At 46.7% G+C, this 57671-nt stretch carries 47 protein-coding genes and 1 riboswitch (1 of these 48 running past the window's edge); of the genes, 2 read left to right on the top strand and 45 right to left on the bottom strand.

What is annotated here, in order from left to right:
* The 44 genes from GKG43_RS10520 to eno form a co-directional block, all read right to left on the bottom strand.
* A protein-coding gene (locus tag GKG43_RS10520; protein ID WP_025654428.1) for a response regulator transcription factor crosses the window boundary here: on the bottom strand, positions 1–220 show its 5' portion. The gene continues 473 nt to the left of window position 1, outside the view; the window shows 220 of its 693 coding nt (coding positions 1–220); it begins with the start codon at positions 218–220; its stop codon lies beyond the left edge, outside the window.
* A complete protein-coding gene (locus GKG43_RS10515; protein WP_050642079.1) occupies positions 213–1268 on the bottom strand; it encodes a HAMP domain-containing sensor histidine kinase in 1056 nt (351 codons plus the stop codon). Before GKG43_RS10515 ends, GKG43_RS10520 begins: the two co-directional genes overlap by 8 nt.
* 115 nt (positions 1269–1383) lie before the next feature.
* Complete coding sequence (metK, locus tag GKG43_RS10510; RefSeq protein WP_050642080.1) at positions 1384–2571, bottom strand: methionine adenosyltransferase; 1188 nt, start codon at positions 2569–2571, stop codon at positions 1384–1386.
* 142 nt (positions 2572–2713) lie between these two features.
* Positions 2714–2811, bottom strand: a riboswitch (SAM riboswitch).
* Between the two features lie 140 nt (positions 2812–2951).
* On the bottom strand, positions 2952–3521 hold the full coding sequence (locus GKG43_RS10505) for a GNAT family N-acetyltransferase (protein ID WP_050642081.1): 570 nt from the start codon (positions 3519–3521) through the stop codon (positions 2952–2954).
* Positions 3522–3610: 89 nt separating this feature from the next.
* The gene (locus GKG43_RS10500; protein WP_070102557.1) at positions 3611–5038 is read right to left on the bottom strand and encodes a CapA family protein; all 1428 of its coding nucleotides are present in this window, start codon (positions 5036–5038) and stop codon (positions 3611–3613) included.
* Positions 5039–5603: 565 nt separating this feature from the next.
* Positions 5604–6896 (bottom strand): UDP-N-acetylglucosamine 1-carboxyvinyltransferase, encoded by a 1293-nt coding sequence (locus GKG43_RS10495; protein WP_025654423.1) that lies wholly within the window; start codon positions 6894–6896, stop codon positions 5604–5606.
* 141 nt (positions 6897–7037) lie between these two features.
* Positions 7038–7556 carry a shikimate kinase gene (locus tag GKG43_RS10490; protein ID WP_050642083.1) on the bottom strand — a complete coding sequence of 173 codons (519 nt, stop codon included), beginning with the start codon at positions 7554–7556 and terminating at the stop codon, positions 7038–7040.
* Positions 7557–7769: 213 nt separating this feature from the next.
* On the bottom strand, positions 7770–8408 hold the full coding sequence (locus GKG43_RS23690; protein WP_070102558.1) for a hypothetical protein: 639 nt from the start codon (positions 8406–8408) through the stop codon (positions 7770–7772).
* A gap of 364 nt (positions 8409–8772) precedes the next feature.
* The gene (locus tag GKG43_RS10480; protein WP_243125846.1) at positions 8773–9825 is read right to left on the bottom strand and encodes an Rpn family recombination-promoting nuclease/putative transposase; all 1053 of its coding nucleotides are present in this window, start codon (positions 9823–9825) and stop codon (positions 8773–8775) included.
* Positions 9826–10938: 1113 nt separating this feature from the next.
* Positions 10939–12927 (bottom strand): TIM-barrel domain-containing protein, encoded by a 1989-nt coding sequence (locus tag GKG43_RS10475; protein ID WP_129879080.1) that lies wholly within the window; start codon positions 12925–12927, stop codon positions 10939–10941.
* Between the two features lie 70 nt (positions 12928–12997).
* Positions 12998–13798, bottom strand: a complete 801-nt coding sequence (locus GKG43_RS10470; protein ID WP_050640216.1) for a response regulator — start codon at positions 13796–13798, stop codon at positions 12998–13000.
* Positions 13799–13814: 16 nt separating this feature from the next.
* A complete protein-coding gene (locus GKG43_RS10465; protein WP_055154124.1) occupies positions 13815–15482 on the bottom strand; it encodes a histidine kinase in 1668 nt (555 codons plus the stop codon).
* Positions 15483–15550: 68 nt separating this feature from the next.
* Positions 15551–16840 carry a hypothetical protein gene (locus GKG43_RS10460; RefSeq protein ID WP_055154122.1) on the bottom strand — a complete coding sequence of 430 codons (1290 nt, stop codon included), beginning with the start codon at positions 16838–16840 and terminating at the stop codon, positions 15551–15553.
* A complete protein-coding gene (locus GKG43_RS10455; RefSeq protein WP_055154120.1) occupies positions 16841–17668 on the bottom strand; it encodes a carbohydrate ABC transporter permease in 828 nt (275 codons plus the stop codon). It abuts the gene before it with no gap.
* Positions 17668–18576: a sugar ABC transporter permease gene (locus GKG43_RS10450; RefSeq protein WP_050640220.1), complete on the bottom strand. Its 909-nt coding sequence runs from the start codon at positions 18574–18576 to the stop codon at positions 17668–17670. Before GKG43_RS10450 ends, GKG43_RS10455 begins: the two co-directional genes overlap by 1 nt.
* On the bottom strand, positions 18573–19850 hold the full coding sequence (locus GKG43_RS10445) for an ABC transporter substrate-binding protein (RefSeq protein ID WP_050640221.1): 1278 nt from the start codon (positions 19848–19850) through the stop codon (positions 18573–18575). The genes GKG43_RS10450 and GKG43_RS10445 overlap by 4 nt, the downstream gene beginning before the upstream one ends.
* Before the next feature lie 347 nt (positions 19851–20197).
* Entirely contained in the window at positions 20198–22378 is a 2181-nt protein-coding gene (locus GKG43_RS10440) for a YhgE/Pip domain-containing protein (protein WP_055154118.1), read from the bottom strand.
* Positions 22378–24909, bottom strand: a complete 2532-nt coding sequence (locus GKG43_RS10435) for a YhgE/Pip family protein (protein ID WP_055154116.1) — start codon at positions 24907–24909, stop codon at positions 22378–22380. Before GKG43_RS10435 ends, GKG43_RS10440 begins: the two co-directional genes overlap by 1 nt.
* Positions 24910–25230: 321 nt before the next feature.
* The gene (locus GKG43_RS10430) at positions 25231–25518 is read right to left on the bottom strand and encodes a hypothetical protein (protein WP_055154114.1); all 288 of its coding nucleotides are present in this window, start codon (positions 25516–25518) and stop codon (positions 25231–25233) included.
* Between the two features lie 7 nt (positions 25519–25525).
* The gene (locus GKG43_RS10425) at positions 25526–26092 is read right to left on the bottom strand and encodes a hypothetical protein (RefSeq protein WP_055154112.1); all 567 of its coding nucleotides are present in this window, start codon (positions 26090–26092) and stop codon (positions 25526–25528) included.
* A gap of 15 nt (positions 26093–26107) precedes the next feature.
* Positions 26108–26641 (bottom strand): hypothetical protein, encoded by a 534-nt coding sequence (locus GKG43_RS10420; protein WP_055154110.1) that lies wholly within the window; start codon positions 26639–26641, stop codon positions 26108–26110.
* A gap of 163 nt (positions 26642–26804) precedes the next feature.
* Complete coding sequence (locus GKG43_RS10415; RefSeq protein ID WP_055154108.1) at positions 26805–27407, bottom strand: hypothetical protein; 603 nt, start codon at positions 27405–27407, stop codon at positions 26805–26807.
* A gap of 58 nt (positions 27408–27465) precedes the next feature.
* Positions 27466–28002 carry a hypothetical protein gene (locus GKG43_RS10410; RefSeq protein WP_055154106.1) on the bottom strand — a complete coding sequence of 179 codons (537 nt, stop codon included), beginning with the start codon at positions 28000–28002 and terminating at the stop codon, positions 27466–27468.
* Positions 28002–28529 carry a hypothetical protein gene (locus GKG43_RS10405; RefSeq protein WP_055154104.1) on the bottom strand — a complete coding sequence of 176 codons (528 nt, stop codon included), beginning with the start codon at positions 28527–28529 and terminating at the stop codon, positions 28002–28004. The genes GKG43_RS10410 and GKG43_RS10405 overlap by 1 nt, the downstream gene beginning before the upstream one ends.
* Complete coding sequence (locus GKG43_RS10400; protein WP_055154102.1) at positions 28526–33628, bottom strand: SdrD B-like domain-containing protein; 5103 nt, start codon at positions 33626–33628, stop codon at positions 28526–28528. The genes GKG43_RS10405 and GKG43_RS10400 overlap by 4 nt, the downstream gene beginning before the upstream one ends.
* Before the next feature lie 386 nt (positions 33629–34014).
* A complete protein-coding gene (locus tag GKG43_RS10395; RefSeq protein WP_055154098.1) occupies positions 34015–34917 on the bottom strand; it encodes a tyrosine-type recombinase/integrase in 903 nt (300 codons plus the stop codon).
* Positions 34918–35412: 495 nt separating this feature from the next.
* The gene (locus tag GKG43_RS10390; protein WP_154253326.1) at positions 35413–35559 is read right to left on the bottom strand and encodes a hypothetical protein; all 147 of its coding nucleotides are present in this window, start codon (positions 35557–35559) and stop codon (positions 35413–35415) included.
* A 25-nt stretch (positions 35560–35584) separates the two neighbouring features.
* Positions 35585–36049, bottom strand: coding sequence for an SsrA-binding protein SmpB (gene smpB, locus GKG43_RS10385; protein ID WP_050640224.1), 465 nt, complete (start codon positions 36047–36049; stop codon positions 35585–35587).
* A gap of 16 nt (positions 36050–36065) precedes the next feature.
* Positions 36066–38228, bottom strand: coding sequence for a ribonuclease R (rnr, locus tag GKG43_RS10380; RefSeq protein ID WP_129879079.1), 2163 nt, complete (start codon positions 38226–38228; stop codon positions 36066–36068).
* A 272-nt stretch (positions 38229–38500) separates the two neighbouring features.
* Positions 38501–38743: a preprotein translocase subunit SecG gene (gene secG / locus GKG43_RS10375; protein WP_025656397.1), complete on the bottom strand. Its 243-nt coding sequence runs from the start codon at positions 38741–38743 to the stop codon at positions 38501–38503.
* Positions 38744–38831: 88 nt separating this feature from the next.
* A complete protein-coding gene (locus GKG43_RS10370) occupies positions 38832–39908 on the bottom strand; it encodes a PucR family transcriptional regulator (protein ID WP_129879078.1) in 1077 nt (358 codons plus the stop codon).
* 168 nt (positions 39909–40076) lie between these two features.
* Positions 40077–41534, bottom strand: a complete 1458-nt coding sequence (locus GKG43_RS10365; RefSeq protein WP_173020098.1) for a PTS transporter subunit IIC — start codon at positions 41532–41534, stop codon at positions 40077–40079.
* A gap of 40 nt (positions 41535–41574) precedes the next feature.
* Positions 41575–41877 carry a PTS sorbitol IIB subunit gene (locus tag GKG43_RS10360; protein ID WP_243125845.1) on the bottom strand — a complete coding sequence of 101 codons (303 nt, stop codon included), beginning with the start codon at positions 41875–41877 and terminating at the stop codon, positions 41575–41577.
* A gap of 18 nt (positions 41878–41895) precedes the next feature.
* Positions 41896–42372: a PTS sugar transporter subunit IIA gene (locus tag GKG43_RS10355; RefSeq protein ID WP_025656393.1), complete on the bottom strand. Its 477-nt coding sequence runs from the start codon at positions 42370–42372 to the stop codon at positions 41896–41898.
* Between the two features lie 14 nt (positions 42373–42386).
* Complete coding sequence (locus GKG43_RS10350; protein ID WP_025656392.1) at positions 42387–42665, bottom strand: HPr family phosphocarrier protein; 279 nt, start codon at positions 42663–42665, stop codon at positions 42387–42389.
* A gap of 23 nt (positions 42666–42688) precedes the next feature.
* Complete coding sequence (gene ptsP / locus GKG43_RS10345) at positions 42689–44401, bottom strand: phosphoenolpyruvate--protein phosphotransferase (protein ID WP_129879076.1); 1713 nt, start codon at positions 44399–44401, stop codon at positions 42689–42691.
* A 19-nt stretch (positions 44402–44420) separates the two neighbouring features.
* Complete coding sequence (locus GKG43_RS10340) at positions 44421–45224, bottom strand: Cof-type HAD-IIB family hydrolase (RefSeq protein WP_173020097.1); 804 nt, start codon at positions 45222–45224, stop codon at positions 44421–44423.
* A gap of 67 nt (positions 45225–45291) precedes the next feature.
* On the bottom strand, positions 45292–46608 hold the full coding sequence (locus tag GKG43_RS10335) for a RuBisCO large subunit C-terminal-like domain-containing protein (RefSeq protein ID WP_129879074.1): 1317 nt from the start codon (positions 46606–46608) through the stop codon (positions 45292–45294).
* Between the two features lie 20 nt (positions 46609–46628).
* Positions 46629–47678 carry a (Fe-S)-binding protein gene (locus GKG43_RS10330; RefSeq protein ID WP_129879073.1) on the bottom strand — a complete coding sequence of 350 codons (1050 nt, stop codon included), beginning with the start codon at positions 47676–47678 and terminating at the stop codon, positions 46629–46631.
* Positions 47678–48985, bottom strand: coding sequence for an FAD-binding protein (locus GKG43_RS10325; RefSeq protein WP_129879072.1), 1308 nt, complete (start codon positions 48983–48985; stop codon positions 47678–47680). The genes GKG43_RS10330 and GKG43_RS10325 overlap by 1 nt, the downstream gene beginning before the upstream one ends.
* A complete protein-coding gene (gene glpA, locus GKG43_RS10320) occupies positions 48978–50630 on the bottom strand; it encodes an anaerobic glycerol-3-phosphate dehydrogenase subunit A (protein ID WP_129879071.1) in 1653 nt (550 codons plus the stop codon). The genes GKG43_RS10325 and glpA overlap by 8 nt, the downstream gene beginning before the upstream one ends.
* A gap of 238 nt (positions 50631–50868) precedes the next feature.
* Positions 50869–50994, bottom strand: a complete 126-nt coding sequence (locus GKG43_RS23595; RefSeq protein ID WP_279230114.1) for a hypothetical protein — start codon at positions 50992–50994, stop codon at positions 50869–50871.
* Positions 50995–51007: 13 nt separating this feature from the next.
* A complete protein-coding gene (locus GKG43_RS10315) occupies positions 51008–51424 on the bottom strand; it encodes a secondary thiamine-phosphate synthase enzyme YjbQ (protein ID WP_129879070.1) in 417 nt (138 codons plus the stop codon).
* A gap of 306 nt (positions 51425–51730) precedes the next feature.
* On the bottom strand, positions 51731–53002 hold the full coding sequence (gene eno / locus GKG43_RS10310; RefSeq protein ID WP_129879069.1) for a phosphopyruvate hydratase: 1272 nt from the start codon (positions 53000–53002) through the stop codon (positions 51731–51733).
* 142 nt (positions 53003–53144) lie between these two features.
* Between eno and GKG43_RS10305 the strand changes: the two genes are divergently transcribed.
* On the top strand, positions 53145–53987 hold the full coding sequence (locus tag GKG43_RS10305; protein ID WP_129879068.1) for a YitT family protein: 843 nt from the start codon (positions 53145–53147) through the stop codon (positions 53985–53987).
* A 31-nt stretch (positions 53988–54018) separates the two neighbouring features.
* A complete protein-coding gene (locus GKG43_RS10300) occupies positions 54019–56214 on the top strand; it encodes a DNA topoisomerase III (protein ID WP_129879067.1) in 2196 nt (731 codons plus the stop codon).
* A 236-nt stretch (positions 56215–56450) separates the two neighbouring features.
* Here GKG43_RS10300 and GKG43_RS10295 read toward each other — a convergent pair whose 3' ends face one another.
* Entirely contained in the window at positions 56451–57167 is a 717-nt protein-coding gene (locus tag GKG43_RS10295; protein WP_050640239.1) for a cell wall hydrolase, read from the bottom strand.
* Positions 57168–57671: the final 504 nt, after the last annotated feature.

Raw genomic sequence — 57671 nt, 5'->3', positions numbered from 1 at the left:
TATTCTTCTGGTCGCGCACCTGTCGGCAGATTTCAAATCCATCCACGCCCGGCAGCATCAGATCCAGGATAATCAGATCATAATCCTCTTCCAGAGCTTTTCTGCGCCCGATCTCTCCATCATTTGCAACGGCCACCTCGAAGTCGCTGAGTTCCAGGTAGTCCTTTTCAAGGTCAGCGATGCTTTCCTCGTCCTCGATAATCAAAATTTTCTTACTCATCCAACGGTACCTCCTGATATTTTCTGATTACAAAATACATTGTTGTTCCAACCCCATCCTCGCTGGTCGCCCAAATCTTGCCGCCGTGCTCTTCCACGATCTTCTGTACGATAGAAAGCCCGATACCGCTTCCTCCCTTAGAAGAATTGCGTGAAGCATCCGTCCGGTAAAACCGGTCGAATATATACGGCAGATCTTTCGCGGCAATTCCCTTTCCATTATCCCCAAGTTCCACTTGGATAAAATCACCCACATCCTTTAAACTCATAGTAATCTTCCCTTTTGGTTTATCCATGTATTTCAGGGAATTAGTAACAATATTATTAATAACACGCCTGAGCTGTTCCGGATCCACAATCACTTTCGAATCCGTCTCCACATAATTGCAATATGTGAATCCCACACCCTTTGCCTCCAGTTCAAGAGACAAATCCTCCGCACAGTCGCCAAAATACTGCTTGGCCGATATCGTTGTAAAATTATAAGGTATACGATTAGTATCAATCTTTGAGTACAGCGTCAGCTCATTAATTAGCAGATCCATCTCATTAGCCTTATTGTATATTGTTTTAATGTATCTGTCCATCTTTTCCGGCGTATCCGCCACACCATCCATAATCCCCTCGACATAGCCCTTAATCGCCGTAATAGGGGTCTTCAGGTCATGCGAGATATTACTGATCAGTTCCTTATTCTCTCTATCATATGCAATCTTATCCTCCGCATTCGCTTTCAGGCGCAGACGCATCTCCTCAAAATCCCGGCACAACTGCCCGATCTCATCATCCGTTTCACTTTTAATCTCAAAATCAAGATTCCCCTCTTTAATATTCCTCGCCGCCCGCTGCAGCTTCGCCAGCGGAACAGACACCGTCCTGTAAATCCAGTAAATCAACAGCGCAGCCGTCATAAAGACAACCAGCAGATAAAGCTGCTGATACTCCCCAATCTCCCTGGGCGCAAACGTATGCACTGCAACCGTAGTAAAAAGCGTTGACAGAATCATCAATGTCATAAATGCAATAACCAGTTTCGTTTTAAGCTTCATGATTTCCTCAAAGGGGTCTGACCCCTTTGCCCTCCGTTTTCTGAATTTTCTGAAAAAAGCAGGCTCCCGAAGGCGCCTGCTTTATCTTTTATTTTACGCACCTAATACTGTTATATTACAGATATTTTTTCAATGCGTCAACTTTATCTAACTTTTCCCATGGTAAATTTAAATCATTGCGTCCAAAATGACCGTATGCCGCGGTCTGTTTGTAGATCGGCCTGCGCAGATCCAGCATCTTGATGATGCCTGCCGGACGCAGATCGAAGTTCTCGCGGATAATCTCTACCAGCTTATCTTCGCTTACTACACCTGTACCGAATGTGTCAACCATAATGGATGTTGGCTGTGCCACTCCGATTGCGTAGGACAGCTGAATCTCACATCTCTTTGCAAGGCCGGCTGCTACGATATTCTTTGCCGCATAGCGTGCTGCATATGCTGCGGAGCGGTCTACTTTCGTGCAGTCCTTTCCGGAAAATGCACCGCCGCCGTGGCGTGCCATTCCGCCGTATGTATCCACGATGATCTTACGTCCTGTAACACCGCTGTCACCGTGAGGCCCGCCAATGACAAAGCGCCCCGTTGGATTGATGAAGAACTTGGTATTCTCGTCTACCATGTCTGCCGGAATAATCTCGTCAAATACATACTTTTTGATATCTTCATGAATCTGCTCCTGTGTCACATCCGGGTCATGCTGTGTGGAAAGAACGACTGCCTCCAGTCTCTTCGGCGTATTGTTTTCATCGTATTCCACTGTTACCTGTGTCTTTCCATCCGGACGAAGGTAGGTGAGAACTCCGTCTTTTCTGATCTTAGTAAGCTGTAATGCCAGTTTATGTGCCATCGCGATTGGATAAGGCATATATTCTTCTGTCTCATCTGACGCATATCCGAACATCATTCCCTGGTCGCCTGCGCCGATTGCCTCGATCTCATCGTCTGACATCTTATTCTCTTTTGCTTCCAGCGCTTTATCCACTCCAAGTGCAATATCCACAGACTGTTCGTCAATTGCCGTGAGCACGCCGCAGGTATCTGCGTCAAAACCAAGTTTATCCTTCGTATAGCCGATCTCTCGCACCGTCTCACGCACGATTTTCTGAATATCCACATATGCTTTTGTGGTGATCTCTCCCATAACCAAAACAAGTCCTGTAGTTGTACAGGTCTCACATGCCACACGGCTCATTGGGTCCTGTTCCAGCAGGGCGTCCAGAACTGCATCTGAGATCTGATCGCACATCTTATCCGGATGTCCTTCTGTTACTGATTCTGATGTGAATAATAATTTTTCCATACTCTTTCTCCTCCTTAAATTGTCAGGACTGCTCTTTTTAGCAATCCGAATCAGCACTTTCTCTCCGGAGTCGTTTTCTTTACATTGAATATAAAGAAAACAGCCCACAAGAAGCGGACTGTTTATATCATATAAATCAATCCTCTTATTGTTCGATTACTCGCTCAGGTTGGCACCTTCCTTTTTTGGGGTTGCCGCGGCTTCACAGATCCTTTGTATCTCCACCGCTCTGAATAAGAGAAAGCTTGCTTTATTAAATTGTTTACTATACTTCAAACCTTACACCGTATTGCGCGAAATGTCAATATATTTTCCACTATTTATAGATTTTTTTATGACTGAGGGAGTGAGAAGCCCATGTAGGCTTGCCCACTTTGTTCTCAAATCAAAATTCTATCTGTATCCACTTCTCCCACAGGTAATATGGGCACTGGCTGCGTTGGATGCTCACCCAGCATCTTTTCCATCCAGATCATATCGTACCATGTATCAAATTTATAACCGCATTTATGAAAATGCGCGTTTGTTTTATAACCCATTTTCTCATGAAATGCGATGCTCTCCGGATGCGGGTAGGCAATGCATGCATTTAGATTCAAAATATGCTGCTCTTTTAAAATAGCCTCCAGCTTTCCGTATAACAGCCTTCCAATCCCCTGTCCTTTATATATCGGCCTGATATAAATGGTAGTCTCAACCGCCCAGTCATATGCTGCCCTGTCCTTAAATGGTGATACATAGCTGTATCCTGCAATTCGTTCACCATCCACAGCTGCAAGCCAGGGATATCTCTCCAGCGTCCTCTTAATCCGCCCGGAAAATTCCTCCAGCGCGGGCGGCTCATATTCAAATGTAATGGCCGTTTCCTTCACATATGGTTCATAAATGTCCAGCATTTCCTGTGCATCCCTGGTATCCGCCATGCGCACAATAATTTTCTGTTCCTCCATCCTTCCGCCTCTTCTTCAATACCTGCAGCAGACTTCGCCTTCTGCAGATCTTTTCATTCTCTGCACTGCGTGCAGACCGTTTCACATCCTTATTTCTTCTCTGTAACCACACCGTTTTCATCAATTCCCGCGTTGGGCGATAACCCTTCCAGAAAATCATAAAATGCGGTCTGCTCCTGCTGATCGCTGATATACTGTGTCGTAAATCCGGTCTGCAGACATGGCACAAAGGACATTTGCTTCAGCCCTTCTGGTGTAAGATCCAGTTTCAGAAGCCCCGTGTACTTTGTCTCATCATTAAACCAAAAATCTCCCATGCTGTAAACCACCGGTCTGCCGTCTATGTATTCAATTCCCTGAAGTACATGAGGATGTCCGCCAACCACAATGTCAGCGCCCGCCTGCAGGAATTCCGCTCCCATATTGTGCTGATTTTCTTCATATGTATTGGTATCTTCCGGCCCCCAGTGTATGTAAGCAATCAGATAATCACACTGCCCTGCGGCATCCGAAATCACCTGCTTATATTCTGCAGGATCATAGGCCTCCAGCACCCCCGGGGAGTCCGTCTCTGCCTTAGGGGTATAAAATACGATCTCCGCATTGGTAGCCGCCACAAAACCGATCTTCATGCCGTTTACGACAAAATATACCGGCCGTCTTGCCTCCTCACTGTTCCTGCCGCCGCCCACATAAGGAATCTCCGCCTGATCCAGAAGATCCATCGTATCCATCATGGCATCCCTTCCATAATCATAAACGTGATTATTGGCCAGTGAAACCAGATCCGTTCCCATTTCCTTCAAAAGTCCCATCCGTTCCGGCTTCGCACGAAATGTATAAAGCTTCCCTTCCAGCGGCTCACCTCTGTCACTGATACAATACTCGTGGTTCAGATAGAAAATATCCGCGTCATTAGACATCTGCAAGATCTCAGGCGAAATACACTGTGACAGGTCATTCACCGTATCATAATGATCCAAAACAAATCCATCCTCAGCAAAACACAAATCCCCGGCAATCACCACCTCCGCCTGGTCCGTCTTCCCATCCTGCAGAAAAATCCCCTGTTCTTTGGCAGTTTGCGCATCATCGAGTTTCCCGTCATACCGGTCGCGAAGAACATGCATTGTCTCCCCCAAAGCCTCATAAATTCCTTGCCCAGAAATCTGTCCTTTCCGAACGCGCTTCAAGATCGCCTCCCGTTTCCCGGAATAAGTATCCATAACCCAGGCCCCAAAAGACTTCCTGCCGGCGGCCTGCTTCTCTGCCGAAACAGGAACCGTCTCCTCACTATCACCAAAAGTCTCAACAAAACAAGCCTGAACCGCCTTCACGCCCCGCTCAAGCTCTTGGGCCGCCAAACGCCGCCGATGCCCCCTGACCCCCAGACTCACCGCCAGAACAATCACAACAACAACACACCCGCCAAAAACCGCCACTCTGCGCCGAACCTCCCGCTTCCGTTTCTCCAGCCTCTGTCTGCGCAATTCCGTATCATACCTGTCACTGCCCATAACTCAAATCCTCTTTCCGTAAATTCCAACTCCGCCCGCCGGCCCCAACCGACCTGCCGAATCCTTCTTCATCCAGTAGCCGCCCTCTGCAAAAACACCTGTACTAGAGCGTGTCTGAAAATTCATTGCCGCAATTTTCAGATACGCTCTAAAGCCTCAAGAAAACAATCCCACACTCCTGCAAAAAAGTCAAGCCCCAACTCCGTCCAAACACAGCCACCCCAATCCGCCTCTCCCGCCCCAAAAGCCTTCCGGGTGCAAAACGTCCCGCCTTGAAAAGCCCAGCCCCGGCTGTAGGGAATCGTGTGCTTTCCGCGTGCGTAAATAGGAATATTAGATTTACTTATATGAAAATACGGAAAAATGCAGGTCAAAACTATGATTCCGAATCATAGTTTTGCGCCGGCCTGACGCGTGAAATCCATCAGGATTTCACGTGGCATGCCGGCGTTGCCTGCATTTTCCCGTATTTTCATATTAGTAAATCTTATATCCCTATTCCCGCACGCGGAAAGCACATGATTCCCTACAACCGGGGCGAACCCTTCTCCAAGCCCCCCATTTCTCACCCAACTTTAAACTTGAACTTCTGTATCTCTTTTTCGCTGGATACTTTTTCAATCATCCCGCCCAACCCGCGGAGTTTTTCTTCAAATCTCTCATAGCCTCTCTGGATATAGACAATATCATCAATGATCGTAATCCCGTCTGTTGCCAGGCCCGCAATGCAAAGAGCTGCCCCTGCCCGCAGATCCGGAGCGCTCACCCGTGCACCGGAAAGCTTCTCCACACCTTCAATCGTCGCTGAATTACCTTCTACCTTAATCACCGCGCCCATTCTGGCAAGTTCATCCAGATATTTAAAACGATTCTCGAAAATACTTTCTGTAATTGTGCTTGTTCCTTTTGCCAGAGCCAGTGTCACGCCGATCTGAGGCTGCATGTCTGTCGGATAGCCTGGATAAGGCAGTGTCTTAACCTGTGTAGACGACAGTCTCCTTTTTGCTACAACACGCACTGCGTCGTCAAACTCTTCTATTTCGCAGCCAATATCAACCAGTTTGGAAATCGTCGCATCCAAATGTTTCGGAATTACATTCAAAACCGTAACATCACCCAAAGTTGCTGCTGCCGCGAACATAAATGTCCCTGCCTCAATCTGGTCCGGGATGATGGAGTATTCCGTCTTGTGAAGAGACTTCACACCACGGATCTTAATCACATCCGTTCCCGCTCCCTTGATATTGGCTCCCATACTGTTCAGGAAGTTTGCAACATCAACAACATGCGGCTCCTTGGCAACATTCTCCATAATCGTCAGGCCGTCAGCCATGGCTGCAGCCATCATTACATTGATGGTAGCCCCTACGGTTACAACATCAAAATAAAGATGGGTTCCTCTGAGAACCTCTGCTTCTGCCACAATCTTACCGTGTTCAATATCCACGTCAGCACCCAGAGCACGGAATCCCTTCAAATGCTGGTCTATCGGACGGCTGCCGATATTGCACCCGCCCGGAAGCGCTACTTCTGCTTTTCTGTATTTCCCAAGCAGAGCACCTAGCAGATAGTAGGACGCTCTGATTTTCTTTATATAATCATATTCGATATTAAAGTCGCCGATTGTGCTTCCGTTAATCTTTACTGTGTGCGGATCCACTCTCTGCACCGTAGCGCCGATTCCCGCTATGGCCTCCAGCATCACATTAATATCATTTACATCTGGCAGATTGTCAATCAGGACAGTCTCGTCCGTCATAATCGCCGCTGCCAGAATAGCAAGTGCCGCATTCTTGGCTCCGCCTATCTCAACTTCCCCTACAAGCGGACTGCCGCCTTTAATAATATATTGCTCCATATTGCACCTCGATTATCCGATATTGTTATCGTGATCCCTTATCATTATTCCCCTGTTACTTCTTCAAGTCCAATTTTCAATATGCTAAGACATTATACCATAAAATGAAAATTTGTAAAATCATTTTTTCCCGTACTTCCGTCAATCCACTTGTCTTCCAGGATCTTCCACAGCGTTCAGTACGTTCTCTATGGTCTGTTCAATCCGGCATCCATCTTCGGAAATGGTAATATCCGCATACATTTCAAACAGCTTCGTCCGCTCATTATACAGGTCACGGAATGTCTGCCCTTCCTTCAGGACAACTCCGCGCTTTTTGGGACTTCGAATCCTTCTTTTTATTGTTTGATAAGAAGCCTTCAAATATACGACCGTTCCGATTTCTTTAAAATGCCTCATCGCCTCTTCACAGTAGATCACACTGCCGCCCGGCGATATCACAGCATTTTTCACATCCAGATCACGGTTGACCTGATTTTCAATTTTCAGGAATCCCTCTTCTCCAACATCTGCAATAATCTCGCGCAGGAGCCTATCCTCTTGCTCTTGAATCAGCAGATCTGTATCAACAAACTTCATGCCCAGCCTTTTCGCCACAACAACACCGACTGTGCTCTTTCCGACTGCCGGCATGCCAATAAAAATAAGATTTTTTTTCATGAGTATATCCACCTTGATTTATCCTGACTATCCATGATTCTGCAGCCTCACTGCAGATCCGCCCGCAGGGCATAGTTTACGGGATGCCCTTTGGACAGTAATACATCTTGCGGCATTATATCATGAATCAAGATTCATGACCGCCATTCGCCGTTCGGAAAATGTGCAGGCACGCTTTCCTCACTAGCGTTCATTATATCATATTTTTTTTAATTAGTAAAATTTGCGCCTGCATCGCCGGTTATCGCACCTGCGTTTATACAATTCCTGATACAACATTACTTCCACCATATCGCGCAGCCAGTTCTGCCCTCCAGGCCCCTGAGGCGGACGGTTCTGCGGAGGACGGCCCGGTCTTGGCGGGCGGTTATCCTGCGGCGGACGCCCTGGTCTCGGCGGGTGGTTATCCTGCGGCGGACGCCCTGGTCTCGGCGGGCGGTTATCCTGGGGCGGGCGCCCCGGTCTTGGCGGACGGTCATTCTGCGGCGGGCGTCCCGGAAGGTGTATCGCCTGCTCTTCCATGAGATCTTCCGAAAACAGCTCCTCTTCCATCATCTCTTCCGGAAAAACGTCCTCGTATCCTTCCCCATAAAACATCTTTTCATGTTTACGTACATTATCATAGATCCGGCTGCACATCATACGCAGCTGCAGTTTATCCGGATATTCGTCATACATCATGCTGCAATCGTACTCCATTCTGTCACACTCATCTTCTACATACGGAAGGATTTTTTTAGCCATTGACGGATAGAGACTTTTCATATATTCAAAGTCTCTCCGCTCAATTTTCTCATCATCATACGCAAGCGGCATAGGGTATGCCATGTAATAAGGCAGTTTTGGATTCATAGTACACACTTCCATTTCAAGACATTATATGGTTAGTATATGCTATTAGCAGAAAATCGTTAATTCATGGGAGTATTCTCTTTTAAATTTGCATCCTTTATAATTTCTGACAATGCAATCACCTCACATATTAAGTCCATACAACTAGTACAAGAAAATCTAAATACCTTGCTGGTTCGGTGAGAATGACTTTTCGAGAGTGCAGACGCAAGAACGTAGGCGTAGTGGGGCTATGCTGAGGCTTTTGCGCCTGTGCTATCGGAAAATCAGGCCAGCAAAACAGCAAGGTATTTAGATTGTCTTATACTAGTAAAAGAGACCTGCGTCCGGTCTCTTTTACTAGTCCTGTTATATACTTTACAGATCATTTACCATCCCGCTGCAAATCTGCCACCAAACGCTTTAATGCTTCAACTTCTTTCTCTGCTTCTGCCGCTCTTTTTTCTGCCTGCGTCTTTTCCCTTTTGGCCTGTTCTTTTTCCCTGGCAGCTTCTTCTTTTTCCCTGGCAGCCTCTTCTACTTCTTTTTTAATCTCCTCCAGCTCTTTCCTTGCTTTCTCGGCCTCTTTTTTCATGGCATCCAGCTGTTCCTGCTGTTCTTCAATCATATACTGCACTGTGTTTCTGTCAAGCTCAAGAAGTTCTTCTGAAAACATATCCATCACCCCTTCGATATTGCGGCACATCTCATACACTTCTTCGTATATTTCTTTAAATGCCGGATATTTCTCTATGAGTTCTAAAATCCGATCCGGGCTGTCCTCGCTAAAAAATGTAAGCCAGGCATCCAGTTCGTTATCTATAGTTTTATTGTGATTGTTTTCTTTATAAATGTCAAGTGGAATCAAAACATACTCCTGCAGCATATTCAGCTCCAGGCCGGTATTAAATACTTGTTTGGAATAATGGATATACTTATCCACTGTATGAAATTCAGATGTGCTTTTTTCGAAAAATACGATGGTATAGACCGTTTTTATATCTTGATAAGTAAACTTTTTATTCCTTCGACTCTTCACTCTTTTGTACTGCCGGAGCAGTGAATCCGCGGAATAACATGCGCAGCGTTGTCCAGGGAATGCATACCCTATCTTTTGTATTTCTACGTTGGCCAGGCTTCCGTCATCCAGTTCCACTATGATATCAGTAATTAACAGTGTGTTTTCATCTGCTATACTAACAGAATCATTTGGAAGTATCTGCCGTATTATCACTTTTCGTTTCAACAGCAGGGTCAACAGAGATTCCAGCCTGTCCGGGTGCACTTCAGGACTCATTATCTCTTTGAAAAAGGAATCATAAATCATTTTAATTCCTCTCGCGCCGGTACAAAAATATAAAAATTCTTCCTTCTTTTCCTGGCTCCAGAGTTCAAACTGTCTCAGGCAGTCCGGATGCATGCAAATATCTTTTAACACCTCCTTTCGTGTCCTGATTTGTGGAAAATACTCTTGTAGTCTTTGTGCATAGGCACTCTCCCTTCTTTTGTTTTTTAATCATTCACGGAAACTGTTTCGAATCTGAAACGCCGAAATGAGAAGTCTTGCGGCTGTGAAATGGCTGAAACGCCTGCCGCTTTTGATAACATCAGAATAACACGTGTTTGACCAGAATGCAAGAAACAAAATCGGGATTTAGTCGGCTAGCTTTAGACTTGTCGACGGATGGGGACGCTTCATGACAGGGAGGCCGGGAAGGCGCTGGGGCTGTATATGCCGTTGCGATATGCACCCGTGCTGCTAAGTGTTTCTAGAACAGCCGCTGCCGGATAGGCGGGTACGCTGAACACATCACGGGAAATCTGATGATTTCCCGCGCTGGGTTCAGCAACAACTTGATTTGGAGATCAAGTTGTTCCCCGCCTAGCCGGCAGCGGCTGTTCAAGAAACACTAAGCGCACTCCAGCATTTCGCAACGGCATATACAGCCCCAGCGCCTCCCCGGCCTCCCTGTCATAAAGCTGGCTCATCCAATCGGCAGGAAAGCTCGCCAACCGGGTGGGATCCTCGGCCAGGGCAACGGATGTGGATTGGCTATGCGTATCTTTTCATCTTCAAGGTGTATATTAACTGTAAGCCGTATCCCCTTGCTTATGTACACCTACTGGGGACAAAAAAGTCCCGCCAATTCTATATCCATACGCTGCCCTCGTTTGAGGCCCCACCTTAGGAACGTGTCCTTTTCCTGCCGGCCGGATGAACCAGCTCCATGAAGGGATCGCCAAAAACCTCCCGGAGAACATCCATGTCCTTTCAAAAACGCTCAAAGCGGACCTTAGAAATTCTTGGTGGGAAACAGCCCTGAAAATGGAGAGATTTTTGGATTCCGAATCCAAAAATCAGCTGACCCAGCGCGAGAAATCATCGGATTTCTCGTGATGTGTCAGTGGTGCTCCATTTTCAGGGCTGTTTCCCGCCTAGAATTTCTTAGGTCCGCGGCCGCGTTTTTGAAAGGATATGGATGTTCTCCGGGAGGCTTTCGGCTATCCCTTTATGGAGCGTCCCCATCCGCGCCGAGGCTAAAGCTCGTCGCTAAATCCCGATTCTGATGAAAACAGGAATTTCATTCAAAGGAGCATTGACTTTTATCATCTGCCCCCCCTGATATGTTTCCCCACTCCAGGCATGTTCCCATCTGCATCCTGCTGGCAGATACAGCTCTCTCTGCCGCGCCGCTTCATAAAGCACAGGTGCAACCAACAGCCGGCTGCCAAACATATAGGCATCTTCCACGCTCCACGCCTTTTTATCCTCCGGAAACTCATAGAACAGAGGACGCATAACCGGCGTTCCTTTATCGTGTGCTTCCTGCATAAGTTTTTTCAGATATGGCTTCATGTTTTCCCGGTACTGCAGATATTTTTTCAGAATCTCATACACCTCTTCCCCATAAGACCAGACTTCATTGTCAGCACCGGATACACAAGCACCGCCTCCAATTTCCGCCATCGGTTCTTTGTGCGGCTCTCTGTCGCCGTGCAGTCTCATTACCGGACAGAAGGTACCGTATTGAAACCACCTTACAAACAGCTCACGGAACCGTTCATCATCAGGATTTCCCCCATGGAATCCGCCAATGTCCGTGGTCCACCATGGAATGCCTGCAATTCCCATATTCAGGCCTGCCGTGAGCTGATTTCTCATGCTTTCATAACTGGAATGGATATCCCCGGACCATACAAGCGCACCATAGCGCTGTGATCCGGCCCAGGCACACCTCAGTAGGTTTACAATCTTTTCCTGGCCCGCGGCCTGCATGCCTTCAAAAAATGTTTTCGCGTACATCACCGGATAAATATTTCCGACCTGGATATTCGGCCCAAGACTGTAACGGTACTGTTCAAAGTCGTAAACTGTATATTCCGGTTCCGCTTCATCCAGCCAGAAGATACGTATTCCTTTGTCATAATAGTTCTGCTTGATTTTTTCCCAGACATACTTCCGCGCGCCCGGATTCGTGGTGTCAAAATGCAGGGTATTCCCCTGAAAGTCCATGGCGATCTGGATTCCGCGCTCTGTATGGATCAAAAAGCCATTTTCCTTCATCTCCTCAAAATTTTCACTCCGGTAATCCACCTGCGGCCATACAGATACCATCAGCTCAATGCCCATGGATTCCAGTTCCTGTATCATAGCGTCAGGATCCGGCCAATACTCCTCATCAAACCGGTAATCCCCCTGATACGGCCAGTGGAAATAGTCTGCCACAATCACGGATATGGGCAGATTCCGCCGTTTGTATTCCCGTGCCACCTCAAGCAGTTCTTCCTGGGTGCGGTAGCGCAGCTTGCTCTGCCAGAATCCCAAGCCATACTCCGGCATCTGCGGAACCGTGCCGGTCACGGATGCATAATTCTCTTCTATCTCTGCCGGTGTATCTCCTGCTGTGATCCAGTAATCTATCTTCTTTGAGGATTCCGCCTCCCATGTTGTCTTATTTCTGCCAAAAACAACCCGCCCCACTGCCGGATTATTCCACAAAAAGCCATACCCCAGAGAGGAGATCAGAAACGGGACGCTCGCCTGTGAATTGCGGTGCGCCAGCTCCAGGTCTGTTCCCTTCAGGTTCAGACAGGACTGCTGATACTGCCCCATTCCGTAGATTTTTTCCTCCGGGTCCAGGGACTCAAAACTTACAATCAGCTTATAATCACTGCCCTGCAACGGCTTATATGCCCTTCCTTCAATTTCGAGTGCACTGCATTTTGAATCATATATATCTTTTCGGTTCCGCACATATTCTTCCATGAGAAGCTTGCCCTCACTGTTATAAAACCGCATTTTCCCCGCATAATTAATTGAGGCTGTGATCTTACCATTCTTTATGACTCCCTCCGTGTCTGATATCTCTACTTCCCCGCAGGGCGTTTCTCTCTTCAAAAGCGCCCAGTCTTCTTGGGGCATCGCAAATAATCTGGTGGCGCGGACTCTCAGAGAATCTTTTCCCCAGGCTTCTACACGTACGGTCTCTGAATCATACCGAAATTCAAGAGCGCCGTCCACACACTTTAATCTTTCCATCCTGTTCCTCCTCAATACTTTTTAACGGTCCAATATTTGTAATAGTTCAGGCAAGCCTGAACTGCTGCTACTATTTCTCCTGACTTTCGCAGTGAAATACCGTCTCCACATGCTGTTCCCTGTACTTCTTCGGAGACACGCCCATCACTTCCCGAAAAATATTACAAAAATATTTATCATTATCATATCCGGTTGCCGCAGCAATCTCATAAACTTTTAAATCTGTTTTCTGCAGTAAAACACAGGCATGTTCAATTTTTACTTTTTTGACAAAGGACATAAATGTAATTTTCATCTCATCATGAAAAATCCGGCTTAAATACTCCGGCGATACACGCAGGTTTTCCGCCGCATCACTCAGCCGGCACCTTACGCTGATGTTCTGCCTTACATAGTTCACTGCATTGCGCACCATAGATTTTTTTGTATCAATATCCGTAAGTAATTCGTCTACAGCCGCAACTTTTACTGTCTGTTTTACTTCCTCAGGCACAGAATAACCGCCCAGGTTTGTATATGCCTTATTCAGCGCACGTTCAATATCCCCATAAGAAACCGGCTTTAATATATAACCTTTAATCCCCAGTTCGATTGCTTCCTGTGCATAATGAAATTCACCATACCCGCTGATAATCACATAGTTTACCTGCAGTTTTTTAGGCTGAAGGCTGCGGATCATATCCAACCCGGACAGCCCGGGCATCTTAATATCAACAAAGGCCAGATCGGGCAGCTGCTTCAGGATCAGCTCTCTGCCCTCATTTCCGTTATCCGCCTCACCCACCACCTGAACCCCCGGGTCCACCTGCCTCAGAAGGCGGACAATCAGCTGCCTGGCTTTGTCTTCATCTTCAATTACTAACACTCTCATATATTCCCCCCTGCCCTTATAATGCCGGAAGCTTTAACATGACGGTCGTACCTCTGCCGCCTGTACTCTCGATGTAAAAAGCAAAAGCCTCCCCATAATACAGTCTCATGCGGTAACAAGTATTCGCCATACCCAGCCCCAGATTTTCAGGATTGTTTTCCAGGGCAATACCTTCCCGTATTTTCCTAAGAAGATCTTCCTCTATTCCATTCCCGTTATCTGCAATTATAATCATCAGTCCCGAATCCTCTTCCTTTGAACAGATAACGGTAATAAGTCCTCCCTTGCTCCTGCTGTCAAAGCCATGAATAATGGCATTTTCCACAAAGGGCTGCAGCAGAAGCTTGCGTATCTTTTTATCTTCGATCTCCGGATTCACATCAATCTCAAAATCAAAACGCCCGTTAAAACGGCTTCTCTGCAGAAATAAATACTGTTCCAGCCAGGCAATCTCCTGGCTGACTGTCACAAGTTCATATCGATTTTCAGTCATGTAGCGCAGTACATTGGCAAACACCTTCAGCAGATCACTGGTCTCATAATCTTCGTGCTCTATCGCAGTGTAATTAATAGAATTCAGCGTATTGTAGATAAAATGTGAATTAATCTCCAGCTCCAGCGCCTTTATCTCCGCATCCTTCTGTTTCTTCAGCCCTTTCAGTTTTTCGTCATTTTGCTCCTGGATTTTCTTTTTCTGAAGGACAATCTGATCTACCATTTTGTTATAACCAGCAAACAGTGAATTCAGTTCTCCATTGTCGGCGGATGGCAGCGAGGTATATTCGCCCCTCTTACGTATCCTGGACATCGCTCCTTCCAGAAGGCTCAGCGTCTTCATCCTGCGGCGGATAAAGATATTTACCAGCACAATGGTCAGGAGAAATAATAACAATACAATTGAAAAAGCTGCAAATGTAGATACTCTGATATCTTTTTTTATTTTTTCCGTATCCACGGCATAAGCAAGATGCCAGTTCGTCCATTTCACTTCATCCTGATGCGTCTTATCTACTTTCAGATTGTCTATAAGCTCCAGGCTTTTGTTATCTGCAAACAGGCTGCCGCCTGCCGTCTGAAGTATGTAAGAGGTGTATCCGCCTTCTGAACTTTCCAGAATGGATTCTATTGTTTCCGGATACATCAGCATTACGAGGCTTCCGTAGCATTCTTTCGTCTTATAATTATATATTTTCTGGGACAGCCCAAGGCACACCTTATTGTGATATTCCAGCTTGGCCGTCACCAGTTCCTGGCTCTCCATCCCTTTATTTCCCAGCTGTATCAGATCCTCATAAAGCAGCTTATTATTCTGGGTAACAATGGTCTGCTGGCTAGCCGGAAGGCGGATGACCAGGTATCCGGATCCGTCTTTTCTCATGAGAAACATTAACGCCACTTCATTATTGGTAGGGGTGGAATAGCCTTCTAAAAGAGAAAAGATCCGGTTGCTGTTGCTTTTTACCTCCATGGAGACATCCTTTATTTCCTCCCAAATCTGTCCGTCAATAACTGCTTTATAATACGGTTCCATGTAGCGCTGCATATAATTGGACAGGTGTTCCGATTTATCTATCATATTCTCAGATGCCGCCAGCGTCGTGTGCTGTATCATATCCTGTCCATGGTAGATATTAAGCGCCAGCAATATCATCATCACCGGTAAAAATGTAAATACCGCAAGCAATATCTGTATCTGAGTGCTTAATTGTGCTGCCCTGTACCTTTTTAATAGTCTTTGAGCTGTTGTGATAACTATGCATACCCTTTCTCTGCGATATATTTTGCGGTATGAATCCACCTTTCGATACGCTCCGGCTCGTGCTGCACCGTTACTGTATCCTTCAGAATCATCTCCACAACACAGCCGCCGGCTATTTCCATCGTCCTTTTAATATCGCGTCCTGCTTCTTCTTCGTCAAATCTCCGGGTTACCACTGTTGGAGCTGGTTTCCAGGAGTATACATATTGGTCCAAAAGTGCAATCGCCGCTGCTTCTCTGTCTGTCCACGGATTTACCGACACACGTCTTAAATTTTTAATACACTTTTTTATTATATCAAATTTATCCGTCATAGGCTCGCAGCATCCGTAACAACTCCATCCAAATTTTTCCAGTAAGGGCTGATGATAAGCTGTAGCAAATTCTTCGTACATGTCCGGGGATACTCCGGCAAGTTCCTGGGCATCCGAAAATCCCCAGCTGTTCTGATATAAGGCTCTGTCTGAACCCGGTCCGTGAATATAGCCGATACCGCCTGATCCGATATAATCATTTCCTGTATTCGTCTTCATGAGACAAGGCTCCATCACTTGAAGAAGCTCCAGTGTGGAATCCCTCATAAATCCCAGAACTTCATGGAGCCATTCGGGCTGGTCGTACAAATCATAAAAAATCTGTTCTGTGCCCCGCATCTCAATAAACTGCCTCAAAAGGCTTGTATCCGGCGCCATATATCCATAGGAACGTACTTCTATTAAATCTCCGATTACTTCCCGGATCAGGCAGAGGTTCCTCTCCGATTCTTCTTTATAGAAAATAAACTCCTGTTTGGAAAGTTTCCGTATATCTTCTTCATTTTCCAGCAATATTTTGTTTTGATGTATCCCCTCCCCAGAGTCTTTCATATCCATATGAATAAAGGAAGCGCCGCCTTTTATGAAAGGTGTAATCTCATATACGAGCGGCACTTCGATCACCGGTTCTATTACAAAGTCGTCGTCAAAATGTTCAAATCTGTAGCAAAGACGGCGCATGGCCCATTCATAAGCCCGGTAGAATTCCTCCCTGCATACCATCTTATCCCATGGCAGTATCTCAAGCCAGGCCCCCTCCGGGAACACAAGCACCATGGGCCTGATTCTCTGCAGGCTGTTATGTGCATACCACAATTTCTTCTTCTCTTCCTGTTTATGATCCTGGGCATAATGTTGTACCTTGGCAGCAAGCTCCCGAAGTACATTTTTCTCGTTTTCATTCAATCCTGATTTCGGCGGATCTGTATAGATGATCCTGGGATCAATATATTCTATCACTTTTTTCACCTACTCCTTAACTGCTCCTGCTGTCAGCCCTGATACGATATACTTCTGCATAAAAATAAAGATAATCACGATCGGTATAATCAGGCAGACTCCGAATGCAAGAATACTGTTCCATTGTGTCCCGTATTTTGTCTGGAAATTATTAATCATAGTCGTCATCGGCCAGAGTGAGGAATCCGAAATAAAGGCCATAGAATATACCAGGTCATTCCATGCAAAAATAAAAGAAAAGATAGCGGCCGTAGCAAGACCTGGACGTGAAACAGGCACCATAATCCTCACAAATGCGCCTAACATCGTACATCCGTCCACTCTTGCCGCCTCCTCTACCGATTTGGGCAGGGATGCAAAAAAAGGCCGCATCAGAATTACAATAAACGGGATCGATAAGGTAGCCGTGGATAGAATCGGGGCAATCCTGGTATTAATGATGTGCATTTTGGTATACAGTAAGAATAACGGAGTCAGCAGTAAGGCCGGCGGCAACATCTGCGTTACAAGAAATCCAAGAATCATCGGCTTTCCCGCCTTTGATTTAAACCGGGCCAGCCCGTAAGCTGCCGGTATTGCCAATACAAGTGCTATCAGCATAGAAAATACTGCTATTACCAGACTGTTTCTCAATGCCGGAAACAAGTTGCTTTCAAACTGGTCTATGTATGCCTGGACTGTCGGGGCTTCCGGTAAAAAAGTCGGAGGGAACCTGAAAATTTCCACATCCTTTTTAAAAGAACACATCACCATCCATATGACAGGCGACAGGAATAGAAGTACAAGCAGAACTGCTCCTGCATTGATCCCTATATTTTTTATTTTGCCATTCTTCATTACTCAATCACCTCGTCATCGTTGACAAATCTCAGGTAAATGACTCCCATAATAAATAATAAAATAAACATAAAATTAGCTACTACCGATGCCTGGCTGAAATTATACTCTCTGAATCCAAGCTTATACGCATAGGTTGAAAGCATTTCTGTTGCATTAACAGGACCGCCGCCCGTCATAACCTGTACCAGATCAAATACCTTAAATGTATAAATCACGCCTAAAATAAGAATTGAATACATTGTTGGCTTCAGCATGGGGAGCGTAATATGTAAAAATCTCTGAACTCTTCCTGCCCCGTCGATTGCCGCACTTTCCAGCACATTGTCCGGTATGTTCGCCAGCCCGGTCGATAAAAGCACCATATCAAACGGAATCCCGACCCAGCAGTTAGCGGCTATAATGCACCATATCGCGGTTCTGCTGTTTGTCAGCCATTCAATCGGACTATCGATTACTCCGATCTGCTGCAGAATAAAATTTAATATCCCACTGTCTGTCTGAAAGATAAACTTAAATAAAATCCCTGTCACTGTCATTGGAATCAGCCAGCTGATCAGCATAAGGCTTTTGGAAAGCTTTGCCATGCAAAACTTTCTAGAAAGCAGCATGGCAAAAGCAAATCCGATCACAAATTGGATAACAGTACAAACGACAGTGAACAATACGGTATTATATGCAGCCGTCCAGACAACGCCCTTTCCCAGAAGCTCTTTGACAGTATCAAGCCCCACAAACTGGTGGTTCAGGAAGTTTCTGGTGGACATATTTCTGAACATCAGATAGAAGTTGTAAATTATCGGATAAACCGCTACAATCCCCATATAAATACAGGCTGGTCCTGCAAAGCAGAGCAGATACCTTGTATTTTTAGTTATAATTGTCCGTTTCCCTGTTCCTTTTTTCATTTTTTCACCAATCCGTCAATGGTTGTCTGTGCATCCTTGCAGGCATTTTCGGCCGTTTTCTGTCCTGTCATCGTCTCCTGTAAGGCAGTATAAATTGCGGTTGAAATCTCCGGCCAGCTTACATCCGGCCCCAGTACTGCCGCATAGTTCAACTGGTCAAAGAATACCTGTAAAACCGGATCTTCTGACCAATCTGTGTATTTATCTACCGCATCTTTTCTCGGCGGCAGCTTACCGACTGCATGATCCCAGTCAGCCAGGGTATCCTTGTCCATCATGAATTCCATAACCGGCCAAATCTTCTCAAGATCAGCTCCCTTGACTACAGAAAATCCTTCTCCGCCCAGGGCTGAAGCCTGTTCCTTGTCAATAGGAATCGGCGCACATTTCCAATTTTTGTCCGGTACATTTCCTTCCAAAGTCGGCACCTGCCATGGCCCGTTAATCATCATGGCTGCATTTCCCTGCATAAACTGCTGGCAGACATCTGCCTGTGACCAGTTAATCACTTCTGAACTCATCGCCCCTGCATCGATCATATCCTTTAAGAACTGCATGGAAGATACTGCATCTGCACTTCCCATAGAGTACATATCTGCTCCGCTGGAATATAAAAACGGGAAGTACTGGAAGGTTCCTTCATCGTTATTTACAAGCGAGAGTGCAAAACCATACTGGCTTTCCTGGGTCAGCTTCTGCGCCGCTGCTGCCAGTTCATCCCAGGTTTTTGGGACTTCTACTCCTGCCTCCTTTAACTGATCCTCATCATAGTACAATGCCAGACAGTTTGAATTATAAGGCAGTCCGTAGAGCTTTCCGTCAATTGTCGTTGTGTTTAAGGATGTCTCGTAGAAGTTCTCCTTCTGCCCCCATGCATCCACCTGCTCCGTGATATCCTGCAGCATTCCCATTTCCACATAGCTCGCAGTATCGCAGTTATTAATCATCGTCAGATCAGGCAGTTCGCCGGAAACCATTCCCAGAGTATACTGTTTGTTCAAGTCAGCATATGGATATTGGACAATCTTAAAACGGTAGCCATTTTCTTCGCCCCATTTGTTCATAATATCCGAGAAATATTCATGTTCCAGGTCTTCAAAATACTCCCAGATTTCCACTTCAACAATGTCACCGCTGCTTTTCGCTTCCGTCCTCTTGGTATCCTGGGCGCTCTCCCCCTCCTTGGAAGAGCTGTCAGCCGAACCTTTCCCGCACCCGGCTATCAAAGACAACGTCATCATTGCTACAAGAATCATACTTACTACTTTTTTCATATCTTTCGCCTCCTTTTCTTGTATTATATTTCATAAACAATTCTTTTTTTATTATAACATTTTGATAAAAGTGCACTATTTTGTTATTTCTAAAATATATCCGTCTTGTAAAGAGAACAGCAATTCCTAAAGCGGAATGCAAGACCTATTGTAGAAAATAACATCTTAAAAGAAAGCACCTCTTTGTGACAGAATCCTTTTGCCAATGATTCATACACACAAAGAAAGGTGCTTCATATGATTTAAAGTATACAACATTTTAAACACAAAAACTTATATGATCGGGAAGCGGCCGGCATCCGTGCATCCTGCTTCTCTCAGAAGCCCCTCCAGCCGAAATCCCCCGCCTACATAAGCTGCGTCTCCTCAAGTTTCTCTGAGAATGCAGTGTTCAGCTTTATAACAGGCTTTCTCAGCACCAGGCCCAGCATAAGTGATGCCGCCAGGAAGATCACCAGTATCCCCAGTTCTCTCCAATATGTCATCCCATAAGCCCCGCCGATGCACTCACGCATGGCGGTCATACTGTGGGTAAACGGAAGCAGCGGATATACCTTCTGGAAAAATGCCGGCGCCACTTCAATTGGAAACGTCCCGCCTGATCCTGCCACCTGCATAACCAGAAGCACAACGCAGACTGCCTTCCCGATATCTCCGAAGGACACGGTCAGGGTATATATGATATTTACATACACAATGCTGGTAATCCAGCCGGCCAGCAGAAACAGGAACGGATGCTCACACTGAATCTGCAGATAGTAAAGATCTCCCAGGCAGATAAGCCCGCTCTGGAACAGTCCCGCCAGCAGGAATATGAGATACCTCCCCAAATAGACCTGGTAATTCTTTACACGCTTCAGTCCGTTCAGTGATTTTGGAGATACGGTAACCTTTAACATTGCGACCAGTACGATGCCGCCCACCCAGATCGCAAGGGTGGAGTAAAACGGCGCCATGGAAGACCCGTAATTCTCTATTGGATACAGTTTAGTTGTCTCCAGTTCCACCGGAGATGCAAGGAAGGCGCTGATGCTTTCTTTGTCCCCGCCTACGATCTCTTCCAGCGTCTGGAAATCGCCGCTGCTCTGTGCCTGATTCAGCTTCCATACCGTTTCCGTCAGCCGTGAGGCCGCCTTTTCCAGCAGCGAACCGGACGTATCCAGTGTTTCTTTTATCTGTGACAGGTCTGACGAAGCAGAACCGGATAAAGTGTAGATACCATCGGCACTCTCATCCAGCTGTTTCAGAAGCCCGGATATACTGCTCCGGGTATCTCCCAGAGAGGCATAAAGGCCGTCCAGATTCCGTTTCACCTGTTCCTCATACTCACTCTGAACCTTTGACAGGCTCTGTGCACTCTGCTCAAGGAGGGCGTCCAGTTCTTCCTCTGAGGTAAGAGCCTCCTCCGGTTTATTTCGAATCGTCTCCGCCGCTTTGCTCAGCTTATCATAAAGAGACTGCTGGACAGCTATGGATTCATTCAGTTTTCCCACGACACTGCCAACAGCCGGGGCAATTACCGCATGTTCCTCTCCAAGCGACTGCAGGGCATCCCGCAGGTTCGTATAGGATTGTATGATGTTACTGATCTTTTCTGAAAACAGATCCAGAGTGCCTGCGGTTGCAGCCGCATCCGATGACAGGGAATCCAGTCCACCATGAATCGTTTCCCCCATCTGTTGATAAAAACCTGCGCTGTCTGCCAGGGCCTGATTCATGCCTTCTGCTGCGCCAGATATGGCTCCCTGCATATCTGAAAATGAGCTTTCTTTCTCTTTCAGCGCACTCAAACTGCTGTCTGAATGCTCTCTGGACTGTTTTAAAAACCCGGATGTGGTATCCAGCATCTGCTGTGTAGACACCACCATGGAAGAAAATGCCTGGATGGTACCCGCGGCCGCGCTTAAATCGGCGGAAGTCCTTTCCAGGTTCGCTATCAGTGTAGCGGCAATTGATTCTGCGCCCTCCTGTTCTGCCGTATCTGCTACAGCCTGCATGGCCGTAATGGCCGTGTCAGATATGGTTTTAATAAACACTTCCTTTACCTGTGTCTGCACGGCACTGGCTCCCTTGTCCGTGACCTTGGGCGCTATCGCGTTTTCTTTGGCATTGGAATAATAAGTGATCTCAGGGTTCGTAACTGTGCCTGAGAAAAGGCTCATCATATTCCTGCTGAAATCTTCCGGGATCACAATTGCAGCGTAATATTTACCGGACTTCACACCGTCCACTGCTTTGGCGCTGCTTGTAAAGGTCCAGTCCAGCTGTGTATTTTCCCGCAGTGCGGAAAGGACATTCTCTCCCAGATTGAGTGAAACCGGGACCAGATCCCCCTCATACCCTTCATCCACACTTGCTACCGCAACTTTGAGGTTTCCCGTATTCTCATAGGGATCCCAGCTGGCGGCAATGTTAAACCATGCATACAGAGCCGGAACCACAACAATTCCCAGTACAACGATCAGAGCGATGACATTTTTATAGCACCGCTTCACATCCCTTCTGAAGATGCCCCATATATTCTTCATCACTCATCCCTCCCTTTCATTGCGTCCAGAAGCTCTTCCTGGGTCAGTGATCCCAGCTCAATCTGCCGCTGCAGGCGGTCGTGGATGTATTCCTGACAGATCAGATAAACCGCGATTACAATTATTGATACAATCCATAGAACCAGAAAGACAATCTTTGACTCAATGCTGAACATCAGGACTAAAAAGACCGCCGGAAGAATCAGAATCGCTAAAAAGCCATTACGGATCCGTTTCTTATAGCCCGCTTCAAATGCAGCGGCCTTTGCAACCAGTTCTTCCCGCATGGTCTGATCCCGAAGCAGTGTCCTGACTGCCAGGGAGAAGGGCGTCTTCCCCCCCTTTCCGTCTGAAGTTTCGCAGAGCATCAAGTCTGTCTCTCCTAGCTTTCTGTCAAACAGATCATTCAGATTCACCAGCAGCCTTCGCAGCCCAAGCCCGATCAGCAGGGCTGCCGGCAGATACACCGCCAGATGGAGCAGGCTGCCCCAGAAGGCATTTCCATACATGCCTGCAATCGCCTCTCTCATTGCATTGATTCCATAAGTAAAGGGAAGCAGAGGGTGCAGCTTTTGGAAGAACGGCGGCGTCATCTCAATCGGATATGTGCCCGCAGATCCCGGGATCTGCAGAATTACCAGTACGATACAAAGCGCTTTCCCAATATGCTTCAGCGCGCTAGACAGGGCATAGATCAGGTTCACATACACAAAGGAGCAGAACATTCCCGTGAGTACAAAGGCAGCGGGATGGAGGCACTGCACCTTCAAAAGCCACAGGTCCCCCAGACATACGATCAGTCCCTGAATAAGACCGATCACAACAAAAAGAAGCCATCTGCCGAAGTATGCCTCGGATGTGGAAAAGTGCCTGACACCACCGCCTCTGTCAACTTCCATTTTCAGAATCGCAATTAATACAATTCCGCCTACCCAGAGCGCCAGGTTTGTGTAAAAAGGAGTCATGGAAATACCGTAATTCTTTACGCTGTACAGAGTTTCACTTCGAATGTTCACCGGCGATGCCATAAACTCTGCAATGGAGTCCGCGTCCAGCCCCTCCAGTGAAAGAAATTGCTGATAAGCCTCCGAACTCTGCAATGCCTGCAGATCCGTCACGATCCGGTCCATCTGCCCCTTCAAAGAGGTTACAGAATCCCCCGTCCTGCCCAGCGCCTTAGAACTATCCTCTAGGCTTGTGCCAAGCTGGGACAGGATTCCCTTCAACTGATCTGTGGAAGCCGATACGCCAGACAGCGCAGCGGACATTTCTCCGCCCAGGGCAGAAAAAGAATCCATTGACTCGTTCAGCTGGGGCAGAAGCGTCTGGTCAAAGTTATTACGGTAATCCCGCAGCGACTGCCTGCTCTGAGATACCAGCGTTTCCAGCTGCTCCTTGGTGCTTTGCGCGGTGTCCATTGCATTTCCCATACTGGCATTGCTCTGGCTCAATGAGTCCAGAAGAGTTTGAAACTCTTCATTCTGCGCCTGCAGCTCGGCAATCCGTCCGGAAACAGCCTCCTTAAGCGCATCCGGCAGATCCGCACTGATTTCCTCCAGCTTTTCCAGAATACTGCTGTTTGTATCCACCAGATTCTGTACCGAATCAATTCCATCTTTCACTGCCCCGTTCACCGTGTCCGCCTGATTCTTAAGGGAACTCAGGCTGTCGGATGCCGAGCCGTAAATATTGTTAAGCCAGTTCTCCCCGTCCGACAGGCTGCCGGAAAATGCAGAAGAAAATTCCCCAATACTGCCTCGTCCGCTGCTCAGTACAGAAGCAGTATCCGACAATGTGTCCGAACCCGCTGACGCAGCCGATTTCACACTGTCCAGCACTTCCTGCGTATTGCTGATCTGCCCGGAACTATCTCCGACCGTGTCCTGAAAATTCTTCAGCACAGTCTGATACTGCCCCAGATTCTGCTGAATCTCAGACAGCATGGTCATCACTTCCGTATTCATACTGCCCATATCCCCCGAAAGCCGGGTGACAGAGCTCTGGATCAGTTTTGAAATTGTCTCTGCCGCCACAGAGGAAAAAGTATCGTTAATCTCCTGCTGCACGGTGCCTGCCCCTGTGTCTGTGATCTTAGGAGCAATCGCATTCTTCTTTTCATTAATATAGTAATCCAGCCGGGGTTTTACCGGATACCCCGAGATAATGCTCAGAAGCGAACTGCTGAAATCCTCCGGTATCACGATGGCCGCATAGTACTTTCCTGACTTTACCCCTTCCACAGCCTGGGACTCCTCCACGAATGTCCACCCCAGCTGATCATTTTCCCTCAGATTCTCCTCAATACGATCCCCCGCATTCAGAGTAATCAGGTCATTCGCCGCTTCCGTATCATGATTGGCCACAGCCACCTTAATCCCCTGCGTATTGCTGTATGGATCCATATTTGCGGCAATATTAAACCACGCATACAAAGACGGCAGGACACAAACGCCTGCCATCACAATCACGGCGACCCGGTTATGTACAAGACGCCCAAGATCCCTTTTGAATATCCGAAATGCTTTTTTCATAATGAATGCCCTCCTGCATATATCGGGTTAAGTATAACAAAAACAAACCAGGAAAACAACACAAAAATGACGATTGGTCATATTTTTTATTTCGAACCTCTCCAGTACAGTTATTTTGGAAACGCTTTACCAGATCTTCTACCCATTTATCCGCAGTTATTAATTCGAAGGCCTCCTCATACTCCGTCTGAATCTCTTTTGCCTCGTCTTCCTAACGGGTGTAAAATTTACGGAGAAGTTCGATTCGCATGAGCCATACTTCCCCGTTTTTTAACTATCCTATTTCTTTGATATCCTATTTGGGTCCTGTCGTTAAATAAACTATTTTTCAGAAAATTTAACCACGTATGGAACTGCCCCTGCCTTGTATTCCTGGCAATAGTTCCTCAGTTTATCCTGGATGCAGCAGGTAATGTCAGGATAGCTTTCCAACTGGTGTGTTTGTGTTTCTATGTAATTCAGTGTCTCCTTCCACTGCTGTATCGTGTACAGTTGGAGTTCAAAACTGGATAAAATTAAATAACAGTCTTTTTTATGCATCCTCAGATCAGATAAGCAGCGAAGTTGCAGTACAGCCGCCAGTTTATCCAAAAGACATACGTTTTCCATCCTTTATTCAACCTCCGCTTTCTCTCGTATTTTTTCTTCCGGGGAGCAGGATGACCAATAACAAAATAGAGATGACCGCTGGCAGGAGATACAAAAGTAAATTGGAAATATCGCCGGTTTTTATGGGTCTGCTTACAGTCAGACTGCTTCCGGTTGGTCGGACCGGAACGGATGAAGGCGCTGATGGGGTTTCTGTCTTTTTTAAAACTACTTTTTCAATATGCGGATTATTGCTCCCCGATAACACCAAATTAAGCTCTGTTGTTTCATAACCTGTTTTGTACACTTTGCAATGGTAATTTCCATACGGTATGATCGAATCATAAGTTCCCCCATCATGGGTAACCCCCAGCAGCTGATACCCAAGCTGCTCATTGGCCCATATCTCAATACTGGCTCCATCAATTGGTTTATCCTCCTCATCCACCACCCAAAAGTACACATTGGGTTTCGTCAACGTGATAACACCAACATAAACATCTGTTGAAAAATCGTCCGTGTCTGCAAGAACGGAAACCGGAAAACAAAGCGTCAGGAAGGCTAATACCGTCACCAGCCATTTCATCCTTTTCATTTGACTTCCTCCCCGCTATTTTGATACCGTTATAGTCATTTTAATGACGGCCGCTCCAATAGGCTTTTCCTTTGGATCCTGATAGGCCAGAAATCGGGCGGTTGCCGGATAATCTCCCTGTTTCAGCGCCGAGGAGAGGCTTGCTTCCTCAATATAATACCCCGGCTCCAATAAGCCGGATTTGTAAATCTCTTCTCCGGTGTCATCTCGTGTGATACTTACAATATAAGAATAATGGTTTTGCTTAATGTTCTCGATTCTAAGATTTCCGGGGGACTTCCCATCCTCAAATACAGGGTGGGGATTGATGCTCACGTTCATCATTCCTTCCGAAACCACTGTGTTCAGCCGCTGCTGAACTTCTTCCTCACTCATGTTCGGAAGTATCCCCAGCTGTGCATCCCGGTCTTTATAGACCCCGCCTTCCCGGCTGAAATACTGCCAGGCAAAAAAGAAAACGGTTCCAAGGAGAAGCAGCACCAGCAGTATCACGATCAGACGTCCTGTTCTCTTTGTATTTTTACTGGCGGTTTTCTCCTTCTGCTTCATATGTACTCTCCCTTATGTAAAGATTTTGTCCTCATGAAGGTAACGAGCCAAATGTACATGCAGACATATACATTTAGCGGCTGCCTTGGCTCAATATCCCGCGGCTCGCTGCGCTGCAGATTTGATAACCCGCAGCTTTCTGCCAGGTCATTACCTTGTGTTTTTACTGTGCCGCGATGTTCCACTCAATGACAAAGGATTTTGCGGATTTCTCGGGCGCAGAGTAATCTCCGGCGGTTCCACCTGCTTTTACTTCAGCCGCCATATGAGCAACCTCATTCGCCGGCAGGGCAAAATCATTCAGCATGATGGTGGCGTTATTGTCCGGAGCAATGGTGCCAGCCAGCACAGAGTTGAGTTTCAAGGAAAGCTCATGGGCACTCCCCGCAGTGTTATCGATAGTCCATTTGCTGCCATAGGAATTGATGATTTTGGCACCGGTCACCTTGGCGGCCACGTCTCCGTTGTTCACAAAGGTGACACGCTGATCCTTGATGCCCTGGCTCGCATCACCACTCATGGTAATGTCACCGGCAGCGTCCACCATGTAGTTGCCCATCAGCGTGGTGACCTTACTATCAGCGGCAACCACCGCGATCGCAAGGGCTGTTGGTACGGTTACACTGATGTTTGCAGGGGTTGTGTTCGTAACACCTACATATACGTCGGTGTTGCCCCCTGCCGGATTTCCAGCTGCGAATGCTGTGATAGCTGTGCTCATTAACAGTGTGGCAGCCATTACGATTCCTACAATTTTTTTCTTCATAGTTCTTTCTCCTTTTGTTTAAAATTTATTATCATACAGACTTTGCTGTTATGACCGGTTAGTTCTGGATCGTTAAGGTGATATTAATATTCACCACACCGATATCCTTCAGAGTTTGAGGGTCTATGATGGAAAACCTGGCGACCGCCGGGTACGTTCCCTTGGGAAGCTCCTTGTCCAGCTTTGCCTTCTCAATGTTTTGATCCGGCTTGATGCCACCGCTTTGAAAAACGGTCTCCCCTCCGTCCGTAAGTGTGATGCCGACCTTAGTGTAATAATGGTTTGCCTTGATGTTCTCGATATAAAGGTCGCCTTCCGTCTTCCCGTCAGGAAATACCGGGTTTGGGTTGATAGAAGCGTTGAACATCCCCTTTTCAACTACCGTGTCCAGAATCTTCTGCACATCCTCTTTGGTTCTTGCTTTGATGAGTCCGTCCCGTGCCTGCTTATCGAAATAAAAGTCATCGGCGGGACGACCGAAAAACCAATATCCCACGCCCGCAAGTATGAAGAGAATTAAGAGCAGCAGGAAAAAAATCCACCGGTGTTTCTTCTTGGTTTTCTGCGTTTTATCCCCTGTTTTTGCATGTATCATTATTCATCACCTCCTAAAAGCTCTACAGTAACGGCATATTCCACCGTACTTATTTCCTTTCCGTCTTCCAGAATATGAAACAATGCCGTGTAAGGCTGCGCGCCTGACCTTTCAATGCCTGTAAGTCGGTCTTTCTCCACGCTGTCCCCCGGCTTTAGAATATTTGATTTGTACACGGTCTTTCCGCTTTCATCACAGATAAGCTCCAGATAAAGATCGTAAGGATTTTCCGGCACATTGCTAAGATACAGCAGGGCCTCGTCCCAATTTTTTTTCAGTTGTATCTGGCTGTTGATCCGCAGAATCATTCTGCTTGCATCCGCATTCTCCTGCACTTTTTTTTGAATAAACGCAGGGTCTTTCATTTCTGCGCTTGTCTCCGTACGTTCATCTACGACAAAATCTCCTTGTTCTTCCGGACGGCCTGGCAAAAGCGCTGCCGTGACTGCCACCCCCAGCAGCACAGCGGCTGCCGCAGCGAGGATCAGACATTTTTTCCTGTTATTTCTATTTACATGTATGTTCATGGACTCACCTTTTCAGCCCGATAGCGCAGAACAAAACGGTTATCTGCAGGCAGTGTGGAAACAATGCCTGGATCATATGCGCCGCTGAACGTAAACTGTCCCCAGTTGCTGTTGCTGTCAAACCCCGGCAAATCGCCGAGAATCAGGCCCTTTCCATTATTTTGCATGGCTAGCTTTGTGAAATCGGTTTCCGCAATTCCCATAAAAGGGTTGTCTCGCTTGACAGAAGTTACGTTCAGACTGATTTCGTTGTCGGCATAGCCGGCGGATGCAGCTTTTTTTCCTACCAGTTCCAAAACGGGGCTGCTACCCGTATTTTCCTGGTCTGCATTGTTTATAAAAATGCGTGTCTTGTCCCTGCCATAATTGTACACGCTCATCACCGGAGCGATAATTTGATTCTCCTTCCCCTTCACGGCGTAAATCTCTGCCTTCAGCGGAACACTGATCCCGGCCACAGACTCCGGCTCCACATGAACCGTAATTTCTTTTGTAATCGTAACAGTTCCGTCCAGTGCTTCCGGGATGGACAGGGTGATTGTTCCCTGGCCTTCCGCTTTACCTGTCAGCTTCAAACTGTCAGGATCTGCGGTGAAGAAGTTGTTTGCGCTGCTTGCAAGCGCTGGCTTGATCGCGAAAACTGGATCATACATAAGGTAATCCGGCTGGATGGTGTAAGGAATCTTCCTTGTCTCCCCCACCGAGAGGTAGATATCGCTGGGTACGTTCAAAAACCGCTTGTCAGCAAGTCCGGCGTTTTGATATAGGACATCGGTATCGTCCAGCGTGATGGGTTCCGTTACCGCATTGTCTCCCTCCTGTTTAAACACGGACTGTTCATAAGGCAGACCGTCTGGCTTATACGGCTGGCTCAGCAGTTTTCCGGCCGGAACTTGAATCTTCAAGTAATAATCCCCATGATAAGGCACAGTAAACTTGTAGCTTCCGTCCCAAACTGTGGTCTGTGTTTCGACCAGTTTATCTCCAATGGGATCTCCGGTATGAGGATCTGTCCCGGTCTGGTGCAGTTCCACCCTTATTCCCTCTATCCCGCTGTCGCTGATGTCCAATAACGAATTGGCGTTTTTATCACTGAACACTGTACCGGACACCGTATACGGCACCATGGACAGAATGGTCAGGGGCGTATAGGCTACCGGAAACGGGCTGCCATCCATGGAGTAGGTATATACTCCGCTGAAATAATCTTTTATGACTTCCTTATCTCCCTCTTCCTTATGGCCTATTTTCATAGGAATGCTGCTCACGATATCCACGTTTGCCGTAAGAACTTTGGATTTGATTTTTATCATGGTGCAGTTTGCAAGGATATCCGCCGGCGTTTTCATCTCGGCCGCCGCCCTGTCCCGCACTTCCTGCTCTGTGAGGTAATTTGGTGAGGTGTCTTGGCCTCCGTTCAGTTCATTCATGGCATTGTGGTCGTCGCTGTCCGGGTCTTCGGGATGCGGCGATATGTAATAAAATACCGACATTCCCGCATCCGGAGGTACCGGCTGGCCGTTCACCGTGATGTTAACAAAGTCTGTTATGTAGGTGTCAAACTGTGAAGTGTAATGTAATTCGTTACCGTTTTGATCCACATAGGTAATGGAGTGCCCCCGTTTCGGTACATGATAATAGCCGATAAAGTCGCTGCCGTCCTTGCTGCCTATGATACGAGTGGACTGCATAAAGTCCACCTCCCCATGGGGATGCAGCTGTGCCTCCGTCATTTCCGTCCCTGTCTTCGGATCTCTCAGCCATGTGCTGACCGCCCCTGTCGTCATTTTTGAAACCGTCTGTTTATAGCACGGGTAGTCGGGGGGCTCCAGACTTACGATTGAAGCGCCCTTGTCCCCGTCGCCGTCAATGTCATAAGGATCGGCTGCCCGGTTAATACTAATACCGGCGCCGCCGGCGACTGCGCCTGTTTTGGATATCTCCACAGGTGTGAAAGAATCTAGCTCAGGCAGACTTTTAGGGGCTTTCCATCCGCTCACCTCCACCTTTTTTCCGGCCAGGTTTTTAAGCGCATCTTTATCTGAGCGGTATACCATGGGCGTCAGCCGATATGTCCCCGGCTCTGTCTGATGTTTCGCCCGCAGGGTCATGGAAAATTGGTAGTCTTTGAAGTTTTGATTATCGGCAGAGGAATTCTTCACAGGAAAGAGGTTAAATGCTTCGCTTCCTTTACCGATAAAGCGGATGCGCAAAAGACCGTTGCCATAATGCGCCGTATCAGTCGGATCCCTAAAGTAATTCGGCAGCCATTCTTCAATAAATTTATATTTGTTCCCTATTCCTTGAAAGCTTTCCCGGACATAATCGAAGTTTTTGTCGATTTCAAAGGCATAAGTAGGGTTAAATGCCACGTCGTTCAAGTAAAACTTCAGGGTTGTTTTACCGCCCGCAGCAATGGTGGGGGGAGATAACATGAGTTCCGTTCCAGAGTATTTAACGGGACCGAAAGGGATACATATATACCAATACAAACGCCCGATGTCTCCAATGTCATAAGCGCCCGAATACGCCGTACCTGATAAATCCTCATAGGTTACGGACGCAGCATAGCTATGCACCCACGTTGTATACAAACTTGATTCACCTTCTTTTTCATAAGACAAAGTATCGACAGCCCTGCCGCTTGGCAGGATTCCGTCCGTCAGCCTGAAGGTGTCCAATACCATCTCCACAGATGCATTGACGGGCAGATTTGAAAGCTTTATATCAGAAAAGCTTGTCACAAACTCACCTTGCTGTAAATTGAAATTTACTTCCGGGGAAGCTCCATTTGCAAATTCCGATTTCCCTATCGTAATCTCATAAGTATGTCCAAGGGATGTGGTATATCTGATCGTCACATCCGGATAGTCCGCCGGTTTTTCAAATCCCGTCAGCTTCAATGTTACCGGGTTTTGCCCCAGCATTTGATAAAGAAAGAAGGGTTCCGAATCGCTGCCGTTCGCCTTAATATTGGATGTCTGCCCTGTTCTTACGTTTTTCAGCGGCATAAGAGTCGCACCGCCGCTTTCTGCGGACGTATTCGCGATTTGGAACAGACGGGTATCATGGTAGGTATAGTCCATGGCATAATCGAATTTTTCCGACTTCCAATTAACTACAGGAGCTGCAGGTTTCGGCGGCACATAGGTAACGGTGGCGGTGTGGAACTTTTTCCCACTGCGGACACTCGGTTCCACAGTTCCATAATTCACAATTTCGTGGTACACATTAATTTTAGACTGGGTACCGGCAGCCATTGGGGAACCGTCCTCATTGGTGGTCATGAGGTCTGCTTTTAGATTAAAACCCAGTGTACATTTTCCCGTAGCCTGCACCGCAAGCTTCGTCACATACTCGCCGGTATCCAGCGCAGGAACGCTGTAAGATTCCTGCCCTGATACAGTCTGTTGAAACTTCCGGCCCTTGTTGGTAAAAAAAATCAGCTCAGCTTTACCGGATGGTTCAGACGACCAATTCGATATCACAACCGAAGTAAGCTGAATCCCCCAATCCATGGTAAACACAGACTGCCTGGTATAATGGGTAGGATAAACATATTGGGGGGCAAGCACTCTGAACCATGTTCGGGCGTTATCAGCACTGTCTTTCATGTCATTATTAATTACATAATTACCTGCCTGACTATAATCCTTGTTGGCATTGTTATTAGACCAGACGCGTACACTCTGTGTGTCAATATCCAGTCTCAGCACGGATCGGTCATTGAATGAGAGTTCTTGGGGAATTCCATAAATCTTTCCCGTAAACTTCCACGGTTTTCCAAATTGCTGCCTTTCCTTTATACTTGTGGAATTGTTGTACAGGTTAAACCAGTCGCTGAAAATCTTTTGGGTGAGATCAGAACCACCATTGTTAATTCCTGTATAATCCAGTCTCATTCGGAATTCAATTTCTGTTCCGTACTGATACACGTCCCGGTCGTAAAAAATGGTGGTTTTGTCTGCTGAAGCACTGATCTTCTCGCCGGCTGTACCGCCTTCCAATGGCGAGCTGACAAAGGTAACACCCGGAGGCAGGGGGATTTCAAGGTGCATCTTCTGAATATACCGGTCAGACACTTTGTCAGTTCCCATACTTCCATCCTTCAATGGACACTCAATCCAGTAATCCCCTTCCTGAGACAGCCAGTTAGTTCCGTTTCCCCCGCCATCGTTAGCGGTTTCCACATTGGTGAATAGTGCTATCTCCGTAGTTCTCAAATCTTTTGATGTCATTTCATAGGTGATCGGTACCATAAAGCGTGCGGTCTGTTCTAATACGTTGTCCCTATATGCTTTAATCTCAAGCCCGATTCCCCGTATAACACCGTCCGCCCCCACCTTGACTGAATTGGAGAATGCCTCCTCGTTGCCGAGATCGCTATAGCTGTCATTTTTATTTTGTATAGGAAGAAGAAAACTGGTGGCGCTATTTAAATCGAATCCGTCTTTAAAATTTATAATAATACTGTCAATGTCAGGATCATAGCTCGCTGATCGGATCGGATCTGCCACAGCCGGCAGCTTTGTCGGATCCATGCCCGCTTTTTTATAGCCGGTAATGACCAGCTTGGTTTGTTTGCCATCATTTTTCGGCTGGTAATTTATCATCGCATTCTGCCCCGGTTGGTTGGGAGTAAAGGAAATGGCGTCGTCGGGCAGCCTCATTTCCAGCATGCCTTGTCCGGCAGCAAAAGTCCCCGGTAGTTCATTGCCCGAATTCGTATGTTCCGCAGAGGTGTCCCCATCTGTAGGCGCTGGTTCTTCCACGGGCGCGGGTCCAATATCAGGTACCGGATCATCGGCAGGAGCAGCCTCAATAGCGGACGCCGGGGCTTCTCCAGTGTCAGGCACCGGGGCTTGCGCGGGTGCATTCTCATTATCGGGCGCCTCTTCCACAGCAGACTCCCCGTCTGGCCTTGTAACAGGGTCAGGCACTTTCTCCAACACCTCCGCATCTGAATCTCCGTCTAACTCTGCAGCTGCGGTGCTGTCTGTACGATCCGGAGCGGCATACACAGACGGCATGCCTGTTACAAGCAGCACAACCACCAGCATCAATGTTAGATATTTCTTTCTGTGTCTCAAATTTTTCACCTTTTGCATCCCCTATCAATTGCCAGTTATATCATGCATTATTTCCCCGTTAAAAATAGCGGGAGGCTTCGCTTATCATGTACCACATAATGCTGATTATGTGGCACAATCTGGCAATATCTATAAGGAAGATAAGAGATAACGGTCGTACAATACATGAGAAAGGATACAAAAAGGAAACCGAGAATAAAGCATTCTATATCGGTTTCCTTTTTGTACCCTTTTTCGACAAAGTATTGACTATTTTACTGATCCTTGGTATTCTATAAGCATCAATTTAGGAAATGTTTTCCATTTATGATTGATCTTCACCACATAATCAGCATTATGTGGTTTTTTACTTTTATGTGATTAGCGCTTCATAAGATTATGAAGTGAAACTGTCTTTATGCGGCCCCGTCACAGGACGGGAATCCCTCTTGCGGAATTCTTTTTTGTTCCCCGAAACAGACAAGATGCATACTGTCAAGCTGCTTGATATGCTCGGTTCCATTCTCCATTGTATAAATCCGCGTCGTATTTATACTGGAGTGTCCCAGTATGTCAGCAAGACGGGATATATCCTTTTTTATTCTGTAATAGATTTTTGCAAACAGGTGTCTCAGATTATGTGGAAACACCTTTCCCCTGTCCACCCCAGCACTTTCACAAAGGCTTTTCATCATCTTCCATATGTTAGACCGATCCAAAGGCCGCCCGTTTTTTGTACGGAAGACCACTCCTTCTTTTATTTTTTCCCGGTCACAGAATCTGCCCAAGATTATACATAAATCCCGTGGAAGTAAAATAACGCGCCGTTTGCCTTTACAGTCCACTTCTGCTCTGCCCGCCTTCACTGCACGTACCGTAATGTATTTTAGTTCGGAGACGCGTATTCCCGTGGAGCAGATCGTCTGCACTAACAAGGAAAGGCGATGGTTTCCCTTTCTCTCAGCGGCATTGATAAGCCGTCTGTATTCCGCTTCCTCCAGCTCCTTTTCCGGTTTTGCGTATAATGCCCGCTGAATGCGCAGGGGCTTTACTTTACATTGGGATTTGCCGTACCAGTCAAGGAATCCGTTAACTGCAGCCAACATAGAGTTTACACTCGTAGGCGCGTGGGTTTCACTTAAATGCTCCTTCCAGAGCATAACCTCTGTTTTATTAAGCTTCCTGTCTCCAAGATATTGAAAAAAAGCGGACACATCCCGCTGGTATTTCTGAATGGTATTCTGGCTTCTTTCTTCACTTCGTAAATACTCGCCATAGCTGCCAACCATATCTGTATATTGTCCGTTATCCTTTTTCATCCTTTTTCGTCCTTTCTAGTCATATTCCATAATTTTATTACATACAGGTCATAATTGGAATTGGTAACTATTTCCATTCTAACGAAACTTTAAGACGAAGGCAGGCAATTTATTCGATGGAACACCCTCACCAATCGGTAATCATATTTAACTGACTCTATCTCCCCTTATTATTTTTTTACATTTACTCATTTTTCTATCTCTATTCACAATATATACCTCTTTTCCATAATATATAAACACCCCAAAGAGGCACGATACGCACAGACGATTCTCATCCGCTGCCACCGTCCGGGAATCCCCCCATGAATGAACAATACCTGCCGGTTGGAAGAGCCAGCTCTATGTCAGGGATGCCGGGAAGGCGCTGGGGCTGTATATGCCGCTTTGTGATGCTAGAGTGCGCTTACTTCTTCTTAAAAAACCGATGCCGGATATGCGGGGGAAAACTTGATCTCCAAATCAAGTTTTCGGAGAACCCAGCGCGGGAAATCATCAGATTTCCCGTGATGTGTTCTCCGTACCCGCATATCCGGCATCGGTTTTTTTAGAAGCAGTTAGCAGCACGGGTGCATCACAAAGCGGCATATACAGCCCCAGCGCCTTCCCGGCATCCCTGACATGGAGCGTCCCCTCTGCCAACCCGCCCCCTATTCCAATTCATTCATCAAAGATTCCGCACCTTAAACTCCCGCTGCGCCTCTCGTTTCTGATCTTTCTTCGCAATATCTTCCCGCTTGTCATACATCTTTTTCCCCTTAGCCAGCCCGATCTCTACCTTTACCAGACTGTCGCTGAAGTAAACCTTAAGCGGTACAAGGGTGTTGCCTTGTTCTTTCATCTTTCCGAACAGCTTATTTATTTCGTTTTTATGGAGTAGAAGCTTTCTTACCCTGAGAGGGTCCTTATTGAAAATATTTCCTTTTTCGTACGGGCTGATATGCATGCCGTAAATAAAGATTTCCCCGTTTTCGATGCGGATGAATGCTTCCTTGATGCTGCACTGGCCCATACGCAGGGACTTTACCTCTGTCCCGTGCAGGACAATTCCGGCCTCGTACTTCTCCAGTATAAAATAGTCATGATATGCTTTTTTGTTGTTGGCAATCAGTCTGCCTTCCGTTTTTGCCATGGCACTACTCCCTCTATCAATCCTCTGTTTCACAGAATTCAAAATCAATGGTTCGCTGCAGGCGGTCTGCATCGAGTACCCTCACCCGCACCTTTTGTCCCAGTTTATATACCTTCCGGGTATGCTCACCCACCAGTTCATACTGCTCTTCCCGGTAATCATAGTGGTCATCCCGCATGTTTGTTACATGGACCAGTCCTTCTATTGTATTCTCCAGTTCTACATAAGCGCCCCATTTTGTAAGTCCTGATATGACGCCGTCGAACTCTTCTCCGATCCGGTCCCTCATATATTCCACCTTTTTCAGCTTCACGGTCTCACGCTCGGCTTCCTCTGCGCGGCGTTCGCATTCGCTGGACTGTCTGGCCACTTCCGGAAGAATGGTATTGTAATGCTCTTCCCGCTGTGCATCCATCCTGCCCCGGATATTCTCTTTGATAATCCGGTGAATCTGCAGGTCCGGATACCGCCGGATCGGGGAAGTAAAGTGGATATAATATTTTGCTGCCAGGCCAAAGTGGCCGGTGTTCTCTGGCGTATACTTTGCCTGCTTCATCGAGCGCAGGGCCAGACGGCTGATCAGCGGCTCCTGCGGCGTTCCTTCTACTTTTCCAAGGAGCTTCTGAACCTCCTTGGGCCTGATCTCACTGTTTCCCACATGGATGTGATAACCGAAATTATTGATAAAAGTACTCAGTTTCCGGATCTTTTCTTCATCCGGCTGTTCGTGGGTACGGTACAGGAAAGGCAGCTCTCTCCAGAAATACTCTTCTGCAACCGTTTCATTTGCCATCAGCATAAAATCTTCGATGAGCTTTGTTGCCACATTCCGTTCATAGGGTTTGATGTCGACGGGTTTTCCATTTTCATCCAGTATCATCTTGGTCTCAGGGAAATCGAAGTCAATAGACCCCCGCTTTCTGCGTTTCTCACGCAGTATGCCTGAAAGTTCCGCCATCAGAAGGAACATGGGCACCAGCTCCTTGTATTTGCTGCTCTCCACGCCATTTAATACGGCCTCTTCCTGCTCCTTAAGTATCTTCGCCACACTTGTATAACTCATGCGCTCGTCTACCCGGATCACGGTCTCCGCAATCTCGTGGTCCACCACTTCTCCGTTTCCATTGATGGTCATTATGCAGCTGAGCGCCAGACGGTTTTCTCCTGCGTTCAGGGAGCAGATTCCGTTGGACAGCTTATGGGGCAGCATGGGGATGACCCTGTCTGCCAGATAAACGCTTGTCCCACGCTTCAGAGCCTCCCGGTCCAGGGCGCTTTTCTCCTGAACGTAATTCGAAACATCGGCGATGTGGACGCCAAGCCGGTAAAGATCCCCTTCTTTTGTAAGGGAAACCGCATCATCCAGATCCTTTGAATCTTCTCCGTCAATGGTCACCATCTGCCAGCCCCGCAGATCCATTCTGCCAGCCATATCAGCCTCGCTTACTTCTTTTCCCACACGCTCTGCCTGATTCAGCACCCGCTCTGGGAACTCCACGGGCAGGTCATATCCTTTCACAATGGACATAATATCTGTCCCCGGGTCATTAATGTGTCCTATAATTTCAACAACACGGCCCTCCGGCTTCATGTCCTGGCCGCCGTAAGAGGTCAGTTCTACCACCACCTTGTGTCCGGTCATGGCTCCTTTGTCTTTTCCCTCAGGAATATAAATATCATTCAGGACACGCTGGCTGTCCGGGCGCACAAATCCAAAGCTTTTGCATTTTTCATACAGGCCGACTACTTTCATCGTTCCATGCGATAGAATACGCACAATCCTGCCTTCTTTTCGTTTTCCGTCCGCTCCATGCCTGCTGTCCGCTTCTTTCGTGACCACGAACTCCACCTGATCGCCCTGGAACGCGCCTCCAATGTTCTCCTCAGGAATAAAGATATCCTCTTCTTCCCCTTCCTGTATAACAAACCCGAATCCCCGGGCATTGGCCTGAAATACACCGGTCAGGCGCCTGGCCTCTCCCTTCGTATATTTGCCTTTTTTGGACACATGGATCTTTCCTTCTTCCTCCAGTGAGTCCAGCACTTCCTTCAGCTCACTGCGCTGCTCTTTGGGGATCTGAAGGACAATCGCTATCTCCTTGATCTTCATCGGTACATACATATCGTCACAAATAAAATCGTAAATGACTTTTTTTCTTTTTTCAAAATTCTGGTTCATATTCTCACCTTCTTTCTATTACTTTGGAACTTTTCTATAAAACAAAGTGGGCAAGTCCGCTTCAACTTATATATCAAAGTGTGCAGGCCTCTCACTCATGAGGGTCTTGCACACTTTGGCGCCGCCGCGATGCCGCCTTGCGGCTATATACCTTATCGCAGCGTGTGCATCCCCCGGAGGGTCATTATGATATAGGAAATTCCAGAGGAATTTCCTATATCATAATAAAAAACACTCTATATCTGTATAGAGTGTTCAATCATCTTATCTTCTTAGTTAAATACACCCAGGTTCAAAACCAGTGCCAAAACCATAAATAAAATAGCAAGGAACTTTGTGGACTTTACAAGAGCACCTTCCATTGAACGTCCCTTATTCTGTCCCCAGTAAGTATCAGCAGCCCCGCTGATCGTCCCAAGTCCGGCTGACTTTCCCTCCTGAAGAAGGATAATTGCTGAAAGAGCAATACAATCTATTACAAATATAATTGTTAATATTATTTTCAAAATATCCATTCTTTTACACCTCCTGCGGATAAACCATGATCATTTTACCACAATTGGGAAGATTCTGCAACAACTTTTCTAAAGTTGAAGCCCAGTCTTACCCTTTACACTTAATATGGATATGGATCAGCATTGCGATCTTAAATACAATTGCGTGGTCAAAGATACGCACATCCAGCCCCGTCAGCTTTTTAATCTTTTCCAGCCTGTACATCAGGGTATTCCTGTGAATAAAGAGCTTCCTTGCCGTCTCCGAAACATTGAGATTATTTTCAAAAAAGCATTTTACAGTCTCCAGCGTCTCATTTTCCAATGTGTCGAATCCGCCTTTTATAAACACCTCATTCAGATACACCTCGCATAAGGGAATCGGCAGCTGATAGATCAGGCGTTTGATCCCCAGATGATTATAATCTATGACTGTCCTGCTTCCCTCAAACAGATACAGCAGCTCCAGAACATAAAGTGATTCCTTATATGAATCCGCCAGCTGCCGGATGTCGGTAACAATACTTCCGATTCCGATAACCGGGGAGGATTTGAAGATTTCCGCCGCCTTTTTCTGAAATGTAATGCCAATTGTCTCCAGCTCCGCATGAGAAGTATTCGTTTTTGCCTTCACAATAACAATTATGTCCGTTTCCGTCATAGAAAATACTTCGTATTTCTCGGATTCCTCTACGTTCTGGATCAGCATATTCAGATTCCACTCCGTATCCACATGGGAAAATCTCAGTAAAAATACTGCCCGTGCCATAATCGGGGGAATCTTCAGCATCTTGGCCCTTACATTTATGTCAGCCGCCAGAATGTTTTCCAGAAAAAGCGCTTTGTAAAACAAATCCCGGCTGTACTTCTCTTCAAAATAGGATTTCATGCCCGTAAAGCAGACGGATAGTATCGTTGCATAGTCCTCTGCCTCCTTATCGGTTCCTTCGACAAAAACTGCAAACCGAACAAAACTGTTCTCATAGAAGATACGATATGTATTATTATTAATAAAAAAGCATCTGCCTTCCTCGTTTTTCTGCTTCATCAGATTAAATGAATTCGTGGTCCCTATCATCTCCTGATTGCTGCATGAAACGATCTCCTTATTGTCAATCACGCCAAACGTTCTGTATATACTTTTTTGTAACTGATATATATATCCCTGGAAGAACCTGTCTGCCATCTTTCCACACCGCCTTCAATTATTCAGACTAGAGCGTGTCTGAAAATTCATTATCGCAATATGCCACTCTGCTTCACAGTCTAGTGCAAATTATTATAACACATATTTTTACGCCGGCAAAGCCCACGGAAGCAGTTTTCACTACCTTCCAATGGGCTTTTCTTTACATTATTCTATGTATCCTCTCTCCATCAGGTATTCTTCACTTGCGCCTGCCGCAACCCACCATACCTTTTTATTTTTCCGAAATGAAAGATAGATGGCCAGATATACCACAACAACGATAATAATCCCAACTATCCGCATCATACCGTCTGCCGAAAATGCTTTGTATACCAGATATAATACCGGATTCGTACCTACCGTCCATGAGGCAATTCCAAGCCCCTGGGCAAAGGCATTGGAAACAGAGTCCATCTGTGAAGCTACACCTGCGGATTCCGCAGCCTTTGTAAACGCGGCGCAGACATCCGAATTCAGCACATTTGCCACATTGAACCAGACTGCCCCGGAGACCACAGTCATCAGAATATCTCCCCGGAATACGCAGATCAGCCCCGCCGTCATAAATGCCATGGCCGGAATATCTGCAAGCATCAGAATCTTATTCCCCGGCAAAATAATGGATATAAAGAATACGATCGGAATCAGGATCAGCGCTGCTGCCATATTATCCCCGTTTCCAAAGAAAACTGCCGGATCCATGGCAATATGAAAATACTTTCTGTTCGAGCTGCCGGAACGTGCACGTGCCTGCATGGACTGACTCAATGGAATCAGTCCTTTCACAAAAAGTCCGGAAACTGAGGGATAAATAACCATAACCGCCGCAATGGTAATTGACGCTGTCAGGATTCCGGCCCATGTATTTACATTTGCCAGACCGGTGATTGAACCCAAAATCGTTATCAACAGCCCTACTACCAGGCCGATGGAAAGAGGTTCTCCCCAAAATCCCAATTTTTCCTGCAGCCGCTCCGCACTGACCGGTTTTGTTTTAATCTTTAATTTTAACATGATCCATCTTACAATCATGGCAAATGGCGCTCCTCCTGAGGGAACACTGGTAAGTGTAAGGTTGTCATAACCGTTAAATTCCTGCAGAGACGGTGCGATAATATCTGCGATCAGAAGTACCACCAGGTTGCACATAACCGCCGCTGCAACACCCAGTGCAAAACTTCCTGTCGTAAACTGCACGATAACTGCCCAGAATACAAACTGATAGTAGTTCCATATATCCGTAGGCTGAAACGTATCGACCAATTTCAGCGCGAACAGAAGCAGATTCAGCCCAAGTCCGAGCACCAGATAAATATAACCCAGCGTATTGGAGTACACGACAACGGATGCGCCCTGCCAGCCGATATCAATGAATGGCAGCTGAATACCCACGTGATCCGCCATGGCAGTTACATATGGGGTAATAGCTGTCATCAGAACACCGAGCACGGCGTTGAACAAAGTCAGCCCGACCGCCATATAGATTGCCCCCTGAAAAGATTTCTTTACCCCAACACGCATAAACATACTAATGATGAATATAACTACTGGTACGATTATGGTGCTCCCAAATATGCCCATAATATTATTAACAGCATTTCCTATTTGTAACAAAGCCTGCATTTTTCTACCTCCCGATATTTAGTAGAATGTAGGATAAATACTATTCATCCATGATTTTTTTAACTGCTTCCACCAGCTCTTCCGTAAACTGCTCCGCTCCCACTCCCGTAAACAGAGGCAGTCCCAGCAACACCGGAGCGCCTGCCTTGTTCTTTGCATTTGTCTTTCCCGTCACTACGATCAGATCATATCCCTCCAGATTGGGGACTTCCGTAATTTTATGAGGGTTAATTGAAAATGGTATTTTTTCCTTTTTTAATATATCTTTGATCTTATCCGTTACAACCGTTGTTGTAAAAATTCCGCCGCCACAGGCAACCGCTATATTAATTTTTGCTTTCATAATCATTCACTCCATTATTTAAATTATCAGATATTCCTCTAACAATTCCTTCATTTTCTGTATCATTGCTTCCGGTTTGTCAATTTCAAGCAGTTCGTTCATAATGCCGTCGTCCTGAAAAATATTGCTGAACTTCCTCAAAACTGCTGTCTGATAGCTTGGGTCAGTGATGCCGAACAGGAATACAAGTCTGGTTTCCACCGTTTCATCCGGATCCCCCATACATCCAAATACAACCGATGTGTCCAGAACGGCCATCGAGAAAAAGGATCTCAGGCAGCCGTCGTGAATGTGAGGGATAGCGATGGGAACGCCTGTGGGAAGCCCGGTCGGATACTCTTTTTCCCTTTCCAGCAGGGCTGTAATAAATACAGGCTCAATACATTTCATCTGCATAGCCCTATCGCACAGTCTTCTCATTATGTCCTCGGCATTTCTGGCTTTTATCCCTGTCAGTATCATTTCCTTGTTTGTATAAAGGCCTATCGCTTCCATTCAATCTCTCCTTCTCAGTCTTCGCCAAACTTGGTTTTAATCAGTGCCGCCAGTGCTTCCACTGCTTCCTTCTCATCTTCGCCCTCTGCGCTTATTTCCGCTGTTACACCCTTTCCAAGGCCCTGTGCAATCAGCATGACAATTGACTTTGCATTCGCCTTGCAGCTGTCTTCCTCATCCATATTTTGTATAAAGATTTTACTCCGAAATTTGTTTGCAAGTGATATGAAATCTGAAGCCGGACGGGCGTGCAGGCCAGTCTCATTCTCAATCACTACCTGTTTTGCATACATAAGTTCTCCTCCTTTACCTGCCTTTAATCCGGCAGTTCACTTTTTATGTATTCTTCCACCTGGACTGCTGTAGAAAGTTCCAGCACTGTTCTGGCCATTCTCTCGGCTTTGCAGATATCCATCTGAGAGATCATTTTCTTCACGGAGGCCAGGGAGGAAGCATTCATACTGAACTTGCGCACTCCAAGTCCCGCCAGCAGCGCTACCGCCTGGGGATTTCCTCCCATCTCGCCGCATACACTGACCGGCTTCTTCTGTTTCCCAAACTCTTCCACAATCTGCCTGATCAGCCGGAACATAGCGGGATGAAAACTCTGATAATATTTCGCAACACTTGGATTGAGACGGTCAACTGCCATGAGATACTGGCAGAGATCATTTGTCCCTATACTTGCAAAATCAACCTCAGACGCTGCAATATCGGCCATAAGCGCGATTGACGGTATCTCTATCATAATACCTACTTTTACATCTGTGCGACAGGAGATATTTTCCTCCTGCAGTTCTTCCTTTACTTCTTCCACAATCTGCTTGGCAAACCGGATATCCCCAATGCTCCCAACCATAGGGAACATGATCCATAGGTTTCCGTACACAGCAGCCCGCAGAAGTGCTCTGAGCTGCGTTTTGAATATAGGTTTCATCTCGAAACAAAGCCGCAGTGCACGCAGCCCCAGAAATGGATTGTCTTCCCGCGGAAGCTTCAGATAATCCAGCTTCTTATCGCCTCCGATATCCAGCGTGCGGATAATTACCGGCCGTTCTCCGTACATGGTCACGATCTTTTTGTAAACTCTGAACTGTTCCTCCTCTTCTGGAAGCGCCTTTTTGCTCATATACAAAAACTCTGTCCGAAACAGTCCAACCCCATCTGTGTATGATTCCAGCTCAAGTTCACTCTTGTCGGCAGAACCAATGTTCAGGCAGACCTCGATTCTTGTTTTATCCAGTGTCTCAGGAACAAGGGGCAGGTACTGGCGCATATCGCTTATCTTTTTCAGATACTCCCCGCGCATAACCTGATACTGTTTTTCCTGATCAACCGTCAGCTGAGTAATTACCTTCCCCGCCTTCGCGTCTACCGCTATCTTCTGGCCGTTTTCTGTATTTTCCATAATATCTGCCACACCCAGAACCGCCGGTATTCCATAGTTTCTAGCCAGGATCGCCATATGTGAAGTATAGCCCCCCACTTCCGTAACAATGGCCTTCACATATTCTGCCTTCATTGCCGCCGTATCCGAAGGGAGCAGATCCCGTGCAACCACAATTACATCTCCGGACAACAAGGAAAGCGGGTTTTCATGTCCGCCGTCCCACAGGCGGATCAACCGCTGGCAGACGTCTTTCAGGTCCGCTGCTCTTTCCCGGATCAGAGCATCCTTTGCCTTAGATATAATCTTTATATATCTTTCATAAACTTCCTGGATTGCCCATTGGGGAGACAGCAGATTGTCCCGGATTTCGTCCTCGATTTCGCGGCTCATCTCTTCATCCTGTACAATATCAATATGTGCCTGGAAAATTTTCCTTTCTTCCTCGTCCAGCTCAGAACCTTCGATCAGCTGTTTTAATTCTTCTTCCGCCTGGATGAGTACGTCTTTATACTTTTGCATACAGCTGTCTGCTTGGGCTTTTGCAATCGTCTCATGGCGGATTTCCGGCTGATAAGGCTCATATTGAAACACACGTCCTATGGCTGCCCCATCCGAAACCGCCGTTCCTTCATAAATCATTCTATACCCTCTTTTTCGCTTACCTGGTTTTGCATCGCACGTACTTCTCTATGGCGTATGCGACGCCGCTTTCATTATTCGTCAGTGTCACTTTTCCGGCTGCCTGTTTTACACCTTCCATGGCACCCTGCATGGCAATCGAAAGGCCGGCATACTCCAGCATGCTTTTATCGTTTTCACCGTCACCTATAGCCACCATCTCTCCGGGCTCTATATGATAATAAGAACCGATCCATGCCAGCGCACGGCCTTTATCGCTGCCGCCGAGCTCAAGAGAAAAATCATACGCACGATCCGCACTCACCACGCCGCCAAAGGCTGTGGACACCCATTCTCTGAACTGCGTAACTCTGCAGGGTTCATCCAATATTAAAATCTTTCCCAGGGGTGTGTTATTATAGCACATCCCGATATCCTCTGTATAGACAACCCTCTGTCCCATACATGTTTCAAATATCTCCAGATATGTTCCCTTAAGCCCGGAATAGACCTGGTCTTCCTGGTAAATAAGCGGCTGGTAGAGATGCGCCCTGCAGTAATCCAGTATTTTCCTGCAGTTTTCGGATGAAATCAACTCCGCATGCAGGATTTTATTCCCGGTATAGTCCAGTACCAGGCTCCCGTTCTGCGTCACGACTGCATCTTCCAGCTTAAGTGTTTCAATAATCCCTTTAAGCGCCGGATATCCCCTTCCGGAAAAAGGAATGACTTTCACCCCCTCTTTCCTGATATCTCCGATAGCCCTTCGGTTATTTTCCGACAACCTGTGCTTATCATCCAGCAGTGTTCCGTCCACGTCAACTGCTAATAATTTATATTTCACGTTACCTCCTGCGCTGCCCGCTGCTTCTAAGTTAGTTCTCAGGGCAGAAAACATCCTGTGGACTTTTCTATTTCTTTAAATCAAATAACTGCTGGTTCATGCCTTCACCCCAAAGCTCAAGGGCAACCTTTAAGGATTCACAGTCTTTCGCAGCTTCACGAAGTGAAATTCCTTCTGCCGTTGCATCTGCAGCTTTGATTAAGCTCTCAACTCCTGCGGCTGCTCCCATTGGATGCGCGTGCATTGCCGCACCTGCTGAAATGGAGAAGTCCATTCCAAGATCGGATGCAACATCCGGGATCAGTCCCTGATATACACCTGCAGCCGGTCCCGGGAACGTGCGTTTCATTCCCCTAAAATCTGTCAGCAGAGCCTGTGCAATCCTGATATACCGCTCACGCTGAATGTCTACTTTGCCGTATGCACAAGGATAAATCACGATATCGGCTCCGCTCATTCTCATGAATTTGCCCAGAATCAAATGGCTTGATACACCTGAGTAGTGTGATTCGTACATCGCCCCTGCAAAAGCCGGATGCGCCAGGATCGGAAGCCCGACTTCATCGTTCTCTGCTACCATCTGCATGGCAGGCCAGCCTACAGTGAGTGCGTTGATCATGATTCCGGGAATGCCCATCTCTTTGCACATTTTCGCTTTATCAAGCATCTTATCCGGTCTGTCTGTGATATTAGGTGAATAGATCACGCGTTTTCCTGTTCTCTCATAGACATCCTTCAAAATTTCCGCAGCAATCTTAGCTCTTGCTTTTACTGTACAATATTCTGTATCGCTGAAAAGTTCATCGTCTTTGATCCAGTCGATTCCTGCCATTGCCAGTTCCCGTATCAGTTTGCCTGCGTTCTCCGGCGTTGCCCCTGTACACGGCTTAATCATGCTGACAATAAAAGGCCTTTTTTCAACACCTGTCAGCTCTCTGAGGCCCTCCACGCCATATCTCGGCCCTTTAAAAGAATCCGTAAATACTTTCGGGAAGTCAATATCAATCAGTTTGAGTTTTCCTGCCATAGAAATATTTCCTATTACAGAGGTCAGTACCTGTGGAAGGTTCGGGCCCATATTCTCAAACGGGAATGCAATCTGGAATACTGCCATACGCTCTTTGCCTTCCATCTCCGGCATATTGAACTCATAGCACGGAATCTCGTGCACTGCGATTACTTTGCCGCCGTGTCTTCTCCTGACTTCCGGCGTCTCAAGGGGTACCGGCGCCCATGTGCCGGTAGTCTGCTCAATTGCTATAGATCCCACTTTGTTCAGCAGATCTGATGTATAACCTTCACAAAAGTAGGTGCAGATAATATGGGTGCCCTTGTCTACTGACTCTGGTAATTTAAAAATATTCGGATCATATTTTGCATTCATGATAAATTTCTCCTTTCACTCTATAACGCCCGTGCTACATATTCTGTAATATCAATGATCTCCATGTCTTTTTCTTGAACAGCCTCTTTTAACGCATGTTTTTCAAACACGCATCCCGTCACTACTGTCCTGCATCCCAGATCCGCAAGCTCCTTTGCCCGCTTCTTGCTGACTGCTGCCGCCAGTTCCGGATAAAAAAGACCCAGACCGCCGCCGAGGCCACTGGAAGACGTCCGGTATCCAGTTCTCTGCGGCTGTACTGCTTTTTGACCGCTCAGTTTGAAAATCAATTCTTCGGGAGCTTTTATCCCGTTTTTTCTGGTAAGCATATGTGCTGCGTGATAGGCTGCCTGCTCTGTAACCCCTGTGGCTTCTAATTTTTTCTTCTCCAGAAGATCCTCCAGAAATTCGCTTGTATGCAGATATGTATACTTCTCCGGATAATAATTCTGAAAAGCCTCGAACGAATAACTGCACGGTGTAACGATCACTTTTGCCTGTACTCTCTCAAATGCTTTTACATTGGTATCCACAGCCTTTTGCAGTTCCTCTGTCTGTCCGCTTCTGTCCAGAAAATATCCACTGTCTGCAGTGTCGGTCAGAAAAGTATAGGAAATTCCTGCCGCCTTGCAGATCTTATCAAAGGCATTCTGCATCTCCACATCCAATTCTCCTGCGTATCCAAGGAATACGGCAACATCTGCTTTGCCTTCCCGGATCTCCTGCGGTTTGCCAAGTATATTCTCCCCGGCCTCTGCCCTGTGCACAATATCGGTTACAGCTTCCGGCACGGTATTCTTCTCTCTGCATAAGCGGCGGATATATGCCATTGTATCTGCGATCGGAACATTTACGGGACATGCTGATTCACATTCATAGCAGTCAATGCACTGAAATGCTTCCTCCGTCACCATTTCCAGATCAAAACGGGATCCCAGCGCCGAGTATACAGCGGAATACATGGGGGCTTTATCCGTTCCGACCGCCCTGACAGCCGGACATCGGTCCAGACACAGGTTGCATCGCACACATTCCACGCTGTTATAATAAATATCATTAAAGTCTTTCATCAGTGCTCACTTCCTTTCGCCATATTTGCCGCGTTCTTTCCTGCAAGGTATCCGGAAGCTGCCGCAACTCCTGCACCGCTTCTCTCATAGACCCAGTCATAGCCTTCCATTAAATCCCCACAGGCAAATATCTGGCCGGAAAAGCTGCCCTGTGCTATGGTCATATTATCGTACACCCGGATGCCGGTCTTGATAAAAGGCTGGCCGCCTCCGGGGAATACTTTTTTATTTATCATATCAGCGGCAATCCTGCCCAGCGGCTCATGAATAACCGGAATAAACATATCTTCTCTATATGAGGTGATACCGCCTCCGATGAACCCTCCGGCAGCAAGCACAATCTTTCTTGCATATGCTTCCCTGGTCTTTCCCTGCTGCTCGAACACGACACAAAATACCCCTTCTTCTGTTTTCTTGATTTCCACTGCCTTTGCCTGATTGGTTACCTTAATATTCAGATTCTCCAGGCCTTTTTCAAATGCGTCCGCAAGTCTCTGTGCACTGACCGAATGTCCGCCTGCAGAGATCTCTCCCACCGGGATCCCAAGTGTTTCATACAAGAGTTCCATGTTCTGTGCATAATTTTGATAGCCCAGAACCGGTGGAACCAGAATCCTCTGAATACCGCCCATAACGTTCTTCATATCATGCAGTACTGCTGCAAGCTCCTCAATGCCTTCGCTGGTATCAAAAAATGCGGCAAGTTCTGCATTAGTCAACTTCTCCCTGTTTGTAAGAGAGGGGAGTTCCAAAGTGACTGCAATATAAGCAGCATCTGCTTTGGGAGCAAACTGTTTCTGATAGGCATTGTAGGACTTGCAGGCATATTCGGGATAAAATTCCGTATATCCCCTGAACCCTGCAACCAGTATTTTCCCCTGGGCTGTTGTCACGTCTGCGTATTTATTATAGGAAGGGATGTATGCCGTATTTTTATAGGTTCCCAGAATATTCGGGATGGCGGCGTTCCTGATCCCGTCGCCTGTAAACTCCATTCCGCCTGCGCGGCAGACTTCCCGCAATGCTTTAATTCCATTTTCCAGACTGTCTTTGAGAACCGCATAGGGGTGCTTTGGATTTTTCTCCAGCAGCAGGTTCATGCCCTCACTGATTTCTTCTACAACTATATTTTTCTCTTCTCCCGGCACCGCTCCCAGGATATCCAGAACGCCAGAGCCCATCATGGTTGCCCCGGCGCCTTTTGTGATAATTTCTACGCCGGCCTGCTCATCCGCTGCCGCCTTTGCTGCAGTTACCCCAGCCATGCCGCTGCCGATTACAATTACATCTTTTATCTTATCATTCATGCGGAATCACCTCCGTTGGTTTGGTATCCAGAAGATCGTAGCTGCCCTGGGTTACATAAAATGCCTGCATAATTTCTGCCTGTGCCAGTTGATCTCCATATTGGAGCGTATAATAAATGCCCTTCCAGCGCTCCTGCATGTACTCTGCCAGCTGGTCATGAGCCTCCTGTGCCGACGCTTGAACCGCTTTCTGGTACAGGGCAGCCACTTTGTATGTACAGAACGTTCCCTGGCAGGTTCCCATGCCGTTGCGGATTCTTCTTCTAAGATCCTTAATGTTAAATACTTCCTCATTCTGGAATGCATTAATGACTTCTGATCCGATTACCTGGGCGCATTCACATATGACTCCGGCGTACTCCGGCGCAGCATCTACAATTTCCTTTGCCCTGCTGCCATATCTTGCGGTCATCTTATGTGCACTGTACAACGGTACTTTGTATTTCTCATGTATATATTTTGCATCTTTTTCTGCGTCTTCTTTTGTCTGGGCCCCATAGATCAGACGCTTATGTGTCGTACATTCTGCATCGCTTCCCAGCTTTCTGCATACAAGGTCTACTGTCTCTTCCGCCATCAGCCTTGCCGTTGCATATTTTCCGCCTGTGATTGTGACAATTCCTTCAATACCATGTTCTTCTGCGTGATCGATCAAAATCATTCTGCGGCTGACCGCCCTCCCGGTTTCTGATGTGGTTGAGTAAAGGGGTCTGACCCCTGTGCACATACGGAGCATTCTTGCATTTCTGATATCCGGAATGATCTGCTCTACACTGCTTTCCATCAGTTCAATCTCGTCCAGCCCCGGAACCGCCGCATCGGGGTCCTCTATATCTACGGAAGATGTACCAAGCAGGGAAGTATTCTGATATCCCATGCTGACAAGGCCGTCGCCGTCTGAGGGTACTCTCAGAATACCAATCAGCGTTTTCGTGGGCCGCATGTTATAGACCCCCATGGTTCCTTTATTTGGCTTTATAGGTATCTTAAAGCCGGCCATTTCTGTTACTCTGGAGCCCCAGGGGCCTGCAGCATTTACCACAATCTTTGCGCAAATCTCATAGATCGTTCCATTCTTTCTGTCCAGTACCTTTACCCCTTTTACGGTATCCGCCTCCATGATCAGATCTATCACTTCGCTGTGCGTCCGGATGACTGCGCCTTTTACCTTTGCATCATATGCCTGTGCAATACAGAGACGGAAGGGATCAAATCCCGTGTCAATTGTACGCAGGGCGAACTGGATATCATCGGCCAGAAGAGGTTCATCCTGTACGGCTTCCTCCGGTGTGATCACTTCATAGGGCAGACCAATCTCATCTGCATTCTCCATCCACTTCTTTGCAAATTCAAGCTGCTCTTCTGTCTTTGCTACCCACATTGCATCTGTCGGGTCGACTACCTGTGGGACTATCTCACGGAATACTTTGTTCTCCTGCAGACATTCCACTGCAGTCTGCTTATCTGTCACAACATATCTGGAACCACCGTGCAGTGCTGAATGGCATCCTCCGGATGTACCCGCAGCCAGATCGTCTCTTTCCAAAAGAACAGAATTTGTGTATCCGCGGAGTACCAAATCTCGAATCGCAGCTGTTCCTGTGGTCCCGCCACCAATTACTACTACGTCAAAATTTTCTCGCATAAATTCGATCTCACTTCCTATTTTCTATTTTCAACCCGGTTTGAATTAGACTTATAATATCACCGTTTATTTGCACAATCAAATCCGGTTTCTTTGCACTTTTTTCGTTTTTTTGTCCTTTATTTGTGCATCCTTTTCAATTTCCGTTCCATGTTTTAGGGCACTTTGTACACGCCACCATAATTTCAACTTTGTATAGCACAAAATAATTTTGTCATTCTGCACCATTCCTACCACTTCATTTTCTAACTGAATATAATAGAGTTTTTATGATATAGGAAATTCCGGAGTAATTTCCTATATCATAAAAAAGAGCCTGTCCGGGCTTCTTTTTCAATTCCCGGACAAGCCCCTTTTCAGGCATACATCCTTCTCCTTTATTCTCCCATAATTTTAATGCAGATTTTTTTCATGCGCTTGCCGTTAAAATCAGCATAAAAGATCTGTTCCCAGTGTCCCAGATCCATATCCCCTTCCGTAACTGATATGAGCTCGCTTCTTCCGATTATATTCCTTTTCAGATGGGCGGGCGCATCCTTATCACTCTTATTATGCCGATAATAGGGGGCCTTCTGTTCGGGAATAATCTGCTCTAAAAACTCCAGAGTATCTCTGATCAGTCCCTCCTCATCATCATTTATAAAAATTGATGAGGTGGTATGCAGAGAAGATACGGTAATAACACCTTCTCTAATGCCGCTCTCTTCCAAAACCATCCTGACATGGTTCGTGATATTTTTTATCGTTTCCTTTTCTTCAAATTCAAAGCTTAGATATGTACGGTATGATTTCAAAATAACCCTTCCTCTTCTGCTGCCAGCATTCGTCTGACCGCCCTCAAAACAGCCTGTTCACTCAGGCCAATGCGCAGAACTGGTATACAGGCGCAGTCTAAGTTCAAACACACTCTGGTACTGTTTATATGTCTGTTTTATTATAATACCGTAGTATTCGCCAAGTCAAGAAGACGTATAGAGCTGCACACCACAGACTGCAAACTCTGTTTTCATAAATTATTTTTAAATTTTATTTCCTGCAGATAAAAACAGCTGCGGTTGTCATTTCCGTCAAAACCACAGCTGTTTTTCTTATCTTTTTAACTATCTTCCCAGTTCTTCCTCTATCCTGAGCAGCTGGTTGTACTTAGCAACACGCTCTGACCTGCATGGAGCCCCGGTCTTAATCTGTCCCGTGTTAAATGCCACCGCAATATCTGCTATAGTCGTGTCTTCCGTTTCTCCTGATCTGTGGGATATGATCGCATTATAGCCCGCCTTCTGGGCCATCTCAATGGCATCAATCGCCTCTGTCAGTGTCCCGATCTGGTTTACTTTTACAAGTATGGCGTTAGCCGCATTCTGCTCAATTCCTTTTTTCAGCCGTTCAACATTCGTAACAAACAAGTCATCTCCCACCAGCTGAATCTCATTCCCCAGTCTTGTTGTCAAAAGTTCCCAACCGTCCCAGTCTTCCTCATCCAGCGGATCTTCAATAGATCGGATCGGAAATTCCAGTGATAAGTCTTCGTAATACTCAATCAGTTCCTCGGCAGAGCGCACGATCTTCTGTCCCTGCATGCTGCTTTCTCCCGGGAATTCGTATTTTCTGAAATCCTTATTATACAACTCTGATGCTGCAACATCCAGTGCGATCTGAATGTCCTTTCCCATCTCATATCCAGCCTTCTCCACCGCCTCTTTCAGAAATCTGAGCGCTTCCTTTGCATCCGGCAGATCGGGGGCAAAACCGCCCTCATCACCCACGGCCGTGCTCAGTCCATTTTCTTTCAATAAGGCTTTGAGTGTATGGTAGATTTCTGCACACATACGGAGCCCTTCTTTAAAGCTGGCCGCGCCAACCGGCATGATCATAAACTCCTGGATATCCAGTGTATTGTCCGCATGCGCCCCGCCGTTCAGGATATTCATCATCGGAACCGGAAGTTTGTGGGCATTGACTCCGCCTAAATATCGGAACAAGGGTACTTTCAGAGCGTTTGCCGCCGCCTTGGCCGCTGCAAGCGACACTCCCAGAAGGGCATTTGCTCCCAGGTTCTTTTTATTTTTGCTGCCGTCAGCCTTGATCAGCACTTCATCAAGAGCTGCCTGATCAAATACATTCATACCGATCACGGCTCTTGCAAGCTGGTCATTCACATGTTCCGCAGCGCGCTGGACACCTTTTCCGCCGTAGCGGTCTTCTCCGTCACGCAGCTCCACTGCCTCATATTTTCCTGTAGATGCTCCAGAGGGTACCGCTGCGCGTCCTACCGTATCCTCCCCTACGAGCACCTCTACTTCAATCGTCGGATTGCCTCGGGAATCTATAATTTCTCTTGCGTATACGTCTCGAATTGGTAAATACTGATACATATAATCCTTCCTCCTTATGGGAACATAGTATTTCCAAATATCTTGTCTTAATGCGTTGACTTTTCATATTCCGGGCGTTACAATTCGGATAGAGTGAGAGGCTGTTAATTTCAAAATTATGTACATTACGGGGAGCATACAGATGAAGGGTAAACTGAAGCATTTTCTATTATTGACATGCAGTACACTGATTATGGCTGTCGGTACTTACTTTTTCAAATTTACTAATAATTTTACATTCGGAGGTATCACGGGCCTGGCGGTTCTAGTAGCCAAAACCGGATTCATGTCTGCCAGTGATTTTACCTTTGTTATGAATATGATACTGCTGGTCATAGGATTTATTGTGTTAGGCCGTAAGTTCGCGGCTAAGACTGCCTACTGCAGTATCCTGCTTTCTGTAACGTTATCCGTTCTGGAGCGTGTTTATCCGATCACCCACCCGCTGACAGACCAGCCCATGCTGGAGCTCTGTTTTGCCATTGCACTGCCTTCTCTGGGTTCTGCTGTATTGTTTAACATCGGGTCATCCAGCGGCGGTACGGATATCATTGCCATGATACTGCGAAAATATTCCAGTTTTGATATTGGACGCGCGCTGCTCATCACCGATATCCTTATTACCATCGCAGGCTGCTTTATGTTCGATATAAAGACAGGGCTTTATTCCTTCCTTGGCCTGGCAATCCGCTCATTCATGATCGATACGTTTATCGAAAGTTTTAACCTCTCCAAGTATTTCAATGTCGTATGCGATGAACCGGAGCCCATCTGTGATTTCATTGTAAATACTCTGCACCGCAGTGCCACCGTCTGTCATGCACAGGGCGCTTTTTCGGGCAGAGACAAGTATATCGTGTTTACGGCCCTTAACCGTCCCCAGGCAGTAAAGCTTCGTAACTTTATTAAGGGAAATCAGCCGGAAGCATTTATTCTGATTTCGAATACAAGTGAAATCATCGGAAAAGGATTTCATAATATATAGTACCCAAAAAGTTCAATAAAAGGAGACTTCAATGAAACATCTTGTGATTGCCGAAAAACCTTCTGTGGCCAGGGATATCGCCAGAGTCCTGCGCTGTACAAAGAAGACAAACTCTTATATAGAAGGAAATGAATATATCGTTACCTGGGCGCTGGGACATCTCGTCACCCTGGCAGATCCCGAACAATATGGCGAGCAGTATAAAACCTGGAACATGGACACACTCCCCATGATCCCTAAAGAATGGAAACTGGTGGTCATCAAACAGACCGGAAAACAATTTCATGCGGTCAAAGAGCTGATTTACCGCAAGGACGTATCCGATATCATCATTGCAACCGATGCCGGACGCGAAGGCGAGCTGGTTGCCCGCTGGATTCTGGACAAAGCGGGAAGCAAAAAGCCACTGCAGCGTCTCTGGATTTCATCTGTAACAGATAAAGCTATCCGGGAAGGTTTTGCGAACCTGAAACCAGGGAAAGCTTATTACAACCTTTACAGAGCCGCTATTGCCAGGGCGCAGTCCGACTGGGTGGTGGGCATCAATGCTACGCGGGCGCTGACCTGTAAATATAACGCACAGCTCTCCTGTGGACGCGTACAGACGCCTACGCTAGCCATGATCGCTGCACGCGAAGAAGAAATCCGCAGTTTTAAGCCACAGCCTTTTTATGGGATGAAAGCATCTGCCGGAGGAATCACGTTTCTGTGGTGCGACAGCCAGGCCGGCTCTTCAAGGACATTTGACCAGGAACGGATTCAAAAGCTTTATAAGCAGTGCGGCGGTGCACTTGAGATTACAGAGGTCATAAAAAAGGATAAAAAATCCTTCTCTCCTGCGCTCTACGATCTGACAACACTGCAGAGCGAAGCGAACCAGCGTTTTGGTTTTTCGGCAAAGGAGACCTTAAACATCATGCAGCGCCTGTACGAAAACCACAAGGTACTGACCTACCCAAGGACGGACTCCCGCTATCTCACTTCCGATATGACGGTAACACTAAAAGAACGCCTCAAGGCCTGTGCAGTCGGCCCTTACAGTAAGATTGCAGGCCGGCTGACCATGCAGCCCATTAAGGCCAATAAATCTTTTGTGGACAATGCTAAAGTCACAGACCATCACGCCATTATTCCTACAGAACAGTTTGTACAGCTGGATCATATGACAAACGAGGAGCGAAAAATATACGATATGGTTGTGCGGCGTTTCCTGGCCGTTTTATCCCCGGCATGCGAATATGAAGAAACCTCACTAAAAGGCAGGATTTCCCAGGAGGTGTTTACGGCCAAAGGAAATGTGATCAGACAGGCCGGCTGGAAGGAAGTATATGAGGCTGGCTTCGAAGATACAGATGAGGAAGAAGCGGAAGAAATTTACATCAAACAAACTCTGCCGAAAGTACACAAGGGACAGAAACTGCAAGTAAGCAGCCTGAACATAACAGAAGGAAAAACAAAACCTCCCGCATATTTCACAGAAGGCACACTGATCGCCGCTATGGAGAATCCGGTCAAATATATGCAGCATAAGGATAAGACGCTGATCAAAACACTGGGCGAGACCGGAGGTCTCGGAACCGTTGCAACACGCGCGGATATCATCGACAAACTGTTCAACAGTTTTCTGATGGAAAAACGTGGCAATGAGATCCATATCACAGCCAAGGGCAGGCAGCTCCTGGAGCTGGTACCCGGAGATTTAAAAAGCCCGGAACTGACCGCTGACTGGGAACTCCGGCTTCAGGCAATCGCCAAGGGCAAGGAAACAGACCGGCACTTTATGGATGAGATTGAGCATTACACACAGGCTTTGATTCAGGAGATTAAAACCGGGGACGGAAAATTCCGGCATGATAACCTGACCCGGACCAAGTGCCCGGAGTGTGGAAAATATATGCTGGAGGTCAATGGCAAACACGGCAAGATGCTGGTCTGCCAGGACAGAGAATGCGGACATCGTGAGACCATTTCCCGCCGCACCAATGCCCGCTGCCCGGTCTGCCACAAGAAAATGGAGCTGGTTGGCAAAGGGGATGGACAGCGGTTTGTCTGCTCCTGCGGGCATAAGGAAAAACTGAGTGCGTTCGAAGCCAGACGGGCAAAAGAAGGCAAGGGGGCAAGCAAGAAAGACGTGAATAACTATTTGAAAAAGCAGGCCCGGGAAGTGAAGGAACCGGTGAATAACGCTTTCGCGGATGCATTTTCAAAGCTGGATATTGATTTATAGTGACCATCTTTATAGACAACTGATCTGGCTGCACTAGAGCGTGTATAGATTTTCGATTTACGCCAAATTGTTTATCGACATTATAAATTATGAAATATGATTATAATGAAAGAATGCTGCGAGATAAATCGTAGTCATCGAAAATAAGTCACTTACTGTTATATATTATTCGATGTACTACTATCTATCCCGCAGCATTTTAAATGTATTTAAATTATTACATGAGTGTTTCTTTCCTAATGGAAAAAATGATCCCCAATCTGGATCCCATAATCTCCATTCCCAAAGTAAAGGCAGTCCCCGATTGGGTTAGATCCGGCAATTGCGTCTGCTGCCGCCTGCATAGCAGTATCAGTGTACCCCCCGCTCGCCAGCACGCTGTCCAGCCAGCCCGTCATAGCCGGACCAAACTGTCCTGACTGGTAAATAACCTCTGGAACACTGTTCGGATATACCCCGCTGCGTACCCGGTTCATAATAACGGCTCCCACGGCAACCTGTCCTTCATAAGGCTGATTTCCCGCCTCACAGAAAATAATTGCTGCCAGCAGTTCCTGGTCTCCCGCTGCCACGGGCTGTGCCACAGCCGCTGACGCTGCCGCCGCCTCGGCTTCCTCCGCCGCACGGGCCTCTTCCTCCGCCGCACGCTGAGCCTCTTCAGCGGCGAGCCTTTCTTCTTCCTCTTTCCGCTTTTTCTCTTCCGCTATCTTTTTCTGTTCCTCCTCATAAGCAGCTTTTGCTTCCTTTGCCGCTTTCTTTATCTCTGCTGTTTGCTCTACCGGAATGCTTTTTACGGTCTCTAACAGTAATGTATCTCCTTCTTGTTTATCTGCTGTATCAATTGTAACTGCCACAGGCATCTGTGAAGCCGCCTGTGTAGTAAAGCCGGCTGTGAATGTCATACACACCGTCACTGCTGACAATACTGTTATAAATTTTTTACCCTGTAACATATACTTAACCTCCTGATTTGTTGCAATATCTTTAAGTATTCTTAATAAGCTTGTAATAAAATATATGCTTTTGATTTCAAACTTATTACAGATATTACAAATTTGTTACAAAAGTCATTCTAATACAAAAAATGAAATCTGTCAACTTTTTTATTTCTTCCACAATCCGGTAAAATTGGGAGGAGAAATGATGGCAGGAGAGGCGCCTGTCTGAAATGTGGTGGGGGATGCCGCCGGGAAGCAGGGGAGGGGGGCTGAAAGCAGCCCGTTTGCGGAGAAGTGCAAAAGAAACTGCCCATGAGGGCACGTACAACATGCAACGGGAAAGCCTGATGCTTTCCCGTCTTAGGATGTACTGGAAAGTGATTTGGTAAATCACTTTCCATCCCTCATGGGCAGCTCCTTTTGCGTAAGCACTTCTAAACCGTGTCCAGTTTCAGGACATAGGTAAGTAAAAAGTTTCAGGACATAGGTAAGTCCAAATGTTAAACTATACAGAAATAA

It is taken from the genome of Eubacterium sp. BIOML-A2 (genome assembly GCF_009680135.1).
Lineage (GTDB): Bacteria > Bacillota > Clostridia > Lachnospirales > Lachnospiraceae > Faecalicatena > Faecalicatena contortus_B.
This window is presented reverse-complemented; position numbering and strand designations above follow the sequence as displayed.

Coding starts and splice junctions, on each gene's coding strand:
- GKG43_RS10370 (WP_129879078.1), bottom strand. CDS start 39,908: ATGGCAGACAGGTTCTTCCAGGGATATATATATCAGTTACAAAAAAGT.
- GKG43_RS10435 (WP_055154116.1), bottom strand. CDS start 24,909: ATGAAAAAAGCATTTCGGATATTCAAAAGGGATCTTGGGCGTCTTGTA.
- GKG43_RS10500 (WP_070102557.1), bottom strand. CDS start 5,038: ATGGGCAGTGACAGGTATGATACGGAATTGCGCAGACAGAGGCTGGAG.
- GKG43_RS10470 (WP_050640216.1), bottom strand. CDS start 13,798: ATGAGAGTGTTAGTAATTGAAGATGAAGACAAAGCCAGGCAGCTGATT.
- GKG43_RS10330 (WP_129879073.1), bottom strand. CDS start 47,678: ATGAAAGACTTTAATGATATTTATTATAACAGCGTGGAATGTGTGCGA.
- metK (WP_050642080.1), bottom strand. CDS start 2,571: ATGGAAAAATTATTATTCACATCAGAATCAGTAACAGAAGGACATCCG.
- GKG43_RS10475 (WP_129879080.1), bottom strand. CDS start 12,927: ATGGAAAGATTAAAGTGTGTGGACGGCGCTCTTGAATTTCGGTATGAT.
- GKG43_RS10415 (WP_055154108.1), bottom strand. CDS start 27,407: ATGAAGAAAAAAATTGTAGGAATCGTAATGGCTGCCACACTGTTAATG.
- GKG43_RS10495 (WP_025654423.1), bottom strand. CDS start 6,896: ATGGAGCAATATATTATTAAAGGCGGCAGTCCGCTTGTAGGGGAAGTT.
- GKG43_RS10515 (WP_050642079.1), bottom strand. CDS start 1,268: ATGAAGCTTAAAACGAAACTGGTTATTGCATTTATGACATTGATGATT.
- GKG43_RS10395 (WP_055154098.1), bottom strand. CDS start 34,917: ATGAAAAAGGATAACGGACAATATACAGATATGGTTGGCAGCTATGGC.
- GKG43_RS10295 (WP_050640239.1), bottom strand. CDS start 57,167: ATGTTACAGGGTAAAAAATTTATAACAGTATTGTCAGCAGTGACGGTG.
- GKG43_RS10365 (WP_173020098.1), bottom strand. CDS start 41,534: ATGCAGGCTTTGTTACAAATAGGAAATGCTGTTAATAATATTATGGGC.
- GKG43_RS10360 (WP_243125845.1), bottom strand. CDS start 41,877: ATGAAAGCAAAAATTAATATAGCGGTTGCCTGTGGCGGCGGAATTTTT.
- GKG43_RS23595 (WP_279230114.1), bottom strand. CDS start 50,994: ATGCCTGAAAAGGGGCTTGTCCGGGAATTGAAAAAGAAGCCCGGACAG.
- GKG43_RS10505 (WP_050642081.1), bottom strand. CDS start 3,521: ATGGAGGAACAGAAAATTATTGTGCGCATGGCGGATACCAGGGATGCA.
- rnr (WP_129879079.1), bottom strand. CDS start 38,228: ATGAACCAGAATTTTGAAAAAAGAAAAAAAGTCATTTACGATTTTATT.
- eno (WP_129879069.1), bottom strand. CDS start 53,002: ATGTATCAGTATTTACCAATTCGAGACGTATACGCAAGAGAAATTATA.
- GKG43_RS10420 (WP_055154110.1), bottom strand. CDS start 26,641: ATGAAGCAGAAGGAGAAAACCGCCAGTAAAAATACAAAGAGAACAGGA.
- GKG43_RS10455 (WP_055154120.1), bottom strand. CDS start 17,668: ATGAAGAATGGCAAAATAAAAAATATAGGGATCAATGCAGGAGCAGTT.
- ptsP (WP_129879076.1), bottom strand. CDS start 44,401: ATGATTTATGAAGGAACGGCGGTTTCGGATGGGGCAGCCATAGGACGT.
- GKG43_RS10440 (WP_055154118.1), bottom strand. CDS start 22,378: ATGAAGAATATATGGGGCATCTTCAGAAGGGATGTGAAGCGGTGCTAT.
- GKG43_RS23690 (WP_070102558.1), bottom strand. CDS start 8,408: ATGAATCCAAAACTGCCTTATTACATGGCATACCCTATGCCGCTTGCG.
- GKG43_RS10350 (WP_025656392.1), bottom strand. CDS start 42,665: ATGTATGCAAAACAGGTAGTGATTGAGAATGAGACTGGCCTGCACGCC.
- GKG43_RS10325 (WP_129879072.1), bottom strand. CDS start 48,985: ATGAATGATAAGATAAAAGATGTAATTGTAATCGGCAGCGGCATGGCT.
- GKG43_RS10305 (WP_129879068.1), top strand. CDS start 53,145: ATGAAGGGTAAACTGAAGCATTTTCTATTATTGACATGCAGTACACTG.
- GKG43_RS10430 (WP_055154114.1), bottom strand. CDS start 25,518: ATGGAAAACGTATGTCTTTTGGATAAACTGGCGGCTGTACTGCAACTT.
- GKG43_RS10355 (WP_025656393.1), bottom strand. CDS start 42,372: ATGGAAGCGATAGGCCTTTATACAAACAAGGAAATGATACTGACAGGG.
- GKG43_RS10410 (WP_055154106.1), bottom strand. CDS start 28,002: ATGATACATGCAAAAACAGGGGATAAAACGCAGAAAACCAAGAAGAAA.
- GKG43_RS10405 (WP_055154104.1), bottom strand. CDS start 28,529: ATGAACATACATGTAAATAGAAATAACAGGAAAAAATGTCTGATCCTC.
- glpA (WP_129879071.1), bottom strand. CDS start 50,630: ATGCGAGAAAATTTTGACGTAGTAGTAATTGGTGGCGGGACCACAGGA.
- GKG43_RS10425 (WP_055154112.1), bottom strand. CDS start 26,092: ATGAAAAGGATGAAATGGCTGGTGACGGTATTAGCCTTCCTGACGCTT.
- GKG43_RS10335 (WP_129879074.1), bottom strand. CDS start 46,608: ATGAATGCAAAATATGATCCGAATATTTTTAAATTACCAGAGTCAGTA.
- GKG43_RS10490 (WP_050642083.1), bottom strand. CDS start 7,556: ATGAAAAAAAATCTTATTTTTATTGGCATGCCGGCAGTCGGAAAGAGC.
- GKG43_RS10445 (WP_050640221.1), bottom strand. CDS start 19,850: ATGAAAAAAGTAGTAAGTATGATTCTTGTAGCAATGATGACGTTGTCT.
- secG (WP_025656397.1), bottom strand. CDS start 38,743: ATGGATATTTTGAAAATAATATTAACAATTATATTTGTAATAGATTGT.
- GKG43_RS10300 (WP_129879067.1), top strand. CDS start 54,019: ATGAAACATCTTGTGATTGCCGAAAAACCTTCTGTGGCCAGGGATATC.
- GKG43_RS10450 (WP_050640220.1), bottom strand. CDS start 18,576: ATGAAAAAAGGAACAGGGAAACGGACAATTATAACTAAAAATACAAGG.
- smpB (WP_050640224.1), bottom strand. CDS start 36,049: ATGGCAAAAACGGAAGGCAGACTGATTGCCAACAACAAAAAAGCATAT.